Consider the following 41074-nt stretch of genomic DNA (forward strand, 5'->3'; position numbering starts at 1 on the left):
GGGGGCCCAAACCCGGCCCCGGCCCGGGGGGGGCCGGGCCCGGCCCCCCCCCCCCGCGGGGGGGCCCCCCGCCCCCGCCGCGGGGGGCCCCCGGGGCGCGGGCCCCCCCCAGGGCCGCCAGCCGATCGGACCAATAGCGCGGCACGGGGGTTCCGCCCCGCGTGTCGACGAGACCCGCGCGGGGCGGCAGCGGGCCTTCACGCGGCCGACGCACAGGAACCCGCCGGCGCCGTGGCGTTTCCCGGGTGGGAGTTGTCGAGTTAGGTGAGCGGTACCGCGTTCGTCGTCGACGGCTTCACGACCTCGGTCATCTGACGCCGAATCAGCCATCAACCGTCCGGGCGGCACGGCCCCGGACCACACCAGGCAGACAGAACAGCCCCTGCAGGAGGATCCCCGATGAACCAGAACGATGTGAGCGAAGCCGCCAAGGCTGTCGTCCGGCGCAACACCGAGGAGGTCCAGGGCGGCGGGAACTGGGCCCTGTTCGACGAGCTCTGGGCCGACGACTTCGTCGACCACACGCCCCAGCCGGGGCGCACCCCCGACAAGGCCGGCGCCCTGGAGCTCTACCGGGTACTGCGGGCGGCATTCCCCGACTTCCGCCCCGAGATCCACTGGCAGGCCACCGACGGCAACCTCGTCACCACCTACAAGACCTACCACGGCACCCACAGCGGCGAATTCTTCGGCATCGCGCCCACCGGCCGGAAGGTCCACTTCGAAACCGTGGACGCCATGCGGGTGGTGGACGGCAAGATCACCGAGCACTGGGGGGTGGCGAACCTCTTCTCCCTCATGGAGCAACTGGGCGCCGGGACCGGTGCGGCGTGAACGAGCGGGGGGTTACCCATGACGCCATCACCACCTGGGCCGTCCCGCCGAGGTCCGACGTCACGCACCGGCGATGCCCGGCCCTTCGGCGCAGCCTGAGCAAGTACGTTGCACCGAAGGGTCTATGACGTCAGGTCAGAGTTTGTCGCGGTTCCATTCGCCCGTGGAACCGGTCCGGCCGGTAACGCCGATCAGCATCGCCATCCAGCGCTGGACGCCACCGAAGCCGCCGAGGTTGCCGACGCCGTTGACGTAGACGGAGGGGGCACCGGGGCTGTTGGTGACGTCGTGGGCGCGGCGGGAGATCCGGTCCCAGGAGCCGGGCCGTCGGGGTGGTCCGACGGCCCGGTGCCGGGCGTGTTGGCGCCGGACAGCGGTGATCTGTGGTCGGCTGCACGATGTCGGTGCCGTCGGCCGGGGCCGCTCGGCGGTGGTGTGTGCCAGGACGGCGTCCGGGGCCGGCGGGTCAGGAGCCCCCGGCGTCGCGATCCGGCACGAATGACCGACATACCCCTTGAGTGAGGAGAGCACGATCATGACCACGGACGCTGGCCCCGGGCCGCTGCGCGTGCTGGTCTTCGGCGCGTCGCTGAGGGCCGACTCGGTCAACGCCAAGCTCGCCTCACTGGTCGCCCGGATCGTCACCGACGCCGGGGCCGAAGCCGACCTCGCGGACTTCGGTGACTTCGACATGCCCCTCTACGACGGCGATGCCGAAGCCGCGCGAGGGCTGCCACAGGGCGCGCTGGAACTGCGGGACCGGATCGAACGGTGCGACGCCTTCGTGATCTCCTCGCCCGAGTACAACGCCTCCACACCCGGTGTCCTGAAGAATGCGATCGACTGGGTCTCCCGGGTCCGGCCGCAGCCCTTCAAGGACAAGCACGCCATGCTGGTCTCCGCGTCACCCTCCCTGATCGGCGGCAACCGCGGTCTGTGGGCGCTCCGGGTGCCCCTGGAGCATCTCGGCACCCGGGTCTACCCCGACATGTTCAGCCTCGCCAACGCCTACCAGGGCTTCACCGACAGCGGCGACCTCGTCGACTCCGGTCTCCGGCAACGGCTGTCCGACACCGTCACGTCCTTCCTGCGCCTGGTCGAGGCCGATGTGCGCTACGTCTGCCTGCGACGCCGCTGGTACGAGTTCCTCGGTGACCGCACCGACGCCCCGGTCACCCAGCGGGCCCAGGACTGAGGGACGGGGGCTACCCGACCCGTTCCGCGCACGCGCGTGCCCCTTGGGCCCGGCCCAACTGCTCCTGGGGGCCAACGTCGTCCGGGGCCACCCGTCCGGCACCGGCGTCCCCGGCGTACCGGTTCGCTTCGGCGCCCCAACGTGCCGCGATCTAGCATGAGACGAGAGGTTCGGCTCGATGTCCCGCAGTACCGGGTGAGGAGGCCGCCATGGCGCAGTACGGCAGCGGCGGATTCGGGCAGCCGGACGGTTCCCGGTATCCGCCGATCTCCGAGCACGGTCTGATCGGTGATCTCCGTACCGCCGCGCTCGTCGCCACCGACGGCACCATCGACTGGTACTGCTGCCCGCGCTTCGATGCACCCAGCGTGTTCGCGTCCATACTCGACGCGGACCGGGGCGGCCGTTTCGAGCTGTCCGCGGACGTGCCGGCCCGTACCCGGCAGTTCTACTTCCCCGACACCAACGTCCTGATCACGCGGTTCTTCGCGGCGGACGGGGTGGCGGAGATCCAGGACTTCATGCCCGTCGTCGACGAGTCCCGCGAGGCGGACCGCCACCGGCTGATCCGGCGGGTGCTCTGTGTCCGCGGGACGCTCCCGTTCCGGGCGAAGATCGCCCCGCGCTTCGGCTACGGGACCGAGGCGCACACCGTGGAGCTCGGGGGCGGTTACACGGAGTTCCGCTCCCCCTCACTGTCCCTGACGCTGACCACCACCGTGCCGGTCGAGACCGACGGCATGGACGTGTGGTCACACTTCAAGCTGCTGGAGGGCGAGTCCGCGGTGTTCGCCCTCGACCGGGTGAGCGCCGGTGTCAGCCCGCGTTCCTGCCCCCACCTGGAGGCGGAGCGGCAGTTCGAGGCCACCGTCCGGTTCTGGCGCCACTGGCTGTCCCGCTCGCAGTACCACGGGCGGTGGCGGGAGATGGTGCATCGCTCCGCCCTGGTCCTGAAGCTGCTCACCTACGCACCCACCGGCGCGATCGTCGCCGCCCCGACCACCAGCCTGCCCGAGCAGATCGGCGGCGAGCGCAACTGGGACTACCGCTACGTCTGGGTCCGCGACGCGGCCTTCTGCACCTACGCCATGCTCCGCCTGGGTTTCACCTCGGAGGCCGAGGCCTTCATGGGCTTCATCTCCGAGCACGGGATCATGCGGGGCACCAACGTGACCGGCCCGCTGCAGATCATGTACGGCATCGACGGGCGCTGCGACCTGCCCGAGTACGAGCTGTCCCACTTCGAGGGCTACCTGGGGTCGGCGCCGGTCCGGGTGGGAAACGCCGCCACCCAGCAGCTCCAGCTGGACATCTACGGCGCGCTGATCGACTCCGTCTATCTCTACGACAAGTGGGGGCAGCCGATCAGCAGCGGTCACTGGGACGAGGTCGGCGACGTGGTGGACTGGCTCTGCGAGTGCTGGGATCAGCCCGACGAGGGAATCTGGGAGACCCGGGCGGGCCGGCGCAACTTCGTGTACTCGCGGCTGATGTGCTGGGTCGCGCTCGAACGGGCGATCCGGACGGCGAACCGGCGCGGACTCCCCGCCGACCTGCCCCGCTGGCGCCAGTCCCGCGACGCGATCTACCGGCAGATCATGGCGCGCGGCTGGTCGGCCGAGCGCGGCGCGTTCGTCCAGGGGCTGGACGACAAGGTCCTCGACGCGTCCCTGCTGATGATGCCGATGGCCAAGTTCATCTCGCCCACCGACCCCAAGTGGCTCTCCACCCTGGATGTGCTCACCTCGGACCTGGTCTCCGACTCCCTGGTCTACCGCTACGACCCGACGGCCAGTCCGGACGGACTTCGGGGCTCCGAGGGCACTTTCTCGATCTGCTCCTTCTGGTACGTCGAGGCGCTGGCCCGGGCGGGCCGGCTGGAGGAGGCCCGGCTGGCCTTCGAGAAGATGCTCACGTACGCCAACCATCTCGGCCTGTTCGCCGAGGAGATCGGCCGCACCGGTGAACAGCTCGGCAACTTCCCCCAGGCGTTCACCCATCTCTCCCTGATCAGCGCCGCATTCAATCTGGACCGCGCCCTGGGCTGACCGTGGCTTCGCGGGAGTCGCCCACCGCGCTGTGCCGCCCCGGCGACCAGCACGCCGCCGGCCCCGATACGCCCGCCGTCCCAAACCTGCTCGGGCGGCTGACCAGCCGAACGGGTGAATCGGGCGACGGCTACGCGCTGCGCGACCTCCTCGCCCACGAGAGCGTCCACGACCGCCTCGAACCCGGACGGACAGCCTGGCTCGAACGCGCGCTCGCCGCGTGCACACTGGGCTCCGCCACCCTGCCCGTGCCCGTCCGCGACCGGCTGGAGGCCCCCTCGCCCGCGCCCGGGAGGTGCTCGAAAAGTCACCGTTCGACCCGGGCTCGCCCGGAGGTAAATCCGCTTGAACGCCGCACTCGAACAGCACCATCATCGGACGCCGAACACCCCGTAGCACTTCCCTGAACTCAGCTTTGCGGTAGCCCACTTGGCTATCAGAGCGCCCTGGTTCAGTAATCCTGCGCACCCGCGCACCGACCGTGTCCGGAGGACCTGTGGCGAAGACCGGCACCGACCGACGGACAGTGCCCGCCCCGGAGATCGACCTCGACGTACTGACCGACCTCGCCCTCCGCGACACCTCCGGCCGGATCCTGATGATCCGCCGGGCCGCGCACGACGTTCTGCCCGGCCTGTGGGAGTACCCGGGCGGCGGCCATGAGGACGGTGAACCTGTGTCGGCCGGTGCGGCGCGGGAGCCGGCCGAGGAGACCGGGATCTCGATCGGGCGGCTGGCACCCGGCCCACACCACGACCTCGTGCACCCGCTCACCCGCGTCCTGCACACCGTCTGGGACGGGCCCGAGACGGTGCTGCGGCTCGGCGACGAGGGCCTGGCCTTGCACGTGGTCCCTCTCGACGAGGTGCTCGACCTCAAAGTCCCGCTCTACATGCACCACTACCTGCCGCTGCTCACCGCAGCGGCCGACAAGCGCCCCTGGAGGACCTCGTGACCCAGCTCGACGAAACCGGCCGCCCAGCGGACACGGCAGCCCGCGAGCCCGGGACGGACCTGCTGACCCTGGTCGTCGGCGTCCACCTCGTCCTGGTCGACGGCGACGCCGTGCTGCTCGGGCGGCGGCGCAACACCAGCTACGCCAACGGGCTGTGGCACCTGCCGGCCGGGCACATGGAGCGGAGCGAGCCGGTCACCCGCTCCATGACGCGCGAGGCCGAGGAGGAACTCGGCATCACCATCGCCGCGGACGACCTCGCGCTCGTCCACACGCTGCACCACCTCGACGCCGCCAACGGCCGCAGTCGGCTCCAGCTCTTCTTCCGCCCCGCGCACTACCGCGGGCAGGTGCGCAACGCGGAGCCGCACAAGTGCGAGGAACTGCGCTGGTGGCCGATTGGCCGGCTGCCGGCCGACATCGTGCCCTACACCGCGCACGCCCTGGGCGAGATCGCCTGCGGCAACCTGCTCTCCACCGTCGGCTGGCCGGCATGACGGCACACACCCTGCCCGACGACGCCGAGCGGCTGCTGCACGAGACGGCAGGTCCGTACGGGTTGCCGGGCGTACGCTCGCGGGACCGTGCGGGCCGACCGTCGGTGTGGGAGATCCGGACCGGCGACGGGCGCCGGCTGTTCGCCAAGCGGCACAAGAACGAGCTCATGCACCGGCGCGAGACCTCCGCCTACCGGCACCTCGCACCCGCCCTCGGCGAGGAAGGTCGGGCCCCGACCTTCCTCGCCGAGGACACCTCGTCGCGGCTCGTCGTCACCACAGCGCTGCCCGGCACCCCGGCCATCAAGGCCACCCTCGGCCCGGCCGAGGAACGGGAGGCGTACCGGCAGGCCGGCCTGCTTGCGGCACGCATCCACACCCACCCGACCTCCGACGGCGTGGTCGGCGAGCGGCTGCCCTGGAGCAAGGAACGCGAGGGGGCGTTCGCCCGTGCCCGCGACGCCCAGCTGTCCGACGAGGACGTCGAGGTCCCGGCCGAGGCCACCCGCATCGAGCCCCGGCATACCGCTCTCACCACCTGCCACGGCGACTTCGGCCCCCGGAACTGGCTCGTCCGCCGCGACGACGATGGCCGACTCATCGTCGGCGTGATCGACTTCGAGCGCAGCCAGGTCGAGGAGCCGGTGCGCCGCGGCCTGATGCGGGTCGTGCTCCAGCTCACCCCGCACCGGCCCGACCTCCGCACGGCGTTCCTGAGCGGCTACGGACGCGAACTGACCCCGGCGAGTGGGCGGCGTGCCGGGCCTGGGCAGCGATCGACTGCCCCGCCGTCCTGCGCTGGGCCTTGGACCACCACCACCACGACGAGGAGATCCTCGGCTACGCCCGCACCGTCCTGAAGCAGCTGCGCCACCCCGCACCGACCGTCTGAAGTCCCCATCCGCTCAGCCATCTTGGAGGTAGCACTGTGGAGAGCCTTCGCCAGGCCGTAGCCGTGATCGCCCACGACCAGGACCAGTGCCTGGTCGCGACCGTCCACTACGCGGCGAACAGCTGGAGCAACACGCCGGCGTGGACCATCCCCGGCGGCAAGGTCGAGGTCGGCGAGCGCCTCGACGAGGCCGCGGCCCGCGAGCTGCGGGAGGAGACCGGGCTGATCGTCGCCGCCGAGGACCTGCGGCTCGTCCACACGGTCCAGGTCGCAGTCGGCTGGGACGGCCGGGGTCCGTTCCTGCTGTCGGTGTTCCTCGCCACCGCCTGGCGCGGCGAACTGACGAACACCGAGCCGGACAAGCACCTCGATGTGCTCTGGTCCCCGGCCGACGCACTGCCCCTGCCGATGTTCCCGACGTCCCACGCCGCGCTCACGCTCTACCTGTCCGGCGGACGGGGCTTCTCCACCCACGGCTGGGAGGACGAGCGCTTCGACCCGCGCACCCTGGTCGGCGGGTGAGAGCGGTGGCCCGACACCGACGGCCACCCGGCCCGCAGTTGCCGGCGGACGCCGACGACCGGCTGCGTGCCATCGCCGACGAGCAGCCTGTCGTGGAGGAAGGCGTCGCCACCTTCCCCGGCAGCACTGTGCCGTACGCCTACCGCACTGTGCACCAGCCGGACGGCAGGACCGACCGTCACCTCGTCCGCCTCGATCCCCCGCCACCGGATCCGTCCCGCTGACCGCCTTCCTGGAGGAATCGCCGTGCCAGGCCTCTCTGTTCGCCCCGCCATCCCGCAAGACGCCGACTGCAGCTCGGTCGAACCGCGTGCCACCGAGGCCGGTGCCCCGCCCTGCCGTTCCCTGGGCTTCGGTCCGCTCGACGGCTACCTGGTGCGGCGGCCCGGGCCCGAGGGGTGGGGCCGGTGAGCGGCTTCGACCTCGACGCCTACAACGAGCGGGCCCGCACCGGGCCGTGCTTCATCTGCTCGTTGCTCGCCGGCGTCCCCGGGTACGAGCACCGGGTCGTCCTGGACGACGGCGTCCATGTCGTATTCCTCGACCGCTACCCGACCCTGCCGGGCAAGCTGCTGGTGGCCCCGCGCGCCCATATCGAGGACGCCATCGGCGGGTTCACCGAGGAGGAGTACACGGCCCTGCAGCTGGTGGTGCACCGCGTGGCCACCGCGCTCGCCACGACCGTCCCGACGGAGCGCCTGTACGTGCTCAGCCTGGGGAGCCGGCAGGGCAACGCGCACGTCCACTGGCACGTCGCCGCGCTGCCTCCCGGTGTCCCGTACGAGCAGCAGCAGTTCCACGCCCTGATGACCGAGGGGGCCGGCGTCCTTCCGGACGACCCCGAGCAGTCCGAACACCTCGCCACCCGGCTCCGTGCCCACCTCCATCGATACGCCCACGGCGACGCCATGTCACCGGCGACTCGGCCGAGTCCCGCAGAGGAGACCACTTGAAGACCCGCCCGTCCAGCCCCGAGCCCGAGGGCGAGGTCTCCGACAGCGAGCGGTTCCTGTTCGGCGGCCGGCTGCGCTACGACTACAACTTCGACGACCACGAGCAGACCATGCTGAAGGTCGGCTTCCTCACCATCGCCCGCCAGATCCCCGGGATGCTCCGCACCGCGCTGCGCCTGGCCTGGCAGGCCGATCGCACCGCGCTGGTGGCCGTTGCGGTCGCCGAACTCGGCCGGGCCCTGGCCACCGCGTTCGGCCTGCTCGCCACCAACCGCGCCCTCGCCTCCTTGTTCGCCGTGGGCAGCGCCGACCGGCTGCTGCGGGCAGCGCTGCCCGCGGTCCTCGCCGTCGGCGGGGCCTCCGCCGTGTCCGCCGTGCTGCGGACCGTCTCCCAGTGGGCGGGCGGCCGGCTGGAGCCCAAGACCGAACGGGCCGCGACCGTCGCCTATCTCCGCCGGGCCGCCCGCGTCGAACTCGCCGCGCTGGAGGAGCCCGACTTCAGCAGGATGCTGGAATCGGCGCGGTTCGGCACCGCAGCCGTCCGCCGGCTGATCAGCCAGAGTATCGCCGTGCTCACCGCGCTGCTCGGCCTGGTCGCCGCCGGCGGCGTCCTGCTCAGCCTCGACCCCGTCCTGCTGCCCATGCTGGTGCTGATCGCCGCCCCGAAGGGCTGGGGCGCGGTCCGCTCCGCCCGCCGCCGCTACGGCTCGGTGATGGCCTGGCTCCAGCACCACCGGGCCGCCTCCCTGCTCGCCCAGCTCATCACCCAACCGCACTCCGCGGCCGAAGTCCGCGTCCACGCCATCGGCCCGTTCATCCTCGGCCACTACACGGCGATGGCCGAGGCGTCCGAACAGGAGCAGAACCGCCTCGCGGCGGCGACCGCCGTCACCTCACTGCTGGCGTCCGTCCTCTCGGGCCTGGCCGCCGCCGCGACCTTCGCGCTGCTGGGCTGGCTCGTCCACGACGGGCACATGGCCCTCGCGGTCGCGGGCACCGCCGTGGTCGGCATCCGTACCGGCGCCGCCGACATCACCTCCCTCGTCGGCACCGTCAACAACCTCTACGAGGAGGCCCTGTTCGTCGCCGACCTGGAACGGCTCCAGCGCGAAGCCGAGCGCCGCGCCATCCCCACCGGCGGCACCGCCCTGCCCGAACGCCCGGACGTCATCACCCTGGAGGACGTCGCCTTCACCTACCCCGGCCGCAGCACCCCGGCCCTGTCCGGAATCACCCTGACGATCCCGCGTGGCCGGGTGGTCGCCCTGGTCGGTGACAACGGCTCCGGCAAGACCACCCTCGCCAAGGTCCTCACCGGCCTCTACCCGCCCGCCACCGGCCGGATGCTCTGGGACGGCGTCGACGCGACCGCCGCCGACCGCGACCAGCTGTTCGCCTCGGTCGCCGTACTCGAACAGGGCTTCCAGCAATGGCCGTTCACCCTGCGCGCCAACGTCCTGATCGGCCGGCCCGAGCACGGCGACGACCCGACGCTGCTCAAGCGGGCCGCCGACTACGCCGACCTGCACCCGATCGTCGAGGCCCAGGACAACGGCTGGGACACCCTCGCCGCCCGCGGCTTCAAGGGCGGCGTGCAGCTGTCCGGCGGCCAGTGGCAGCGCATCGGCATGGCCCGCGCCCACCACCGCGCCACCACCACCGGCCCCGGCGGACGCCCCGCCCACCTCGTCATCGCCGACGAACCCACCAGCGCCCTCGACCCGAAGGCCGAGATCGCCGCCTTCGCCCGGGTCCGCGAACTCGCCGACCGGGGCCAGGCCGTCATCCTCATCACCCACCGCCTGGCCGCCACCGCCGACGCCGATCTCATCTACGTCCTCCACGAGGGCCGGCTCGCCGAACACGGCACCCACGCCGAGCTGATGGCCGACCCGGCCGGCCGCTACCGGGCCTCCTACCTTCTCCAGGCCCGCCAGTACGCCACCGGGATCCCCCACCAGCGGGACGCGACGACCACGGCCGGCGTCGAACCCGCCTGACCACCCACCGATACGGAGCAGCCGATGCCCACCTGGGACGAGATGTGTTCAGCAGCCGAGGAGGTGCGCGCCCGCTACGACGACATCAACCAACACGAACTGGGCCGCATCTGGGACCTGACGGACTTCGTCCTCGGCTTCACCGGCGACGTGGGCGACCTCGCGAAGCTGGTCATGGCCCACCAGGGCCACCGCGCCGATCTGGCCGCCGATGCCGGGAGGATCGGTCACGAGCTGTCCGACTGCTTGTTCTCGCTGATCGTCATCGCCAAGGAGTCCGGCGTCGACCTCGGCGACCGGTTCACCACCGACATGGCGGCCCTCGCCACCCGCCTTCGCCCCGCAACGGGCCCGGAGCCCGCCACCGGGGCACGCGTCGAAACGCCGTCGGCCCCGACAACGGCCACGGTCGGGGCAGGCGGTCGCGGCGGGGCGGCGGCCCGGACCTTCAAGGTCGAGCCGACCGGCCCCGAGGTGTAGGGCCGGGCAGGACCGCACCCTCTCCCGGCACGCCGGGAGAGGGTGTGGTCGCGCCTGGTCTGCGCACCGTGCGGCCGTGGTGGTGGGTCAGTCGGTGGTTCGGAGGCCGGTTGCGGTTTCCGTGTCGGGCCGGACGGGGTGCGGCCGGGCGGTCGGTGCGGTGTCGTCGCGGCTTTCCACGAGGACGGCCGGTTCGAGGGGAGAGGCGATCTCCTGGGGCTTGCTGTGGGACGCCCAGTCGCGGATGCCGATGACGACCATGACGAAGAAGATCGCGTAGACTATTCCGGAGAAGTAGAGCTCGGAGTGGATGGCGAGGGGGACGCCGACCAGGTCCACGGCGAGCCAGACGAACCAGAATTCGACGTACCGGCGGGCCTGGCTGTACATGGCCAGGATCGAGCCGACGAAGATCCAGGCGTCCGCGAGGACCATCCACCAGGGTGCGCCGGGGTAGAAGGAGGCGTCCGCCGTCTTGAGCAGGGCGCCGAAGGCGAGACTTCCGGCGGCCATGACGGCGATCAGTGCGACGCGCTGGCCCCATGGCGCCCAGCGGACGTTGATGGTGCCTTCCTTGTCTCTGCTGCGGCGCCATGTCGCCCAGCCCCAGGACGCCGACGCTATGATCACGATCTGCCGGGCGGCGTTGCCTCCGAGGTGGACGTTGATGCTCGCGATCAGCAGCAGGACCGAGCCGAGGATCTGCACCGGCCAGGCCACGAGCGAGCGCCGCAGGGCCAGCCAGACGGTCGCGAGCGCCAGGATGTTGCCCAGGAAGTCGGACCAGTAGACGGGGACGCCGAAGAAGCTGAACTGCTCGTTCAGCCACTGGAATACGCTCATTACTCACGCCTTTGTTCGTTCGGAGCGAGGTGGGGGTTGTGCTGCGGGACCGGACCGGGCCGGTCGTGGCGCGCGAAAGCCGGCTGGGGGGCGGCGGTGGGCGTGGGGGTGCGCGCCGGGTGTGTGTGCGGGTGGGAAGAGGGTCAGGCGGTCGCGGTGTCAGCGGTGTCAGCGAACGCGTTGAGCGCGTGGGCCAGGACGCGCCGCCCGCGTTCCGAGGCGAGGAACTCCTCGGAACGCAGGACGTCCTGCCGGGCGGCGCGCACCAGATCGTCGGGCGAGGCGAACTTCACCGTGTCCCGGATCCGGGCCACGAACCACAGTCCGACGCGCTCGCCGTAGAGGTCGTCCGACGTGTCGTGGCAGTACACCTCGGTGTGGATCTCCGCCGTGTCGCAGAAGGTGGGGTTGGAGCCGACGCTGATCGTCGCGCGGTGCAGGGCGCCGGTGGGGTGGCGCACGACCCAGCCGCTGTAGACCGCGGGCGGTGGGACCGGCGAGCCGGGGTCGGGCGCGATGTTCGCGGTGGGGAAGCCGAGCCCGCGGCCCCGGCCGGCGCCGTGCACCACCGTGCCCGTGAGGTGCGCGAGGACGGCCGGGGCGTCACGCATGGGGGGTGAGCTCCCGGAACTGGCTGGTGTGGAAGACGAGCGGCTCCACACCGGGGAACAGCTCGGCCGTCATCAGCTCCATGAGCACGATCTCGTGGTCGCCGCCGTCGTAGGTGGCGCTCACCCGGGCCGTCAGCCACAGTGCGGCGTCGTCGATCACGACGGCGCCCTCGGGCGTCGCCCTCCACGCGACGCCGTCGAAGCGGTCGGCCTCGCGGGAGGCCAGGCGCCGGCACAGCCCGCCCTGGCCGCGGCTGAGCACGCTCAGTCCGAGGACGGGCGCCTGCGCCAGGCGCGGCCAGGTGGTCGAGGTCCGGGCCACGCTCACCGCGGCCATGGGCGGTTGCAGCGAGATCGAGACGAACGAGCTCGCAGCGAACCCGGTCGGTTCGCTCCCGCGCAGCGCGCCGATCGCGACGACGCCGGTCGGGTAGGCCCCGAACGCCTGGCGCAGCGTCGCCGGGTCGAGTTCCTCCGTCGGCGCGGTGGGCCGGGGCGGGTGGTGGGCGGACGTGGCCATGGTCTTCGCCGTCCTCTCGTCTCGGGTGGGGTTTCTCAGTGCCGGTGCCGTGCCGCGGGGTGGCTGTCCGGCAGCGCGCGGTCGGACGCCCCGGTGAGCCGTTCGCGCAGGCTCTCGCCCGGGGTGTACTCCCCCCGGAACACTCCGCGTGCCCGCAGGATCGGCAGGACCGACTCGACGAAGTCCGTCGTGGAGGTCGGCTGGACGGTCGGGGAGAGCAGGAACCCGTCGAGGTCGGCGCCTTCCGCGAGCGCGCAGATCTCGTCGGCGATCTCCTCGGCCGTGCCGACGACGGGCCGCGCCCCGACGCCGTGGGTGTGCCAGTCGGCGAGGACGTCACCGACCGTCTTGCCGGCGAAGCGGGCCACCTGGGTCTGCGACAGCTCGGTGGACAGGTCCGCCATGGGCGTGTGGGGCGGGTAGGAGGAGAGGTCGAGCCCGGTGAACATGGCGTAGCTGGCGACGGTCACCTCGGACCGCTGGGCGTCGAGGATGCGCTGGTAGCGGCGCTGGGCGTCGGAGGTCGTCGCGCCGACGACGCACGAGAACGCCGACATCACCTTCACGTCGTCGGCACGGCGGCCCGCCCTGACGGCCTCCTCGCGGATGGAGGCGGTGTGCCCGGCGAGCTGTTCGACCGAGCCGCTTCCCACGAACATGCACTCGCCGTGCCGGCCTCCGACGCGGCGGCCGGCGGGCGAGGCCCCGGCCTGGAACAGCACGGGCGTGCCCTGGGGGGAGCGCGCGGTGTTGCCGTATCCCTGCGAGCGGAAGAAGGGGCCCTCGTGGGTGACGAGGTGCACCTTGGCGGGGTCGGCGAACCTTCCGTCCTTGTCCTTCTCCAGCGCGTCGGGCTCCCAGGCCCCCTCCCAGTACTTGTAGACGAGGTCGAGGAAGTCCTCGGCCATCCGGTAGCGGTCGTCGTGCGCGACCATCTCCATGCCGAAGGCCTTGACCGCGGTGTCGGCGGTGCCGGTGGTCACGACGTTCCAGCCGATCCGGCCGCCGGAGAGCTGGTCGAGGGTGGCCAGGCGGCGCGCGAACGCGTAGGGGGGTTCCACGAGGACGGAGCCCGTGATGACCAGGCCCAGGTCGGTGGTGGTGGACAGGAGCGCGGCGGCCACGACCATCGGGTCGAGCCGCGGGAGGTCGAGGGTCTCCTCCGTGGCGATGGGCGGGCGGACTCCGTCGATCTCGGACCAGCCCCAGGCGTCGGCGAGGAACAGGAAGTCCAGTTTGGCGTCCTCGCAGACCGCGGCGAGTTCGCGCCAGTACCCGAGGGTGTCGAAGAGGTGTCGCCGGCTGTCGGGGTGGCGCCAGGTGGCGGTGCCGCTCGCGTTGGTCTGCGCGTTCTCGAACAGGCCGAGCTTGAGGTTCCTCATGGGTGGTTCTCCGTTGTGCTGGTGGGGGCCCTGCGGGGTGTCAGGAAGCGGTGGGGGCCTTGGGGGTTTTGTCAGGGTGCCGGGCGGTGGGGGCCCTGCGGGTCGGGAAGGGCTCTGCGGGGGTCAGGAAGCGGTGGGGTCCGCGGGTGTGTCGAGCTGGGCCGCGTAGGGCATGGCGGCCTGCGCGCCCAGGCCGGTGACGGCGTGGGAGGCCGCGCGGACGGCGCGTTCGGCCGCGGCGGCGAGGCCCGCGCCGCGGGCGAGGGCGTCCGCGAGGGCGCCGCAGAAGGTGTCGCCGGCGCCGACGGTGTCGACGGCGGCCACCAGCGGGGCGGGGATGTGCGTGGCGCCGGCGCGGTCCGCCTGCTTCAGCAGGGCCCCGTCCGCCCCGAGGGTGACCACGACGGCCCGGCACGGGAGCGCGGCGCCCTCCAGCAGGTCCCGCGCGCCGTCGAGGGTGGCGGGCCGCTCGGTGCCCAGGAGCGAGGCCAGTTCGCCGAGGTTGGGGACGAGGACGTCGACGGCGGCCAGAACCCGTGCGTCGACGGGTCGGGCGGGGGCGGGGTTGAGGACGACGATCCCGCCCTGTTCGCGGGCCCGCAGGACCGCCTGGTCGACCACGTCGGAGGGGATCTCGTTCTGGACGAGGACGACCTCCCCCGCCGACCGGACGAGCCGCGGCGGCAGGTCCTCCACCCCGAGGCCGGCGTTGGCCCCCGGGTTCACGACGATGGTGTTCTCGCCGACGTCGTCGACGACCACCGCCGCGATCCCGGTCGTCGTGTGTGGGTCCGACCGCACGGCTTCGACGTCCACGCCCTCGGAGGCGAGCGCCCCGAGGATGGCGGAGGCGTCCGCGCCGACCCTGGCGACCAGCCGCACCCGCGATCCGAGGCGGGCGGCCGCGACGGCCTGGTTGGCCCCCTTGCCGCCCGCGCCCTCCACGAAGCGCCGCGCGAGCACGGTCTCGCCAGGCCTTGGCAGGTCCCTGACGGTCAGGACGAAGTCGCGGTTCACTGAACCGACAACGGTGATGGACGGCATTGAACGCTCCTTGGGAGATCGATCTCCCACATGCTGGACCAGCACTCACACGCCGTCAAGTACCCTCATCCTGCACATCCCGCCCCGCACGGCCGCCCCACCGCCGTGGCGCACCCGCCCACCGACCGCGAAGGACACCCACGTGACAGCGCCCCGACTCCTCGACGTGGCCGAGGCCGCCGGCGTCTCCCGCGCCACGGCCTCACGTGTCCTCGCCGGCACGCCCCGCAACGTCGACCCCGAGCTCGCGCGCCGCGTCGAGGAGGCCGCACGGCGGCTCGGCTACCGGACCAACCACTCCGCCCGGGCGCTGCGCACCGGCACCACCGGCACCGTCGGCGTGGTCGTCCCCACGCTCGCCAACCCCTACTTCGTCCAGCTCGCCGACGCCATCGCCCAACAGGTCCGCGCCGCCGGTGGGCAGTTGGTGGTCTCCGACGCCGCCAACGACACCGCCGTCGAGGCCGAGCAGATCGAGACCCTGCTCGACGGCCGCGTCGACGGCCTGCTCGTCGTCCCCGTCTCCGCCGGCGCGTCCGGCCCCGCCGTCCGGGCCGCCGCCAGACGCGCCCCCGTCGTCCTCTTCGACCGCTGGGCCACCGACTCCGGCACCGTCGCCGTCACCCTCGACAACACCGCCGCGATGCGGCTGCTCCTCGACCACCTCGAAGGCCTCGACCGTCACCGGATCGCCCTGGTCGCCGCCGACCAGGCGTCCTCCTCCGGCGCGGAACGCCTCGCCGCCTTCACCGAGGCCCGCGGGGCCGACGCCACCACCGTCCTGCTGCCCAGCTTCACCACCGACGCCGGCCGCACCGCGGGCCGCCGCATCGCCGAACAGCACACCCGGATCGACGCCGTCGTCTGCGGCGCGGACGTCCTCGCGGTGGGACTGGTCAGCACGCTGCAGCGCTCGGCGGTCTCCGTGCCCGGACAGATCGCCGTCACCGGCTTCGACGACACCGAGATACTCGAACTCCTCGACCCGCCCATCACCTCCATCCGCCACCCGCTGGCCGCCATGGCCGAGCGCGCGCTGACGCTCCTTCAGGCACCCGGCCGCGAAAGGGCCGAACGGGTCGAGCGGTTCCCTCCCCGGCTCGTCGTCCGCGCCTCCACCGACGGATAGCCCCGAGAGGGACGGCAAGCCCGGCGGGGCGGGATCTGACGGGCTGCCACCTGACGGGTGGGAAAATCTGACGCGCGGAAACCTGACGGGCGGCCGCCTCGCCCCGGCCTTTGCCGCGCGTCGTCCGGACCGGTATCCGGGCGCCACGCATGAACGCGATCACGGAACGCCGGGTGCGATCCTGCCGAACCGGGCTGTTCGACCGCACCCTCATCCGGAACCGGGCCCACCTGCTCCACGCACCGCGCGAGTACGAGCAGTTCCACACGCGCCGGCCGGGCCGCGGCCCACGCCGAACGGTGGTCCGGCCACGCGCCGGTGACGGTGACGGCCACCCGGGTATGTCACCCGGTGGGCGCCGAGGTGGTCCGGAAGCGGTTGATCGCGTCGATGTGCCGGGCGCGCAGGTCGTGGTCGCGGATGCCCATGCCTTCGTGGGGGGCGAGGCAGAGGACGCCGACCTTGCCCTGGTGGAGGTTGCGGTGGACGTCGTAGGCGGCCTGTCCGGTCTCGTTCAGGGGGTAGGTCCTGGAGAGGGTGGGGTGGATCCTGCCCTTGGCGATCAGGCGGTTGGCCTCCCAGGCCTCGCGGTAGTTGGCGAAGTGCGAGCCGACGATGCGCTTGAGTGACATCCACAGGTAGCGGTTGTCGTATTCGTGGTTGTAGCCGCTGGTGGAGGCGCAGGTGACGATGGTGCCGCCCTTGCGGGTGACGTAGACGCTCGCGCCGAAGGTCTCGCGGCCGGGGTGCTCGAAGACGATGTCCACGTCCTCGCCGCCGGTCAGTTCGCGGATCCGCCCGCCGAGGCGCTTCCATTCGCGGCGGTCCTGGGTGTGCTCGTCCTTCCAGAACCGGTAGCCCTCGGCGGAGCGGTCGATGACCGCCTCGGCGCCCATCGCCCGGCAGATGTCGGCCTTCTGTCCACTGGAGACGACGCAGATGGGGTTGGCGCCGCCGGCGAGGGCGAGCTGGGTGGCGTAGGAGCCGAGGCCGCCGCTGGCGCCCCAGATCAGCACGTTGTCGCCCTGCTTCAGGCCCGCGCCGTTGCGGGAGACCAGCTGGCGGTAGGCGGTGGAGTTGACCAGGCCGGGGGCGGCGGCCTCCTCCCAGCTGAGGTGCCTGGGCTTGGGCATCAGCTGGTTGGACTTCACCAGGGCGATTTCGGCGAGGCCGCCGAAGTTGGTCTCGAAGCCCCAGATGCGCTGTTCGGGGTCGAGCATGGTGTCGTTGTGGCCTTCGGAGGATTCGAGTTCCACGGACAGGCAGTGGGCGACGACTTCGTCGCCGGGGTGCCAGGCGTTGACGCCGGGGCCGGTCCGCAGGACGACGCCGGCCAGGTCGGAGCCGATGACGTGGTAGGGCAGGTCGTGGCGCTTGGCGAGGGGGGAGAGTCTGCCGTAGCGCTCCAGGAAGCCGAAGGTGGGCAGCGGCTCGAAGATCGAGCTCCAGACGGTGTTGTAGTTCACAGCACTGGCCATGACGGCGACCAGCGCCTCGCCGGGGCCGAGTTCGGGGACCGGCACCTGCTCGATGTGGAGGGACTTGCGCGGGTCCTTGTCCCGGCTCTCCATACCGGCGAACATCTCCGCGTCCTGCTTGTGGACCGTGACGGCCCGGTAGGACTCGGGGAGCGGCAAGGCGGCGAAGTCCCGCCGAGTGGCCTCGCCGGAAACGACGGCGCTCACGATGGCTTCCACGTCAATCACCTCACGTCGGTTTGCTACTGCGACAGTTGTCTGGTGGTCGGGGCGGCTGAAGCCTTCGCCGGAGGGGCCGACGGCGCCGGAAGGATGCGGCGGGGAACGGTACGCGGGTGACGGGGACGCTTCCACTCACGGGACGCCCGGCGCCCGCTCGATATCGGCGACCAGCTCGCCCCGTCGCCGGCCACGAGCAGCCAGTCCCGGTCGGATTCCGGGCGCAGCTTCTCGACAATGTCCCGGTTTTCGGGATAGGCGACGTGCAGGTCGCTTATCCCCGGCAGCTGGCCGTGGTTCATCGGCCGGCGCAGTGAACGGTGCGGGTGCGGCCGTCCCGCATAAGCGGGTGAAAAAGTGTCACAGCAGTGAAGTATCGCGGCGGCGACTGTCGTGCATACCCCTATCTTCGCCCGCCGACACCCCTATCTTCCCCGGTGTCGGAACCCCTATCCTCCCTGGTGATCGGGCGTTGTCCGCAGCATTGATCACTGTCCTCATCGCTCGGGTACCATCCCCCCCAACTGCCGCCAGCCATACGGGACCCGGCCGTCGGCAATCTGACCAAGGATTCGGAGTGTTGAGCATGCTGACCGGCAGAGGAGAGCAACTTGCCAAGCTTGTGGATGAATTCTCCCGCTGCCTCTCCGGCAATGCAGGCGTTGTGGTTCTCCAAGGGCCGGCCGGATTCGGCAAGACAGCAATCCTAGCGAAATTCGCACGGCAGTTGGAGCAGCACCGGGCCGTGGTTCTCCGTATCACCGGAAACCCCGGGGAGCGGGAGGTTCCGCTGGCGGCCCTGCGCCAGCTGCTCCACGACCCCGCGCTGCCGGCCCCGGAGCACGCGCCGCTGCGGGCGGCACTGGGCGTGCGGACCCCCGCCGGTGCCGCCGCCCCCGACGCTACCGCAACGGCCGAAACGCCGTCCGGCGAACGCGCCTTCTGCCTGGCCCTCCACAACCTCGCGGCCCGCGTGCCCGTGGTGGTCCTGGTGGACGACGCGCAGCACGTCGACGCGCCGACGCTGCGCCACCTGCTGGCCACCGCACGCTCCGTACGCACCGACCCGCTGCTGCTCGTCCTGACCGAGACCGCCCACGAGCGGCACCGCGACCCGGCGTTGCGCACCCTCTTCCTTCAGCACCCGAACCTGCTCCGGCTCTTCCTGCGCCCACTTCGCCCGAATGACGTCGCCGAGGTGCTCGGCGAGACGTTCGGGGCGGCCGAGGCGCACCATCGCGCCCCGTCCTGGCACACCGTCAGCGGCGGTAATCCGCTCCTTCTCAGGGCCTTACTGGAGGATCATCACACCGCCGCCGCGCAGGGGCGCGCCCCGACGCCGGCCGAGCCCCAGGTCGGTGAAGCCTTCATCGCCGCGGTGCGCAGCATTCTGAGACGCTCCGACCCGATCGCCGAGGACCTGGTGAAGGGGCTGTCGGTGCTCGGCCGCGCGGCGTCGCCCGAGCTGCTGAGCCTCATGCTGGACGTCAGCCGCGGCACCGTGACCCGCGGCGTACAGGCGCTGAACGCGATCGGGCTGATGGACGGCTGCGCGCTGCGCCACCCGCTGGTGCAGACGACACTGCTCGACGAGTTGGCGCCGCAAGGACGCGCCGCCCTGCACCGGCGTGCGGCCGAACAGCTGCGCCGCGCCGGTGGCAGCGGCCTCACCGTCGCCGAACACCTGCTGGCCGCCGGGTCTTCGACCTCGTTCGAGCCGTGGGCCGTCGATGTCCTGCGGTGCGCGGCCGAGCACGTGCTCGCCGGCGACGTGCCCCTGGCGGTGAGGTACCTGGAACTCGCCTGCGCCACCTGCGCCGACCCGGCACAGCGCGTCGAGATCCGGCTCAGGCTCGCGGCCGTCCTGCTGCGGCTGGACCCCTCCGCGGTCGAAACCCATCTCATGGAGCCCCTCGCCCTGCTGGACAGCGACCGGCTTCCCGAGTCCTGCGCCGGTCCGCTGGCCCGGCTGCTGCTCGCGCTGGGGCGGGTCGAGGAGGCGCGACGGACGCTGCACCACTTCGGCGGCGCGGGAAAGGACGATCCCGGCACGGCGGACGTGCGCGGGATCCTCGACACCGCACTGATCGGTTCGACGCCGACGACGCCGGCCTGCGGTTCCGCCGCGCCGGCCGTGACACTGCCCGGCCCCACCCCGGCGCGCCCGGTCCGCAACGAGCCGACCGCCCTCGTCGCCGAGGGCTCACTGCAGCTACTGGCGCTCACCGAGGCGACGTTCGAGCCCGCCGTGACCGCCCTGTCCGCCCTGGCCCGGGGCAACCGCTGCGCGGCCGAGATCGAGGCGCGGTGGCAGCTGCTGACCGGCGAGGCCCGGGGATGGCAGACACCGGGCTGGCGGACCATACTCGCCATGATCCGCGGCGAGATCTCCCTGTCACAGGGCAACCTGCACAAGGCGGTGGAGTACGCCGCCGACTCCCTGGAGGGGGTCACGGAGGAGATCGGCAGCGTCTTCGCCGCAGGAGCGATCGCCACCCAGATCCTCGCCTACACGGCCATGGGACGGCTGAACGCGGCGGCCCGCCAGCTCAGCCGCCCGGTCCGCGACAGCGTGTTCCGGAGCGTCTACGGGCTGAAGTACCTGCGAGCCCGGGGACACTACTACCTGGCGACGGGCCGGGCGCACGCCGCACTCGGCGAGTTCCTCACGGCGGGGCGGCTCGCCAAGCAGTGGCACGTCGACCAGCCCGTGCTGCTGCCCTGGAACATGGACGCCGCGGAGGCATGGCTGCGCATCGGCGAGCGCGAGCCCGCCGAGCGCCTGATCAGACGCCAGCTCGACGAGACCGGCAGCTCCCGTATCCGGGGAACCGCGCTACGGCTGCACGCGGGGCTCGGCGAACCCGCGCTGCGTCCCCGGACACTGACCCTGGCGGTGGCGGAACTGGAGAGGTCCGGCGACCGGCTGGAACTGGCCCGCGCCCTGGCCGACCTCGGCCGGGCGCACCGGGCCCTGGGCGAGTTCAGCAGGGCCGGCGCGATCACGGACCAGGCCTGGCGGCTGGCCAAGGAGTGCGGGGCCGACGCCCTGTGCGAAGCCATTCGGCCGGGCCGGCTGAAGGCGCATGAGCAGTCCCGGGCGGACGACAACGAGTCCAGCCCCATCTCCAGACTCAGCGATTCGGAAATACGGGTGGCCGCCCTCGCGGCACGGGGCTCCACGAACCGTGAGATCGCGGCCGAGCTGTACATCACCGTGAGCACCGTCGAGCAGCACCTCACCCGCGTGTACCGAAAGCTCAACATCCGTGGGCGGCGGCAGCTCGTGATGGACCTCGGCGTGGACCGCCTCCCCATGGCATCCGGAATCGCCTGACGAAACCGGCCGGACACGGATGGTGACGACCTGTCGGGAGCGGGCCGGAAGAGACCATTCGACGACACATGGAGAACCGTGACCGGCGGGGACCCCTGCGGAAGCCCCTGAACTGCCAGGAATGCCGTAGGGGGTGGCATTCGAGAAATTAGGGGTTGGTCCCCCTGACCGTGCGCGATAGCCTCCCACCAGCTCCAGCTGCCCAATTCTGCTTCCGCATTTGATTTTTCTGTGGAGAGGCAATCCGAGTCGCGATGTCTGGGAACACCGAGATGCACAACGATCCGATCGCCGTTGTCGGACTGGCCTGCCGCCTTCCGCGCGTGACCACCCCGGACGAATTCTGGGCACTGCTCCGTGATGGCGCCGACGCCATTACCGGAATACCCGAGAACCGTTCCGGGGCCACCGGACCCGGCCGGGAAACCGGCCGGGGCGGATTCATCGAGCAGATCGACCGGTTCGACCCGGCATTCTTCGGCATATCGCCGCGGGAAGCCGCCGCCATGGATCCGCAGCAGCGCCTCGTGCTCGAACTCGGCTGGGAGGTGCTGGAGGACGCGGGCGCCCTCCCGTCCTCCCTGGCAGGCAGCCGCACCGGCGTGTTCGTCGGCGCCATCGCGGACGACTACGCGGCCCTCCAGCACCAGCGGGGCCTGCCGGCCCTCACCCAGCACTCGCTGACCGGACTGCAGCGCGGCATCATCGCCAACCGCGTCTCCTACACCCTCGGACTGCGCGGCCCCAGCATGGTCGTGGACACGGGCCAGTCCTCGTCACTGGTCGCCGTCCACATGGCCTGCGACAGCCTGCGGCGCGGAGAGTCGCACATCGCGCTGGCCGGCGGCGTCAACCTCAACATCGCCCCCGAGAGCTTCGTCGGCGCGTCGAGGTTCGGAGCCCTCTCGCCCGACGGCCGGTGCTACACCTTCGACGCCCGGGCCAACGGCTACGTCCGGGGCGAGGGCGGCGCCCTCGTGGTCCTGAAGCCGCTCTCCCGGGCGGTCGCCGACGGCGACCGGGTCTACTGCCTGATCCACGGCTCCGCGACGAACAACGACGGCGGCGGCCTCAGCCTGACCACGCCCGACCGGGCCGGGCAGGAGGAAGTGCTGCGCGAGGCCTACCGGCTCTCCGGGGTCGACCCCGCCGAGGTGCAGTACGTGGAGCTGCACGGCACCGGCACCAAGGTCGGTGACCCGGTCGAGGCGGCGGCCCTCGGAGCGGTACTGGGCGCGGCCCGGTCCGCCGACGCCCCGCTGCGGGTCGGCTCCGCCAAGACCAACGTCGGCCACCTGGAAGGCGCGGCCGGCATCACCGGCCTGCTGAAAACCGTCCTTTCCCTGCGCCACCGGGAACTCCCGCCAAGCCTCAACTTCGAGACGCCCAACCCCGCCATCGCGCTCGACGCGTTGAACCTCCGCGTCCAGACCGAGCTCGAAGCGTGGACCCGCCCCGACGACGGACCCCTGATCGCCGGCGTCAGCTCGTTCGGCATGGGTGGCAGCAACTGCCACATGGTGCTGTCGAGTTGGTCGGGGACGGCGCGCCCCTCGGCCACGTCGCCGGCTGCGCCCGGGGGCACTGGTTCCGTGGTGCCGTGGGTGGTGTCGGGCAAGTCCCCGGCGGCACTGCGCGCCCAGGCCGCGCGGCTGCGTGAGCAGGTGGCGGCGTCGCCGGAACTGTCACCCGTGGACGTGGGCTTCTCGCTCGCGACCGCCCGCACCGCGTTCGAGTACCGCGCCGCCGTGACCGGGCGCGACACCGGTGAACTGGCCATCGCCCTGGAGGCGTTGGCCTCCGGTGACACCACCGGTACGCAGGCGACCGACGGCCGGACGGCGTTCATGTTCACCGGTCAGGGTGCGCAGCGTCTGGGGATGGGTCGGGAGTTGTATGGGGTGTTCCCGGTGTTCGCGGCGGCGTTCGACGAGGTGTGCGCGGTGGTGGACGGGTTTGTGGACCGTCCGCTGCGTGAGGTCGTCTTCGCCGATCCGTCCGACCCTGCGGCGGCGCTCCTGGAGGGCACCGCGTATGCGCAGGTGGCACTGTTCGCCATCGAAGTGGCGCTGTTCCGCCTGGTCGAGTCCTGGGGTGTGCGGGCGGACTTCCTGGTCGGGCACTCCGTCGGCGAACTCGCGGCAGCCCACGTCGCCGGGATCTGGTCCCTCACCGACGCCTGTGCTTTGGTCGCCGCCCGAGGCCGCCTGATGCAGGCCCTCCCCACAGGCGGGGCGATGGTGTCGGTCGTGGCCTCGGAAGAGGACGTGCTGCCGTTCCTGACCGGCTTTGAGGGCCGGGTGGCGGTCGCCGCCGTCAACGGCCCCACCTCCACCGTCCTGTCCGGGGACGAGGACACCGTCCTCGATGTCGTGGCCGCCGGCGGCTGGAAGTCCACCCGGCTGCGGGTCAGCCACGCGTTCCACTCCCCCCGCATGGAACCGATGCTGGAAGAATTCCGGCACATCGCGCAGAGCCTCACCTATCACGAGCCGCGCATCCCCCTGGTGTCGAACGTGACCGGCGACATCGCCGCACCGGAACTGGTGTGCTCGCCCGAGTACTGGGTGCGCCATGTCCGTGAATCGGTGCGCTTCCACGACGGCATGACAACCCTGAGCACTCGTGGAGTGACCCGCTTCGTGGAGCTCGGCCCCGCCGGAGTCCTCACCGCCATGGGCCAGCCCTGCGTCCAGGACGGACAGTTCGTCCCCCTCCTGCGCAAGGACCGCCCCGAAGAGGAAACCGCCGTCACCGCCCTGGCCCGCATGCACACCCTCGGCCTCACCATCGACTGGAACGCCTACTTCACCGGACACGACCCCCACCGGATCGACCTGCCCACCTACGCCTTCCAACGCGACCGCTACTGGCTCGACGCACCGGTCCCCGAGCTCGACGCCGCCGGCACCGAGGAGCCGTCCACCTGGCGGGACCACCTGGCCGCCCTGCCCGACGAGGCCGAGCGGCAGCAGGCCGTCGAGGAACTCGTCCGCAAGCATGCCGCGTTCGTCCTCGGCCACACCACGCCCGAAGCGATCGACACGGACCGGGCGTTCAAGGAACTGGGCTTCGACTCGCTCACCGCGGTCGAACTGCGCAATCAGCTGAACGCCGCCACCGGACTGCGACTGCCCGGCACGATTCTCTTCGACCACCCCACACCCGCGGCCCTGGCCCACCACATCCGTTCGTCCGCCGTGGATGCCGCGGACGCCGCCGACGCCGCAGACCTCGGCGCGCAGGACCGCAACGCCGCCCTCCCCGCGTCGTCCCGGCCGCCGACCGCCGCCGAAGGCGACCACGACCCGATCGCCATCGTCGCGATGAGCTGCCGGCTCCCGGGAGGCGTACGGACCCCCGAAGACCTGTGGGACGTGGTCGCCGCCGGCCGGGACGCCGTGTCGGGATTCCCCACCGAGCGCGGCTGGGACCTGGCGGACCTGTACGACCCCGACCCGTCGAAGCAGGGCAAGAGCTACGTCCGGGAAGGCGGATTCCTCCACGAGGCGGGCTGGTTCGACCCGGCCTTCTTCGGCATCAGCCCCCGTGAGGCACAGGCCATGGACCCCCAGCAGCGCCTGCTGCTGGAAACCTCCTGGGAGGCCCTGGAGCGCGCGGGTGTCCGGCCCGCGTCGCTGAAGGGCAGCCGCTGCGGGGTGTTCGTCGGCGCCATGCCCCAGGACTACGGGCCCCGCATGGAGGAGCCGGCCGAGGGGTACGAGGGCTACCTGCTGACCGGCAGCACCACCAGCGTCATCTCCGGCCGGATCTCCTACACCCTCGGTCTCGAAGGCCCCGCCGTCTCGGTGGACACCGCTTGCTCGGCTTCCCTGACGGCCATCCACCTGGCGGTACAGTCGCTGCGCCGCGACGAGTGCTCCCTGGCGCTGGCCGGCGGTGTCACCGTGATGTCCAGCCCCGGCATCTTCGTCGAGCTCAGCCGGCAGAAGGCGCTCTCCGCCGACGGCCGCTGCAAGGCGTTCTCCGCGCGGGCGGACGGCACCGGCTGGGGCGAGGGCGTCGGCATGCTCCTGCTGGAACGGCTGTCCGACGCCCGGCGCAACGGCCACCAGGTGCTCGCCGTGATCCGCGGCAGCGCCGTCAACCAGGACGGCGCGAGCAACGGCCTGACCGCCCCGCACGGCCCTTCGCAGCAGCGGGTGATCCGGGCGGCGCTCACCGACGCGGGCCTGTCCGCCCGGGACGTGGACGCCGTCGAGGCGCACGGAACGGGCACCGCCCTCGGCGACCCGATCGAGGCCGGGGCGCTGCTCGCCACCTACGGCCAGGACCGGACGGACGGACGGCCCCTCTGGCTCGGCTCGCTGAAGTCCAACTTCGCCCACCCCCAGGCGGCGGCCGGTGTGGCCGGCGTCATCAAGATGGTGATGGCCATCCGCCACGGCCTGCTGCCGCAGACCCTGCACGTCGACGAGCCGTCTCCGCACGTGGACTGGGAGTCGGGCGCCGTACGGCTGCTGACCGACCCGACGCCGTGGCCGTCGACCGGGCGCCCGAGGCGCGCCGGCGTCTCCTCCTTCGGCATCAGCGGCACCAACGCCCACGCCATCATCGAGCAGGCCCCGCAGGAGGCCGACGCACCGCCCGCGCAGGACTCCGGCGGGCAGTGCGCCGCCGGGACGACCACGGCCACGGCGGACCCGGAGCCGGAAACCTCCGCCGCCCTCCCCGGTCCCCTTGCCTGGACGATCTCCGGCAGGACGGAACAGGCACTGCGGGCACAGGCCGAGCGGCTGCGTGCGCACCTCGCGGCCCACCCCGGCGCCGGACTCGCCGACACCGGGTACTCCCTCGCCACCACGCGCACCGCGTTCGGCCACCGCGCCGCGGTCGTCGCGGACGACCGCGAGGGGTTCCTCCAGGGACTCACCGCACTCGCGGACGGCACGACCGCGCCCAACCTGGTGCAGGCCACGGGCGGCGACCGGCGCAGAGTCGCCTTCGTCTTCCCCGGCCAGGGCTCGCAGTGGCTCGGCATGGCACAGGAACTGTGGCACGACTCCCCCGTCTTCGCCGGGCAACTGCGGGCGTGCGCCGACGCGTTCCGGCCGTTCGTCGGCTGGTCGCTGCTGGACGTGCTGCACGGCGAACCGGACGCGCCCTCGCTGGACCGCATCGATGTGATCCAGCCGACGCTGTTCGCGGTGATGGTGTCGCTGGCGGCCGTGTGGCGGTCGTACGGGATCGAGCCTGCGGCCGTGGTCGGACACTCCCAGGGCGAGATCGCCGCAGCGTACGTCGCCGGCGGTCTGACGCTCGAGGACGCGGCCCGCATCGTGGCGCTACGCAGCCTGCTGTGGTCGGAACTCAGCGGGAAGGGCGGCATGATGGCCGTCTCCCTGCCCGCGGACGAGGCCCGCGAACGCATCGGGCGCTGGTCCGACCGGCTGTCGATCGCCGCCGTCAACGGCCCGAGGTTCGTGACCGTCTCCGGCGACCCCGGGGCGCTCGACGAGCTGTTTGCCGCGCTGGAGGCCGAGGGCGTCCAGGCCCGCCGGATCCGCGGTGTCGACACCGCCGGCCACTCCGCCCAGGTGGACATCCTCCGCGACCGCCTGCTGGAGGGGCTGCGGACGGTGACGCCGCTGGCCTCCCGCATCCCCTTCTACTCCACCGTGACCGGCGGCCGGCTGGACACCCGCGAGCTGGACACGCGCTACTGGTACCGGAACATCCGCGACACGGTCGAATTCGAGCAGGCCGGGCGGGAGCTGCTGGCCGCGGGCTGCACCGGATTCGTCGAATGCAGCCCCCACCCGGTGCTGGCGACGGCTCTCCAGGAGACGGCCGAGGACGCCGGGGCCGACATCGCCGTCGTGGGAACGCTGCGCCGCGAGGAAGGCGGAGCGCGGCGCTTTCTCACCTCCCTCGCGCAGGCCCAGGTCCAGGGGATCGAACCCGACTGGGAGGCCGTCTTCGCCGGGCACGGCGCGCGGCGGGTGGAGCTCCCGACCTACGCCTTCCAGCGCGAGCTGCACTGGCTCTCCCGCCCCGCCCCGGCCGGTGACGTGTCGACGGCGGGTCTGGAGCCGGCCGACCACCCGCTGCTCGGCGCCGCGGTCGCCCTGGCCGGCGCGGACGGTTATCTGTTCACCGGCCGCCTCGCCGTGCGGACGCACCCCTGGCTCGCCCACCACACGGCGCTGGGAACCCCGGTGCTGCCGGGCAGCGCCTTCGTCGAACTCGCCGTCCGCGCCGGGGACCACGTCGGGTACGAGCGGATCGAGGAACTGATCGTCGAAGCGCCGCTGGCCCTTCCCGCCGAGGGCGCGGTGGTGATCCAGGTCCGTCTGGGCGCGGCCGAGGACGACCGCCGGACGATCGAGGTGTACGCGCGGCCGGAGCAGGCCGGGCCGGAGCAGCCCTGGCGGCGGCATGCCACAGGTCTCCTGGCGGCCGGCGGCACGGCTGAGCCGTTCGACCTGACGGCCTGGCCGCCGGCCGGCGCGGTTCCGGCGGAGGGCGCCGGGGCGGACGGGATCACCGCCCTGTGGCGGCTCGGCGACGAGGTGTACGCCGAGGCCGCCCTCACCGAGGACACCACGGGCGAGGCCGCGCTGTTCGGCCTGCACCCCGCGCTGCTGGAGGCCGCCCTGGGCGCGGCGGACGCGGTCGGCCGTGACGACGACGGTGCCGCGGGCGCGGACCACGACGCCCGGCTGGCGTTCGCCTGGAAGGGCGTCTCGCTCCAGGCGACCGGTGCGTCCCACCTGCGCGTCCGGCTGACCCCCACCGGCCCCGACGGGGTGTCCGTCGCGCTCGCCGACCCGACCGGCCGGCCCGTGGCGGCCATCGACGAGGTGGCGCTGCGGGCGACCCGCCCGGAGGAGATCCAGGGCGGCCGGCCCGCGTTCCACCAGTCGTTGCAGCGCGTGACGTGGAGCCCGGTATCCGGCGGCGGATCGCCCGGGCCCCGCCGATGGGCGGTCCTCGGCGACGACGGCCTCGGACTGCGTGCCGGCCTCAACCTGCCGGCTTTCCGCATGGACGCGGACCCGGCCGACGCACCGGACACGGCCGCACCGGACACGGTGCTGACGGCCTGCACCCTGCCCCACGGCACCGCCACGGGGACCGCGGACGCCGTACGGGACGTCACGCACCGGGCGCTGGCGCTCGTACAGCGCTGGCTCTCCGACGAGCGGTTCGCCTCCTCCCGGCTGGTGTTCGTGACCCGGGGCGCGGTGGCGACCGCCCCCGACGAGGACGTGCCCGATCCGGCCCACGCCGCCCTGTGGGGGCTGATCCGGTCCGCGCAGACCGAGGAGCCGGACCGGTTCGTGCTCGTGGACCTCGACGCGGACCCGGAGTCGCTGCGCGCCCTCCCGGCCGCGCTGGCCTCCGGTGAGCCGCAGAGCGCCGTCCGCGCCGGCGCCGTGCTCGCTCCCCGGCTCGCCCGGGTACCGGCCGACGCCCCGGCCGCTCCCCCGCGCTTCGACCCGGACGGCACCGTACTGATCACCGGCGGAACCGGGACGCTGGGCGCCCTGGCAGCCCGTCACGCCGTGACCGAGTACGGCGTACGGCACCTGCTGCTGGTCGGGCGCCGCGGACTCGCCGCCGAGGGCGCGAAGGAGCTGCGGTCCGAACTGACCGCGGCCGGCGCCTCGGTGACGGTGGCCGCCTGCGACGTCGCGGACCGCGAATCGCTCGCGGACCTGCTGGCCCGCGTACCCGCCGAGCATCCGCTGACCGCGGTGATCCACACGGCCGGCGTCCTGGACGACGGCGTCGTCGCGGCCCTGACCCCGGCGCGGGTCGACGCGGTCCTGCGGCCCAAGGTGGACGCGGCGGTGAACCTGCACGAGCTGACCGCCGGCCTGGACCTGACCGCCTTCGTGCTGTACTCCTCCGTCGTCGCCACCATCGGCGGCGCCGGCCAGGCGAACTACGCCGCGGCCAACGCGTTCCTGGACGCCCTGGCCCACCGCCGCCGGGCGCACGGCCTGGCCGGCCAGTCGCTGGCCTGGGGCCTGTGGGCCGAGCGCAGCACCATGAGCGTCCACCTGGACGACACCGATGTGCAGCGGATGGCACGGTCCGGCGTCGCCGTCATGCCCTCCGCGGAAGGCATGGCCCTGTTCGACACCGCCCTCGCGGTGGGCGATGCCGCGCTCGTACCGGCACGCCTGGACCTGGCGGCGCTGCGCGCCCAGGCCGACACCCGGCCCGTACCCCACCTGTTCCGGGGCCTGGTACGGATGCCGAACCGGCGGGCGGCACAGGGCCTCGCCGACTCCGGCACCTCCTCGCTGGCCCAGCAGCTGGCGGGGCTGCCCGAGCCGGAGCGCCACCGGTTCCTGCTGGACCTGGTGCGCTCGCACGCCGCGGCCGTCCTCGGGCACGGCTCCCCGGAGGCGATCGCCCCGACCCGGGCGTTCCGCGAGGTCGGCTTCGACTCGCTGACCGCGGTGGAACTCCGCAACCGGCTGAACACGGCCACCGGGCTGCGGCTGCCGACCAGTCTCCTCTTCGACTACCCGACCCCCGAAACACTCGCCGCGCACATCCGCACCGCCGCACTCGGGGAGCCGGACACCGCCGCACCCGCGCCGGCGACGGCGGGAGCGGCCGCCGCTTCGGACGACGACCCGATCGCCGTCGTCGCGATGAGCTGCCGGTTCCCCGGCGGCGTGCGGAGCCCGGAGGACCTGTGGCGGCTGGTGGCCGACGGCGGCGACGTGATCTCCACCTTCCCCACCGACCGGAACTGGAACGTCGAAGAGCTCTACGACCCCAACCCCGACCAGCGGGGCAAGACCTACGCCAAGGAAGGCGGATTCCTCTACGACGCCTACGACTTCGACCCGGAGTTCTTCGGGATCTCGCCGCGTGAGGCGCTGGCGATGGACCCCCAGCAGCGCCTGCTGCTGGAGACCTCCTGGGAGGTCGTGGAGCGCGCGGGCATCGACCCGTCCAGCCGGCGCGGTACGCCGACGGGCGTGTTCATCGGCACCAACGGGCAGGACTACGCCTCGCACCTGCGGCAGCTGCCCGAAGACCTGGAGGGCTACCTGCTGACCGGCAAGGCCGCCAGCGTGGTCTCCGGCCGCATCGCGTACACCATGGGCCTGGAGGGCCCGGCGGTGACGGTCGACACGGCCTGCTCGTCGTCGCTGGTGGCGCTGCACCTGGCGGCGGAGTCGCTGCGCCGGGGCGAGTGCTCGATGGCGCTGGCCGGCGGTGTCACCGTGATGTCCACCCCCAGCCTCTTCATCGAGTTCAGTCGGCAGCGCGGACTGGCCCGCGACAGTCGCTCCAAGGCGTTCTCCGCGGCCGCCGACGGAACGAGCTGGGCCGAGGGGGCCGGAATGCTGCTCCTGGAGCGGCTGTCCGACGCGCGGCGCAACGGGCACCGGGTGCTCGCCGTGATCCGGGGCAGCGCGATCAACCAGGACGGCGCCAGCAACGGGCTGAGTGCGCCGAACGGCCCTTCGCAGCAGCGGGTGATCCGGGCCGCGCTGGCCAACGCCCGGCTGAAGCCCGAACAGGTCGACGTCGTGGAGGCGCACGGCACCGGGACGACGCTGGGTGACCCCATCGAGGCCGGTGCCCTGCTGGCGACCTACGGCCAGGGGCGTTCCGTGGAGCGGCCGTTGTGGCTGGGGGCGCTGAAGTCCAACCTCGGTCACACGCAGGCCGCTTCCGGTGTGGCCGGCGTCATCAAGATGGTGATGGCGATGCGGCACGGCGTGCTGCCCGCGACCCTGCACGCCGACGAGCCGTCCCCGCACGTCGACTGGTCGGCGGGCGCGGTCGAGCTGCTGACCGAGGCCCGCCCCTGGCCCCAGACCGGCGCCCCGCGCCGGGCCGGTGTGTCCGCGTTCGGGATCAGCGGCACCAACGCACACACCATCCTGGAACAGGCACCGGAAACCGACGACGAACCCTCGGCCACGTCGCCGGCTGCGCCCGAGGGCACTGGTTCCGTGGTGCCGTGGGTGGTGTCGGGCAAGTCCCCGGCCGCACTGCGCGCCCAGGCCGCACGGCTGCGCGAGCAGGTGGCGGCGTCGCCGGAACTGTCACCCGTGGACGTGGGCTTCTCGCTCGCGACCGCCCGCACGGCCTTCGAGTACCGCGCCGCCGTGACCGGGCGCGACCGCGAAGAACTGCTGTGTGCCCTGGAAGAAGTCGCGAACGACGACACCACCGGTACGCAGGCGACCGACGGCCCGACCGCGTTCATGTTCACCGGTCAGGGTGCGCAGCGGGTCGGTATGGGTCGGGAGTTGTATGGGGTGTTCCCGGTGTTCGCGGCGGCGTTCGACGAGGTGTGTGCGGTGGTGGACGGGTTTGTGGACCGTCCGCTGCGTGAGGTCGTCTTCGCCGATCCGTCCGACCCTGCGGCGGCGCTCCTGGAAGGCACCGCGTATGCGCAGGTGGCACTGTTCGCCGTCGAAGTGGCGCTGTTCCGCCTGGTCGAGTCCTGGGGCGTGCGGGCGGACTTCCTGGTCGGGCACTCCGTCGGCGAACTCGCGGCAGCCCACGTCGCCGGGGTGTGGTCCCTCACCGACGCCTGTGCTTTGGTGGCCGCCCGAGGCCGCCTGATGCAAGCCCTCCCCACAGGCGGGGCCATGGTCTCGGTCATCGCCCCGGAAGAGGACGTGCTGCCGTTCCTCGCCGGCCATGAGGGCCGGGTGGCGGTCGCCGCCGTCAACGGCCCCACCTCCACCGTCCTGTCCGGGGACGAGGACACCGTCCTCGATGTCGTGGCCGCCGGCGGCTGGAAGTCCACGCGGCTGCGGGTCAGCCACGCCTTCCACTCCCCCCGCATGGAACCGATGCTGGAAGAATTCCGGCACATCGCGCAGAGCCTCGAATACTCCGAGCCGCGCATCCCCCTGGTGTCGAACGTGACCGGCGACATCGCCGCACCGGAGCTGGTGTGCTCGCCGGAGTACTGGGTGCGTCATGTCCGTGACTCGGTGCGGTTCCACGACGGCATGACAACCCTCAACGCCCGCGGAGTGACCCGCTTCATCGAGCTCGGCCCCGCCGGAGTCCTCACCGCCATGGGCCAGTCCTGCGTCCAGGACGGACAGTTCATCCCCCTCCTGCGCAAGGACCGCCCCGAGGAGGAAACCGCCGTCACCGCCCTGGCCCGCATGCACACCCTCGGCCTCACCATCGACTGGAACGCGTTCTTCACCGGACACAACCCCCACCGGATCGACCTGCCCACCTACGCCTTCCAACGCGACCGCTACTGGTTCGCGACACCCGCCGTCCCCGACGCGCCGACGGCCGGAGCACACGGCATCGCCTCCGCGTCGTCGTCCGACTCCGTGGACGTGCGTTTCTGGGAGGCGGTCGAGGGCCAGGACCCGGACGCGCTGGCCGCGATGCTCGAAGTCGACCCCGCCACGCCGCTGAGCGGCATGGTGCCCCTGCTGTCCTCCTGGCGCCGCAGGCAGAACGACCACGCCACCACGGAGGCGTGGCGGTACCGGATCGCCTGGCACCCGGTGGCCGCCGAGCCGCGCGGCGTCCTGTCCGGCACCTGGCTGGTGGCCGTTCCGGCGGTTCCGGCCGCAGGAGCCGGCGGCGACGCACAGGCCGCCGTCCTGCGCGCCCTGCGGGAGCGCGGAGCGCGGGCGGTCACCGTCGAACTGGCCGAGGACGATCGCGACGCGGTCGCCGCCCGGCTGCGGGAGGCCGCGGCCGGCGAGACACCGGCGGGCGTGCTGTCCCTGCTCGCCCTCGCCGACGGTCCGCACCCGGGGCGCCCGGTCCTGCCGTACGGTCTGGCGCTGAACCTGGCGCTGGTGCAGGCGCTCGGGGACACGCGGATCCACTGCCCCCTGTGGCTCGCGACCCGCACCGCCGTCTCGGTGAGCCCGACCGACCCCGTCGACCGCCCCGAGCAGGCGACCGTCTGGGGCCTGGGCCGCGTGGTCGGCCTGGAGCACCCCGAGCGCTGGGGCGGCCTGGTCGATCTGCCCGCCACCGTCGACGAGCGCGCCGCGGCCCGGCTGGCCGGAGTCCTCGCCGCCGAGGGCGACGAGGACCAGCTGGCGGTGCGCACCGCGGGCGTGTTCGTACGTCGGCTGGTGCACGCCCCGCTGGGCGCGCCGGCCGACGAGGTCAAGTGGCAGCCCAACGGCACCGTTCTGATCACCGGTGGCACCGGCGGTCTGGGGGCGCAGGTGGCCCGCTGGCTGGCCCGTACCGGGGCCGAGCACCTGGTGCTCACCAGCCGGCGCGGTTCCGCGGCGCCGGGCGCCGCGGACCTCGCGGCCGAACTGCGGGGCCTGGGCGCCCGGGTGACGGTCGCCGCGTGCGACGTCGCGGACCGTGCGGCGCTGGCCGGGCTGCTGCACGGCCTGGAGGCCGAAGGATCGCCGGTGCGTGCGGTGTTCCACGCCGCCGGGGTGGTCCACTTCCAGCAGATCGCCGACAGCACGCCGGCCGACTTCGCGGCCATGGCCGAGGGCAAGGTGTCCGGAGCCGTCCATCTCGACGAGCTTCTGGACGGGCCCCGCGTCGAGGCATTCGTGCTCTTCTCGTCCGTCGCGGCCGCCTGGGGCAGCGGCGGCCAGGGCGCCTACGCCGCGGCCAACTCCTTCCTGGACGCGCTCGCCGAGAAGCGCCGGGCCCGCGGCCTGGCGGCCACCTCGGTGGCCTGGGGCCCCTGGGCGGACAAGGGCATGATCGAGGGCGACGGGGTGGAGGAGCACCTGAGCCGCCGGGGGCTGCCCCCGATGGCGCCGGACCTGACGGTGGCGGCCCTGCACGGGGCGCTGGCCCGCCAGGAGACGACGCTGGTCCTCGCCGACGTCCGGTGGGACCGGTTCGTGCCGGGCTTCACCGCCGCCCGCCGCCGCCCGCTCATCGACGAACTGCCCGAGGTCCGGCGGGCGCTGGAAGCGGCCGCAGAACCCGGGGCCGCCGCACCGGAGAGCACCGGCAGCGTGACGGACGGCCTGGCCGGCCTGCCGGACGCCGAGCGGGAGCGGCTGCTGACGGATCTGGTGCGTACGCACACCGCGGCCGTCCTCGGACACTCCACCCCGGACGCGATCGCCGACGACCGCGCCTTCAAGGAGCTGGGGTTCGACTCGCTCACGGCCGTGGAGCTGCGCAACCGGCTCAACGCCGCCACCGGGCTGTCGCTGCCCGCCACGCTGATCTTCGACTATCCCGCCCCGGCTCCGCTCGCCCGGTTCCTGCGGGCCGAGCTGTTCCCGCAGCAGCCGATGACGGCCGACTCGGTCCTCGACGACCTGGACCGGTGGGAGCAGGCGCTGGCGGAGCTCACCGCGGACACCGGCGTACGGGAGCGGCTCACCACCCGCCTGCAGAGCCTCGTGGCACGGCTCGAAAGCACCGCTGGCACCGCCCCGCAGAGCGGCGCCGCGGCCTCGGTCGAGGAGCAGCTGATGGCTGCTTCCGCCGACGAGATCTTCAATCTGATCGACAACGACTTCGGGGCGTCCTGATGGCCAACGAGCAAGAAGAGAAGCTTCTCGGCTACCTCAAGCGGGTCACCGCCGACCTGCACCGGGCCCGCCAGCGCCTGCAGGAGGTGCAGGACAAGGAGCGGGAGCCGATCGCGATCGTGGGCATGGGCTGCCGCTTCCCCGGCGGGGTCCGCTCGCCCGAGGACCTGTGGGAGCTGGTCGCCGAGGGCCGGGACGCGGTCTCCGCGTTCCCCACCGACCGCGGCTGGAACGTGGACGCCCTCTACGACCCGGACCCGGCCGTCTCCGGCACCTGCTACACCCGGCAGGGCGGCTTCCTCTACGACGCCGGCCAGTTCGACCCCGCCTTCTTCGGGATCTCGCCGCGCGAGGCGCTGGCGATGGACCCGCAGCACCGGCTGCTCCTCGAAGTCTCCTGGGAGGCCGTCGAACGCGCCGGGATCGACCCGCTGTCGCTGAAGGGGGAGAAAGCGGGCGTCTTCGTCGGCGCGACCTCCTTCCAGTACGGCGGGGACCCGGCGGTGGCGGACCCGGGCGTCGAGGGCCATCTGCTGATCGGCAACGTCACCAGCGTGGCCTCGGGCCGGATCTCCTACACCCTCGGTCTCGAAGGGCCCGCCGTCACCCTGGACACCGCGTGCTCGTCCTCGCTGGTGACCCTCCACCTGGCCGTTCAGTCGCTGCGCCGGGGCGAGTGCTCGCTGGCCCTGGCGGGTGGCGCCGCGATCATGGCCAACCCCGGTGTCTTCGTCGAGTTCAGCCGTCAGCGCGGCCTGGCCCCCGACGGCCGCTGCAAGGCCTTCGCCGCGGCCGCCGACGGCACCGGCTGGGGCGAGGGCGCGGGCATGGTGCTGCTGGAGCGGCTGTCGGACGCGCGGCGCAACGGGCACCCGGTGCTGGCGGTCGTCCGGGGCAGCGCGATCAACCAGGACGGCGCGAGCAACGGCCTCAGCGCGCCCAACGGCCCCGCCCAGCAGCGGGTCATCCAGCAGGCGCTGGCCGCGGCCGAACTGACCACGGCCGACGTCGACATGGTGGAGGCGCACGGCACCGGCACCAGGCTCGGCGACCCCATCGAGGCACAGGCGCTGCTGGCCACCTACGGCCGGGGCCGGCCGGCCGGTCAGCCGCTGTGGCTCGGCTCGCTGAAGTCCAGCATCGGCCACACCCAGGCGGCCGCCGGGGTCGGCGGGATCATCAAGACCGTCCTGGCGATCCGTCGGGGAGTGCTGCCCAAGTCCCTGCACATCGACGAGCCCTCGCACGACGTGGACTGGTCGGCCGGCGCCGTGTCGCTGCTCCGCGACGAGACGCCGTGGCCGGAGCTGGGACGCCCACGCCGGGGCGCGGTGTCGGCGTTCGGGGTCAGCGGCACCAACGCGCACGTCATCCTGGAGCAGGCCCCGGCCGAGGAAGACCCGGAGACGGACGACGCGGCGGCCCCGGCCCCGGTGCCGTGGACGCTGTCCGGCCGTACCGACGCCGCGCTGCGGGCCCGCGCCGTACAACTGCGCCAGCACCTGGACCGCCACCCGGAGTACGGCCCGGCCGAGATCGGGGCGGCACTCGCCCGCACCCGGTCCGCGTTCGAGCACCGCGCGGTCGTGGTCGGCCGCACCCGCGAGGACTTCCGCACCGCTCTGGACGCGCTCGCCGCCGGCGGCGCCGCCGCGGGGCTGGCCGAGGGCGTCGCGGTGAACACCACCCGTCCGGTCTTCCTGTTCCCCGGCCAGGGCTCGCAGTGGGCGGGTATGGCGGGAGAACTGCTCGAAACCTCGCCCGTGTTCGCCCGGACGATGGCCGACTGCGAGCGCGCCCTGGCGCCGTTCGTGGACTGGTCGCTGGACGAGGTGGTGCGGGGAGCGCCGGGCGCGCCCTCGACGGAACGCGTGGACGTGGTCCAGCCGCTGCTGTTCGCGGTGATGGTGGCCCTCGCCGCCGTCTGGCGCTCCCACGGCGTGGAGCCCGCCGCCGTGGCGGGTCACTCCCAGGGGGAGATCGCGGCGGCGTGTGTGGCGGGCGCGCTGTCGCTGGAGGACGCCGCGCGCGTGGTCGCCCTGCGCAGCCGGGCGCTGCGGGCGCTGTCCGGGGACGGCGGGATGATGTCGGTCTCGCTGCCGCAGGACGAACTCGTCGAGCGCATGGCGCCGTGGGGCGAGCGTCTGTCGCTGGCGGCGGTCAACGGCCCCGGCTCGATGGTGGTCTCCGGCGAACCCGAGGCGCTGCGCGAGCTGCTGGCGTCCTGCGAGGCCGACGGCGTCCGGGCACGGATCATCCCCGTCGACTACGCCTCGCACTCGCGGCAGGTGGAGCGGATCCACGGACAGTTGCTGGAACTCCTCGCCCCGATCAGTCCCCGCCCGTCCGAGACCGTCTTCTACTCGACGGTCACCGGCGGCCCCGTCGACACCTCCGTCCTGAACGCGGAGTACTGGGCCCGGAACCTGCGGCAGACGGTCCAGCTGGAGCAGGCCACCCGCCGGATACTGGCCGCGGGCCACCGGGTGATCATCGAGGTGAGCCCCCATCCGGTCCTGGCCTTCGCCGTGCAGGAGACCATCGAGGCGGTCGGCGCGGAGGCGGCCGTGGTCGGTTCGCTGCGCCGCGACGAGGGCGGCCCCGACCGGATGCTGCTGTCGCTGGCACAGGCGTACGTCCGCGGTGCCGCGGTCGACTGGGCGGCCGTCCACACCGGGCGGCGCACCCGCCCGGTGGACCTGCCCACCTATCCGTTCCAGCGGCAGCGCTACTGGCTGGAGACCGCCGTCGCGCCGTCCGCGACCGGGCAGGACCCGGCGGAAGCCGCCTTCTGGGCGGCGGTGGAGCGCGAAGACCTCCCGGCGCTGGCCGCGACGCTGGACGCCGGCACCGCATTCGGCGCCGGCACCGGCGACGCGGCCGAGGCCGCGGACCCCGGTACGGCCGCCGCGCTGCGGGCGGCGCTGCCCCTGCTGTCCTCGTGGCGCCGTCGGCGGACGGACGGCGCGGCGCTGGACTCCTGGCGGTACCGGATCGGCTGGCGGCCGCTCCCCGAGCCGGCCGCCGCGCCGCTCACCGGCACCTGGCTCGTCGCCGTACCGGCAGGACACACCGCGGACCAGCCGGTCACGGCCGTTCTCACCGGCCTCGTCGGCCTCGGCGCGGACCTCGTCCCCGTCGAGATCACCACCGGCACGGACCGCACCGCCCTGGCCGAGCTGATCGGCGCGACGCTGAAGGACACCGACGCGGCACCCGCCGGGGTGCTCTCACTGCTCGCCCTCGACGAGGCACCCCAGCCCGGCGCCCCGTCCGTACCCGCAGGGCTCGCCCTCACCATGACGCTGGTTCAGGCGCTGGGCGACACCGGGACCGAGGCACCGCTGTGGCTGGCGACCCGGGGAGCGGTGTCGACCGACGCCTCCGACCGGCTCGACAGCCCCGCCCAGGCGGCCGTCTGGGGGCTGGGCGCGGTGATCGGTCTGGAGTCCCCGCAGCGCTGGGGCGGCCTGGTCGACCTGCCGGCGGTCCTCGACGACCGGGCCCTGGCCCGGCTGGCCGCCGTGCTCGCCGGTCGGGCCGACGCGGGCGGCGGCGAGTCCGAGGACCAGCTCGCGGTGCGGCGCCCGGGCGTGTTCGCCCGCCGTCTGCTCCGCGCCGCCGCGCCGCCCCCCGCAGCCGGCTGGCGGCCCGGCGGCACCGTCCTGATCACCGGTGGGACCGGCGGGGCGGGCGCCGGAGTGGCTCGCAGACTGGCCGGGGAGGGCGCCGAGCACCTGGTGCTGATCAGCCGGCGCGGCGGCGCGGCACCCGGCGCCGGGGAACTGGAGGCCGAACTCACCGCGTCCGGTGTCCGGGTCACGGTCGCGGCCTGCGACGTCGCGGACCGCGCCGCGCTCGCCGAACTGCTGGGCTCCCTGCCGCGGGACCTGCCGGTGACCGCGGTGGTGCACGCCGCAGGTGTGCTCGACGACGGCGTCCTCGACTCCCTGACGGCCGAAGAGGCCGACCGGACCCTGCGGCCGAAGGTCACCGGGGCGCTGAACCTGCACGAACTCACCAAGGACTGCGACCTGTCCGCGTTCGTACTCTTCTCCTCCATCGCCGGCACCGTGGGCGCCGCCGGTCAAGGGAGCTACGCCGCGGCCAACGCCGTCCTGGACGCGCTCGCGCGGCAGCGGCACGCGGACGGGCTGGCCGCCACCTCGGTGGCCTGGAGCGCTCTCGCCGACGGCGGGATGATCGACGCGGCGGTGGCGGACCAGCTGCGGCGCCGCGGTGCGGCCCCCATGCCCGGCGACCGCGCCGGCGACGCGCTGCTGCGGGCGGCGGGCGGCGACGAGCCGTTCCAGGTGGTCGCCGACCTCGACTGGGAACGGTTCGCGCCCGCGCTCGCCGCCGGCCGGCCGCTGCCCCTGCTGCGCGACCTGCCGGAGGCCCTGGCGGCCCTCACGTCCGCATCGGGCCCGGAGGGCGAGGACCGCGACGACTCCGAGGCCCTGCTGCGGCGCATCGCCCCGCTGGGCGACGCGGACCGGCAGCGGGTGCTGCGCGACCTGGTCAGGTCGCTGGCCGCCGTCGTACTCGGCTACCCCGACTCCACCGCGGTCGAGGCCGACCGGGCCTTCAAGGAGCTGGGTTTCGACTCGCTCACCGCCGTGGAGCTGCGCAACCGCCTGAGCGTGGCCACCGGGCTCAGGCTGCCGGTCACGCTGGTCTTCGACCACCCCACCGCCGCCGCTCTCGCCGCCCACCTCGACGCCGAACTGCTGCCCGACGGCGGCTCGCCCGCCGGGCCCGTCCTCGCCGAACTGGACCGGCTGGAGGCGTCACTGGCCACGGTGGGCGCCGACGAGGCCGCCCGCGCCGCGGTCTCCGAACGCCTGCAGTCCCTGCTGCGCACCTGGTCCGGCGCCCCCGGGCAGCAGAGCGCCGTCGACGACCTCGAGGCGGCCACCGACGAGGAGATGTTCGACCTCCTGGACCAGGAACTCGACGACATCGCATGAACCACCGCACACCCACCCACGGCCTTCCGTTTCACGGTCTTCGAGGAGCTGACGAGTGATGGAGAACGAAGCGAAGCTTCGCGACTACCTCAAGCGGACAACCGCCAATCTGCGCGTGGCCCGTCAGAGCCTGGAGGAACTCAAGGAGAAGGAGCACGAGCCGATCGCCGTCGTGGCGATGGGCTGCCGCCTCCCGGGAGGCGTACGGACCCCCGAGGAGCTGTGGGACCTCGTCGCCGAGGGGCGGGACGCGATCGCGCCGTTCCCCACCGACCGCGGCTGGGACCTCGACACGCTCTACGACCCGGACCCGGATCGCCAGGGCAGGACCTACGTCCGTGAGGGCGGATTCCTCGACGGCGTCGACCGGTTCGACGCCCCGTTCTTCGGCATCTCGCCACGTGAGGCGCTGTCGATGAACCCCCAGCAGCGGCTGCTGCTGGAAGTCGCCTGGGAAACGCTCGAGCACGCCGGGATCACTCCGGCCTCGCTGCGCGGCTCGCGGACGGGGGTGTTCATCGGGGCCACGGACTTCGACTACGGCAGCAATGTCACGGACCTCCCCGAAGGCCTGGAAGGCCAGATGTCGCTGGGTGCCTCCGGCGCGATCCTGTCCGGCCGCGTCGCGTACACCCTCGGCCTGGAGGGGCCGGCCCTCACGGTCGACACCGCCTGCTCGTCGTCGCTGGTGGCCCTGCACCTGGCCTGCCAGTCGCTGCGCAAGGGCGAGTCGTCGATGGCGCTGACCGGGGGGACCACCGTGATGGCCACCCCGACCGGATTCATCGAGTACAGCCGTCAGCGGGCCCTGTCCCCGACCGCCCGCTGCCGGGCGTTCGCCGCGGCGGCCGACGGCACCGTGTGGGCGGAGGGCGTCGGTGTGCTGCTGCTGGAGCGGCTCTCCGACGCCCAGCGCAACGGGCACCCGGTGCTGGCCGTCGTCCGGGGCAGCGCGATCAACCAGGACGGCGCCAGCAACGGCCTGACCGCGCCGAACGGCCCCGCCCAGCAGCGGGTGATCCGGGCCGCGCTGGCCAACGCCCGGCTGAAGCCCGAACAGGTCGACATCGTGGAGGCGCACGGTACGGGGACGACGCTGGGCGACCCGATCGAGGCCGGTGCCCTGCTGGCGACGTACGGTCAGGGGCGGCCCGCGGACCGGCCACTGTGGCTGGGCTCGCTGAAGTCCAACCTCGGTCACGCGGCGGCGGCCTCCGGCGTGGCCGGGATCATCAAGACGGTGATGGCCCTGCGGCACGGCGTGCTGCCCGCGACCCTGCACGTGGACCAGCCGTCGCAGAAGGTGGACTGGGAGTCCGGCGCGGTGCGGCTGCTGACCGAGGCCCGGCCGTGGCCGCGGGGCGAGGAGCCCCAGCGGGCCGGCGTCTCCTCCTTCGGGGCCAGCGGCACCAACGCCCACACGATCATCGAGGAACCCCCGGCGGACGTCCCCGAGGCCGGGGCGTCCGACGCCCCGGCCCAGGACGAGCAGGACGAGCCCACCGCCACTGCTGCGCCGCTGGGTTCGGGTGTGGTGCCGTTGGTGGTGTCGGCGCGCAGTGCCGGGTCGTTGCGGGGGCAGGCCGAACGGCTCGGTGCGCTGGTGGACGGCCGTGCCGGTACGGAGCTGGGCGGGGTGGGCTTCTCGCTGGTGTCCTCACGCGCCCTGTTCGAGCACCGCGCGGTCGTGCTCGCGGAAAAC

Annotated in this window: 23 protein-coding genes and 1 pseudogene; 16 read left to right on the forward strand and 8 right to left on the reverse strand. The window is 73.0% G+C overall.

Going from position 1 to position 41074, the window contains the following annotated elements:
- Window positions 1-399 precede the first annotated feature (399 nt).
- On the forward strand, window positions 400-834 hold the full coding sequence (locus tag ACIO5D_RS36650) for an ester cyclase (protein ID WP_400800553.1): 435 nt from the start codon (window positions 400-402) through the stop codon (window positions 832-834).
- A gap of 135 nt (window positions 835-969) precedes the next feature.
- On the opposite strand, the gene ACIO5D_RS36655 is transcribed toward ACIO5D_RS36650, so the two are convergent.
- A complete protein-coding gene (locus tag ACIO5D_RS36655) occupies window positions 970-1371 on the reverse strand; it encodes a hypothetical protein (RefSeq protein ID WP_400800555.1) in 402 nt (133 codons plus the stop codon).
- Between ACIO5D_RS36655 and ACIO5D_RS36660 the strand changes: the two genes are divergently transcribed.
- The 10 genes from ACIO5D_RS36660 (at window position 1370) to ACIO5D_RS36705 (ending at window position 10376) form a co-directional block, all read left to right on the forward strand.
- Window positions 1370-2029, forward strand: coding sequence for an NADPH-dependent FMN reductase (locus ACIO5D_RS36660; protein WP_400656908.1), 660 nt, complete (start codon window positions 1370-1372; stop codon window positions 2027-2029). The genes ACIO5D_RS36655 and ACIO5D_RS36660 overlap by 2 nt on opposite strands.
- A gap of 209 nt (window positions 2030-2238) precedes the next feature.
- Entirely contained in the window at window positions 2239-4077 is a 1839-nt protein-coding gene (locus ACIO5D_RS36665; RefSeq protein WP_400800558.1) for a glycoside hydrolase family 15 protein, read from the forward strand.
- Between the two features lie 496 nt (window positions 4078-4573).
- Window positions 4574-5032: an NUDIX hydrolase gene (locus tag ACIO5D_RS36670; RefSeq protein WP_400656912.1), complete on the forward strand. Its 459-nt coding sequence runs from the start codon at window positions 4574-4576 to the stop codon at window positions 5030-5032.
- Window positions 5029-5529, forward strand: a complete 501-nt coding sequence (locus ACIO5D_RS36675) for an NUDIX domain-containing protein (RefSeq protein ID WP_400800561.1) — start codon at window positions 5029-5031, stop codon at window positions 5527-5529. The genes ACIO5D_RS36670 and ACIO5D_RS36675 overlap by 4 nt, the downstream gene beginning before the upstream one ends.
- Entirely contained in the window at window positions 5526-6389 is an 864-nt protein-coding gene (locus tag ACIO5D_RS36680; protein ID WP_400800563.1) for an aminoglycoside phosphotransferase family protein, read from the forward strand. Before ACIO5D_RS36675 ends, ACIO5D_RS36680 begins: the two co-directional genes overlap by 4 nt.
- 68 nt (window positions 6390-6457) lie before the next feature.
- Window positions 6458-6943: an NUDIX domain-containing protein gene (locus tag ACIO5D_RS36685; protein ID WP_400800566.1), complete on the forward strand. Its 486-nt coding sequence runs from the start codon at window positions 6458-6460 to the stop codon at window positions 6941-6943.
- A 5-nt stretch (window positions 6944-6948) separates the two neighbouring features.
- Window positions 6949-7167 (forward strand): hypothetical protein, encoded by a 219-nt coding sequence (locus ACIO5D_RS36690; RefSeq protein ID WP_363614284.1) that lies wholly within the window; start codon window positions 6949-6951, stop codon window positions 7165-7167.
- A gap of 183 nt (window positions 7168-7350) precedes the next feature.
- Window positions 7351-7896 (forward strand): HIT family protein, encoded by a 546-nt coding sequence (locus ACIO5D_RS36695; RefSeq protein ID WP_400656921.1) that lies wholly within the window; start codon window positions 7351-7353, stop codon window positions 7894-7896.
- Entirely contained in the window at window positions 7893-9896 is a 2004-nt protein-coding gene (locus ACIO5D_RS36700; protein ID WP_400800569.1) for an ABC transporter ATP-binding protein, read from the forward strand. Before ACIO5D_RS36695 ends, ACIO5D_RS36700 begins: the two co-directional genes overlap by 4 nt.
- A gap of 24 nt (window positions 9897-9920) precedes the next feature.
- Window positions 9921-10376 (forward strand): hypothetical protein, encoded by a 456-nt coding sequence (locus ACIO5D_RS36705; RefSeq protein ID WP_363614278.1) that lies wholly within the window; start codon window positions 9921-9923, stop codon window positions 10374-10376.
- Between the two features lie 87 nt (window positions 10377-10463).
- On the opposite strand, the gene ACIO5D_RS36710 is transcribed toward ACIO5D_RS36705, so the two are convergent.
- From ACIO5D_RS36710 to ACIO5D_RS36730, 5 genes are all read right to left on the reverse strand, one after another.
- A complete protein-coding gene (locus ACIO5D_RS36710; RefSeq protein WP_363614276.1) occupies window positions 10464-11219 on the reverse strand; it encodes a nicotinamide mononucleotide transporter family protein in 756 nt (251 codons plus the stop codon).
- 143 nt (window positions 11220-11362) lie between these two features.
- A complete protein-coding gene (locus ACIO5D_RS36715) occupies window positions 11363-11830 on the reverse strand; it encodes a riboflavin kinase (protein ID WP_363614274.1) in 468 nt (155 codons plus the stop codon).
- On the reverse strand, window positions 11823-12350 hold the full coding sequence (locus ACIO5D_RS36720; protein WP_400656927.1) for a flavin reductase family protein: 528 nt from the start codon (window positions 12348-12350) through the stop codon (window positions 11823-11825). Before ACIO5D_RS36720 ends, ACIO5D_RS36715 begins: the two co-directional genes overlap by 8 nt.
- A 35-nt stretch (window positions 12351-12385) precedes the next feature.
- A complete protein-coding gene (locus tag ACIO5D_RS36725; RefSeq protein ID WP_363614270.1) occupies window positions 12386-13732 on the reverse strand; it encodes an NtaA/DmoA family FMN-dependent monooxygenase in 1347 nt (448 codons plus the stop codon).
- Between the two features lie 123 nt (window positions 13733-13855).
- Window positions 13856-14776 (reverse strand): ribokinase, encoded by a 921-nt coding sequence (locus ACIO5D_RS36730; protein ID WP_400800572.1) that lies wholly within the window; start codon window positions 14774-14776, stop codon window positions 13856-13858.
- A 142-nt stretch (window positions 14777-14918) separates the two neighbouring features.
- Here ACIO5D_RS36730 and ACIO5D_RS36735 point away from each other — a divergent pair, with 142 nt between their 5' ends.
- Window positions 14919-15905, forward strand: coding sequence for a LacI family DNA-binding transcriptional regulator (locus tag ACIO5D_RS36735; protein ID WP_363614266.1), 987 nt, complete (start codon window positions 14919-14921; stop codon window positions 15903-15905).
- Between the two features lie 344 nt (window positions 15906-16249).
- Here the strand turns inward: ACIO5D_RS36735 and ccrA are convergent, their stop codons facing one another.
- Together ccrA and ACIO5D_RS36745 are read right to left on the reverse strand one after the other, a co-directional pair.
- Window positions 16250-17602 carry a crotonyl-CoA carboxylase/reductase gene (gene ccrA / locus ACIO5D_RS36740; RefSeq protein WP_400763346.1) on the reverse strand — a complete coding sequence of 451 codons (1353 nt, stop codon included), beginning with the start codon at window positions 17600-17602 and terminating at the stop codon, window positions 16250-16252.
- Between the two features lie 150 nt (window positions 17603-17752).
- Window positions 17753-17904: pseudogene (locus tag ACIO5D_RS36745) on the reverse strand (metallophosphoesterase); the annotation flags it as partial.
- A gap of 284 nt (window positions 17905-18188) precedes the next feature.
- Here ACIO5D_RS36745 and ACIO5D_RS36750 point away from each other — a divergent pair.
- From ACIO5D_RS36750 to ACIO5D_RS36765, 4 genes are all read left to right on the forward strand, one after another.
- Entirely contained in the window at window positions 18189-20939 is a 2751-nt protein-coding gene (locus ACIO5D_RS36750) for an AAA family ATPase (protein WP_400800580.1), read from the forward strand.
- Between the two features lie 272 nt (window positions 20940-21211).
- On the forward strand, window positions 21212-34402 hold the full coding sequence (locus ACIO5D_RS36755) for a type I polyketide synthase (RefSeq protein WP_400800575.1): 13191 nt from the start codon (window positions 21212-21214) through the stop codon (window positions 34400-34402).
- Window positions 34399-39372 carry a type I polyketide synthase gene (locus tag ACIO5D_RS36760; protein ID WP_400800583.1) on the forward strand — a complete coding sequence of 1658 codons (4974 nt, stop codon included), beginning with the start codon at window positions 34399-34401 and terminating at the stop codon, window positions 39370-39372. The genes ACIO5D_RS36755 and ACIO5D_RS36760 overlap by 4 nt, the downstream gene beginning before the upstream one ends.
- Window positions 39373-39430: 58 nt before the next feature.
- Window positions 39431-41074, forward strand: a 1644-nt coding sequence (locus ACIO5D_RS36765) for a type I polyketide synthase (protein WP_400800578.1), incomplete at its 3' end; no start/stop codon positions are given.

This window comes from Kitasatospora sp. NPDC087315 (assembly GCF_044744345.1).
In the GTDB taxonomy this organism is placed as follows: Bacteria; Actinomycetota; Actinomycetes; order Streptomycetales; family Streptomycetaceae; genus Kitasatospora.

Coding starts and splice junctions, on each gene's coding strand:
- ACIO5D_RS36680 (WP_400800563.1), top strand. CDS start 5,526: ATGACGGCACACACCCTGCCCGACGACGCCGAGCGGCTGCTGCACGAG.
- ACIO5D_RS36755 (WP_400800575.1), top strand. CDS start 21,212: ATGCACAACGATCCGATCGCCGTTGTCGGACTGGCCTGCCGCCTTCCG.
- ACIO5D_RS36665 (WP_400800558.1), top strand. CDS start 2,239: ATGGCGCAGTACGGCAGCGGCGGATTCGGGCAGCCGGACGGTTCCCGG.
- ACIO5D_RS36660 (WP_400656908.1), top strand. CDS start 1,370: ATGACCACGGACGCTGGCCCCGGGCCGCTGCGCGTGCTGGTCTTCGGC.
- ACIO5D_RS36730 (WP_400800572.1), bottom strand. CDS start 14,776: ATGCCGTCCATCACCGTTGTCGGTTCAGTGAACCGCGACTTCGTCCTG.
- ACIO5D_RS36650 (WP_400800553.1), top strand. CDS start 400: ATGAACCAGAACGATGTGAGCGAAGCCGCCAAGGCTGTCGTCCGGCGC.
- ACIO5D_RS36750 (WP_400800580.1), top strand. CDS start 18,189: ATGCTGACCGGCAGAGGAGAGCAACTTGCCAAGCTTGTGGATGAATTC.
- ACIO5D_RS36710 (WP_363614276.1), bottom strand. CDS start 11,219: ATGAGCGTATTCCAGTGGCTGAACGAGCAGTTCAGCTTCTTCGGCGTC.
- ACIO5D_RS36725 (WP_363614270.1), bottom strand. CDS start 13,732: ATGAGGAACCTCAAGCTCGGCCTGTTCGAGAACGCGCAGACCAACGCG.
- ACIO5D_RS36715 (WP_363614274.1), bottom strand. CDS start 11,830: ATGCGTGACGCCCCGGCCGTCCTCGCGCACCTCACGGGCACGGTGGTG.
- ACIO5D_RS36655 (WP_400800555.1), bottom strand. CDS start 1,371: ATGATCGTGCTCTCCTCACTCAAGGGGTATGTCGGTCATTCGTGCCGG.
- ACIO5D_RS36720 (WP_400656927.1), bottom strand. CDS start 12,350: ATGGCCACGTCCGCCCACCACCCGCCCCGGCCCACCGCGCCGACGGAG.
- ACIO5D_RS36705 (WP_363614278.1), top strand. CDS start 9,921: ATGCCCACCTGGGACGAGATGTGTTCAGCAGCCGAGGAGGTGCGCGCC.